This is a genomic window from Actinomadura sp. NPDC023710, from assembly GCF_040639875.1.
GTDB lineage: Bacteria > Actinomycetota > Actinomycetes > Streptosporangiales > Streptosporangiaceae > Spirillospora > Spirillospora citrea.
This window is the reverse complement of the sequence record NZ_JBFAGB010000006.1, coordinates 167185-222547: the sequence shown is the minus strand read 5'-3', so window position 1 is coordinate 222547 and position 55363 is coordinate 167185. Positions and strand designations below refer to the sequence as shown.

Genomic DNA, 55363 nt, shown 5'->3' with positions numbered 1-55363 from the left:
GACCGGTGTGCGGAGAGCCTCCAGCGGATCAGTCATCGTGGCCCTCCTTTCCGCCGGGGTGCCCGGGGACCCGTCTCCCTGGTGGACAGTGGTCGGTGTAGGCCCGCCGGAAGGCCTTGCGCGCCCGTGTCAGCAGCGCCTCGGTCGCGTGAAGCGTCCGGCCCAGATGCTCCGCGACCTGCGGGACGGGCAGCCCGTCGAGGTAGCGCAGCGTCAGGGCCGCCCTGTGGTGAGGCGCCAGCGTGTCGAGGACGTCTCGGGCGACGAGGGCGTCCAGGCGTTCGTCCCACGGGTCTTCCGCGGCGTCCAGGACGCCCCCGTCCAGGGCCTGGAGACCGCGTTGCTCCCGCGCCGCCCGGCGCCAGTGGTCGGCCAGTTTGTGCCGCGCCACGCCGACGAGCCATGCGACGGACAGCACCGGGGGAGGCTCCTTGCGCAGCGCCTCCACGGCGGCAAGGAAGGTCTCGGCGGTGAGGTCCTCGGCCAGGGCGCGCCGGCCGCACCGGGGCAGCAGGTAGCCGTAGACCTCGGGCAGGGCCGTGTCGTAGAGATCGAGCAGGGCCGGCCCCGGGTCGGGCTCCAGCTGTCCCGGGTGGTTCATACCCCTCCATCGCTCGGCGGGCCACTTCTCCGACGGGCCTGGCCACGTTTTTTTCGAGCCCTCGCAGCCGATGCGCGATCATTGAGGCGTGGCGACTCCCGAACCGCTCACCCTCTACACCGGTGACGGTGTCCGAATCGACGCAGGTCACACGTCTTCCGACGGTGAGGTCTGCTTCATCCTGGCGCACGGTTTCACCTGCTCGTGGCGCCAGCCCGCGCTACGCCGGATCGCCGCGGCCCTCGGCCGGCACGGCGGCGTGATCGGGCTCGACTTCCGCGGGCACGGCCGGTCCGGCGGCCACTCCACGGTAGGCGACCGCGAGGTGCTCGACGTCGCCGCGGCGGTCGCGGCGGCCCGCCGACGGGGATACGAGCGGATCGTCCTGACGGGGTTCTCCATGGGCGGTGCCATCGTCGTCAGGTACGCGGCCCTGCATGGCGGAGTGGACGCAGTGGTCTCGGTCAGCGCGCCCGCGCGCTGGTACTACCGCGGGACGGTGCCGATGCGACGGGTGCACTGGGTGATCGAACGACGCGCGGGACGGATGGCGGTCCGCTTGGCGCGCCGCACACGAATCTCGTCCAAGGGCTGGGATCCGGTTCCCGAAGCGCCACACGAGGTCGCCGGACGGATCGCGCCGGTGCCGCTGCTGGTCGTCCACGGGGCCGCGGATCCGTTCTTCCCCGTCGAACACGGCCACCAGCTCTATGAGGCGGCGTCCGACCCGAAGGAACTGTGGATAGAACCGTCCTTCGGCCACGCCGAGGTGGCGGCCACTCCTGACTTGGTCAACCGCATGGCCGTGTGGGCGACGGAAGCGGTCTCCGCAACGCCGGCGCCACTCGCCCCGGACGAAGAACGGCCAGGCCGCGAGACCCGCGACTAATGCGCTGACCTGGGATAACTCAAAGTTATCCACATTCCTGCGGTGGCCTGTCCGGAACCGCCGGGCCAGGCATCATCAGTCCCATGGACGGATTCACCCTCACCTGGAAACGAACGGCCGCCGACTCGATCATCCCCATAGGACCGGACGCCTATGTCGTACCCGTCAAGGGGAGCGGCCTCGCTGCACGTGCCGCAGCGTTGAGCAGTCTCCTTCCCCAGGAAGTCGTCATCGCGCGGCGAACGGCCGCATGGATATGGGGCCTGGACGTCTTACCTCCGGGAGTGAACGAGCTCGACTGGGACGTCGAACTCATCACTCCCCGAACCCCCGAGGCTCCACCAGAGCCGTCCCCTGTCACCGCCGACAGCGTCGAAGTGCCGCCCGAACACGTAGTGAAGGAATCCGATGTACGCCTCACATCCCCGACCCGCACCGCACTCGACTGCGCCCGCTGGCTCCCTCGCTATGAGGCGGTCGCGGCCCTTGACCAGTTCCTGCGGCGAGACGTGGAAGTTGACGAACTCACCGCGATGGCCCGGACGCTACGGGGATACCGCGGCAACAAACGGCTGCGCCAGATTCTCCGCCTCGGAGACCGCGGCGCGGCCTCCCCCGGAGAGAGTTGGATTCGCGTCGCCGTCGTGGACACCGGGTTCCCGCTCCCTGAGACACAGATCCCCGTGCTGGGCGCGCAAGGTCGCTGGCTCTACATCGACCTCGGTTACCGCGAATTTCGCGTCGGCCTCGAATACGACGGCGAACGCCACCACACTGGCCGAGAGGCCAGGACCCACGACGCACGCCGCCGAGACTGGCTCGCCAAAGAAATGGGCTGGGACGTCATTCCCGTCACCAAGAGCTTCTTGACCCGCCCCGCCCCTTACCTGGGCGCCCTTCTGACAGCGCTGCTCCAGCGCGGCTGGCAGCCCGACAACGCCACGATGGAGCACTTGGCCGCCCGCCTGGCGCGCCTGGAACGCCGACCACGCTGAACGCCAGAAGTTGCCGGCATTCATCAAGTCAGCGGGGATGGGCTATTAGTTGTCGAGGAGCTTCACCAGGCGTTTGGGGGCTATGAGACGGTAACTGTCCTCGATCAGTTCGGCCATCTCGTCCCAGTCATGGTCGACGTCGAGCCGTGCGCCGATCCAGCCCTTGACGCCCACGTACTTCGGGACGAAGAAACGCTCGGGCGCCTCTGCGACCAGAGCGTCCTGCACACCGGGCCCGGCCTTGAACGTCAGAGACAGGCCGTCCTCGGAGGTCATCGCGAACAGCTTGTCGCGAACACGGAAGGAGGGCGCCGTGTGACCGCCGAAAGGTTTCTCGGTCGCCTCTGGCAACGACATGCAGATCTCTCGGATCCGATTCAAAGCATCAAAGTCGTTCATCGCAAATTTCGCATTCTGTAGGCGGACACGGGAAAGCTATTCGATGGTGGAGACGTGAGGACGCAACACATAGAACTCATTGCCTTCGGGGCCCGCAAGCACGGCCCACGGCAGGTCGGTGGACTGGCCGACGCCGGCGCGACGAGCACCATGGGCGAGAATGCGCCGCACTTCAGCCTCTCGGTCGGCCGAGTCAAGCTCTCGTTGCAACCGGTTCTTCGCGGTCTTCGTGCTGGCATCGCGGACGAGGCTCAGCCCGGGACGGACGTGAGCGGCCGCGCCGACCATCACCTCGCCGTCCGGGCGGAAGAGGACCGGCTGATCGAGGAAACCCGCCCGGAACTCGGCGAGCGCGGACGGACCCCGAGAGTCGATGACCAGGTGGTAGGGGCGCGACGCCATGCCCAGAGGCTAGCCGCAGGGTATGACGCCGCAGAAAGCCAAGCAGTCGCGCCCCTCCCGAGAGCGCACGCCAAAGCGCACCCCTCGGGCTCACCGCCGCCCCGCACACCCGCGCTACCAAAAGGGCCACGGCTGGATTCCGGCGGCCAGACCGAAACCCTCGCCCCCACCCTCGACAACTTCCGCGCGAACGCTCCCGCGAACATCCCGAACATCGCCCCGGCCAGGTCCGCCCCGGCCAGGTGGTGACGTGGCCCGGCGGTGACGTGGGCGGGGCTCTGGAGTGGCCTGGGCGTTGATTTTGCTTGGTTTGTGGGGGCGGGGATGGGCGCGGCCCTGGGAAGCGGAGGGCCGCGTCCATCCCGGGGGTTCGGGCGGAGCCTGCTAGTTGTCGGCGCTTGGCGCTTGGGCGAAGGAAGGGCGCTCGCGAGCCGTTGCGGGGCGGGGTCTTGGATCCTTGCGGGTTGGTCTCATGGGCGAGGGGGATTCTTCCGCTCTGCGGAAGGGACTGTCGGTGGCGTGGAGGAGATAGGCGCCGACGCGGTCGGCGAGGCGGACAGTGAGGAAGTCGACGGTGAGGGGGCGATGGCGAGGTCGCGTTTTGAGGCGGTGGAGTTCGTCGTCTGCGCACGCGTGTCGGGTGGGGTGGTGGCTTGTGGGCTCTGTGGGTGGGGCCGGGAAGGGGTGCTTGGTGCTGGGGTTACAGGGTGGGGTGTAGTGCGTGGCGGAGGGCGGTTGTGCGGGCGGTCGTCATGCGTTGTGTTACGCGGGCGTCTGTGATCACGGTGGAGCCGTGGAAGGTACCGGGGTAGTGGTGGAGTTCGGTCGGTACGCCTGCCTGGATCAGTCGCTGCGCGTAGGCCAGGCCCTCGTCGCGCAGCGGGTCGAACTCGCAGGCCGTGACATAGGCGGGCGGCAACCCCGAGAGGTCCTCGGCGCGGGCGGGAGCCGCGTACGGGGAGACCCCGTCGGTGCCGCGGACGCCCTTGCCCAGGTAGTAGTCCCAGCTCAGCTCGGCGTTGGGGCGGTGCCAGATCGGTGTGTCGGTGAAGGCGCGCATGGACGGGGTGTCGAGCCGGTCGTCCAGCTCCGGGACGCCGAGGAGCTGGAAGCACAAGGGTGGACCACCCCGGTCGCGGGCGAGCAGGGCGACGGCCGCGGACAGCCCGCCGCCCGCGCTCTCACCGCCCACCGCCAGTCGGTCCGGATCGATCCCGAGGTCGGCGGCGTTCGCCGCCGTCCAGGTGAGGGCGGCGTAGCAGTCCTCAAGCCCGGCCGGGAAGGGGTGTTCGGGAGCGAGCCTGTACTCGACGGACACCACCACGGCGCCCACCTCTACCGCGATGGCGGCCGCGTCGTCAGTGGACAAGTCGATGCCGCCCAGGACGAATCCGCCTGGATGGATGTAGACGAGCCCCGGGAGGACGCCCGCCCGGTTAGCCGGCGCGTAGACGCGGATCGGGACGTCCGGTGCGTTCGACGGTCCGGGAACGGTGAGGTCGCGGGTCTCGAACGGAGCGGGCGGGACGTACTTCGGCATGCCGGCGAACATGTCCATTTCGTCCCGGCGGGTCTGCTCGATGTCGACGATCGACAGACGCGGGATCCGCGGGATCCACGGGAGGAGTTCCGGATCGTAGGCGTAGGGCAACGTGGGGCTCCTTTCGGTGGGGCGTCACCAGTGTCGGACGGTCCGCGCCGGCTGCCCAGCCCCCGCCTGCCGCGGGGACCGCCCAGCTGAACCCACCTCGTCGTGAAGGGGTCGGTGCCCGGCCACGGCGACGGTGAGGGCCGCCGTCGGGCGGGTGCCGCGGCGGTGCCGAGGCGTCCGAGCGTTCGGTCTCACCGATCTGTTATTGCCAGACTGATCATCCGTAGGCAGCCTCTGAGGTATGGGAGACGCGAAACCCACCGTCCTTGCCCGGGCTCCTGCCGCCGTCCGCGGTGACGGGAGGCGGCGATGAGCTTCTCCGAGTACCTCTCCGAACGCTGGCCCACGATCGCCCGGATGATGGGCGAGCACGCCGAGGTCGTCCTGATCGCCGTCGCGATCGCGGCCGTGGTCGGGATCGGGCTCGGCGTCGCGGTGGAGGGGCGGCCGAGGGCGAGGGGGCTGGCCCTCGGCGTCACCGGCACCATGCTGACCGTTCCTTCGCTCGCGCTGTTCGGCCTGCTCATCCCGCTGTTCGGGCTGGGCCTGGCCCCCACCATCACCGCGCTGGCGCTGTACGCGGTGTTCCCGATCCTGCGCAACACCATCACCGGGCTGGACGGCGTGCCGAGCGCGGTGGAGGAGGCGGCGCGGGGGATGGGGATGAGCCCGCTGAGCCGGCTGCTGCGGGTCAGGCTGCCGCTCGCCTGGCCGGTCCTGCTCACCGGCGTCCGGGTCGCCACGATCATGACGGTGGCGATCGCGGCGATCGCCGCCGCCGTGGCCGGGCCGGGGCTGGGCGAGCTGATCTTCGGGGGGCTGTCCCGCATCGGCGGCGCCAACGCGCTGAACGACACTCTCGCCGGAACGCTCGGCGTCGCCGTCCTGGCGCTCGTCCTGGACGCGCTGTTCGTCCTGCTGTCCCGGCTCACCACCTCCAGGGGGCTGCGATGACCGAACCCGCCGCGACCGAGACCACGCAGGCCGCCCCGCCCGGACGGGAGATGATCCGGCTGGAGGGCGTCACCAAGCGGTACCCCGGGCAGGACGCCCCGGCCGTCGGCGATCTCACGCTCAGCGTCCGGGACGGGGAGATCGTCGTGCTGCTGGGCCCGTCCGGCTGCGGCAAGACGACCACGCTGCGCCTGATCAACCGGCTGATCGAACCGACCTCGGGCCGCATCCTGCTCGACGGGGAGGACGTCACCCGGGTCGACGCCGACCGGCTGCGCCGCCGGATCGGCTACGTGATCCAGCAGGTCGGGCTGTTCCCGCACATGACGATCGCCGCGAACGTCGGGCTCATCCCGCGGACGCTCGGCTGGGACGGCAGGCGCGTGCGCGCCCGTGTCGACGAGCTCCTCGACATGGTCGGCCTCGATCCCGGCACCTACCGCGGCCGGTACCCGAAGGAGCTGTCGGGCGGGCAGCAGCAGCGCGTCGGGGTCGCCCGTGCTCTCGCCGCCGACCCGCCCGCGATGCTGATGGACGAGCCGTTCGGCGCACTCGACCCCATCACGCGCGAGCGGCTGCAGGACGCGTTCCTGGAACTTCAGGCCCGGATCGGCAAGACGATCGTCCTGGTCACCCACGACCTCACCGAGGCGCTGAAGCTCGGCGACCGGATCGCGATCCTCGGACAGGGCGCGAAGCTCGTGCAGTACGACACGCCCGCGGCGATCCTCGCCGAGCCGGCCGACGGGTTCGTCGCGGAGTTCGTCGGGGCGGGCGCCGCGATGCGGCGGCTGCGGCTCGTCGAGGTCGGCTCGATCGAGTTGGCGCCCGCCGCGGAAGGCGCTCCGGCCGCGACCGTGCGCGCGGACCAGTCCCTGTACGAGGCCCTCGACGCGATGCTCCGCGCCGGGGCGGAGACCGCCACCGTCCTGGACGAGAACGGACGTCCCGCGGGCGCGGTCTCGTGGTCGGCGATCGTCCGGCGGACCCCGGAGCCGCGGTCATGACCGTCACGGCGGTGCCGGAGCGGACGAGGCCCGGCGACGAGGCCGCCGGGCGTTCCCTCGCTGGTCTCCTGGTCACCCCCGTCTTCCTCGTCGCCGTGTCGGCGGCGCTCTATCTCTACGTGCGAGGCCTGGACCTCGACGCGATCGAGCGCAGATCCCTCGACCGGTCCGAGATCACCCATCAGTTCCTCCAGCACGTCAAGCTGGTCGCGGTGTCCACGGCGCTCGTCCTCGCGATCGCGATCCCGCTCGGCGTGCTGGTGACCCGGCCGGGGCTGAACCGGCTGTCGGCGCCGTTGCTCGCGCTCGCCAACGTGGGTCAGGCCGTCCCGTCCATCGGGGTGCTCGTCCTGCTCGCCGTCACGGTCGGCATCGGCTTCCAGAAGGCGGTGATCGCGCTCATCCTGGTGTCGGCCCTGCCGGTGCTGCGCAACACGATGGTCGGCCTGCAGGGCGTCGACCGGTCCCTCATCGAGGCGGGGCGCGGCATCGGCCTGTCCAGGGCGGCGGTCCTGTTCCGCGTCGAGCTGCCGCTCGCCGTTCCGGTGATCCTCGCCAGCATCCGGGTCGCGGTGATCCTCAACGTGGGCAGCGCGACGCTGGCCGCGTTCACCAACGCGGGCGGGCTCGGCGACCTCATCAACACCGGCATCTCCCTCAACCGGACTCCGATCCTGCTCACCGGAAGCGTCCTGACCGCCGTGCTCGCGATGGCCGCCGACTGGCTGATCGGCATCGTCGAGCTCGTCCTGCGCCCCCGCGGCCTCTGAACCCCACCAGGAGATTCACCATGCGCAAGCTCCCCGCCGCCGCGTCCCTCGCCGCCGTCGCCCTGACCGCCGGCTGCTTCAGCTCCACCGGCACCGACGCCAAGGCCGGGAGCCTGGCCGAGGGCAACTCGCTGAAGGGCGTCACCCTCACCGTCGGGTCCAAGGAGTTCACCGAGCAGCTCGTCCTCTGCCAGGTCACCGCCCTCGCGCTGCGCTCTGCGGGCGCGACCGTCAAGGAGAAGTGCGGACTCCAGGGCAGCAACACCACGCGGGCCGCGCTGACCTCCGGCAGCATCGACCTCTACTGGGAGTACACGGGCACCGCCTGGGTCAACTACCTCAAGCAGACGGAGCCGATCGGCGACCCGGCCCGGCAGTACGCGGCCGTCGCGGAGCAGGATCTCGCGAAGAACAAGGTGAAGTGGCTGGCCGCCGCGCCCGCCAACAACACCTACGCCTTGGCGGTGAAGACGACGACGATGCGGCAGCTCGGGATCGCGGACCTGTCGGGCTACGCGAGGCTGGCGAAGACCGACCCGTCGAAGGCGTCCACGTGCGTGGCGAGCGAGTTCGCGGGACGCAGCGACGGGTGGCCCGGCCTGCAGAAGGCCTACGGGTTCAGCCTGCCGAAGTCGGACGTGGCGACGCTGGCCGAAGGCGCCATCTACGACGCCGTCGGGAAGGGCAAGCCGTGCGCGTTCGGCGAGGTCGCGACCACCGACGGGCGCATCAAGGCGCTCGGCCTGACCCCGGTACCGGACGACAAGAAGTTCTTCCCCGTCTACAACCCCGCCCTCACCGTCCGCGAGTCCGTCTACAGGGACGATCCCGCCATCGAGAAGATCGCGAACCCGATCGCCGCGGCGCTCACCGACTCGGTCCTGCGGGAGCTCAACGGCGAGGTCGACATCAAGGGCAAGCAGCCGGAGGAGGTCGCCGAGACGTGGCTGAAGTCCAAGGGCTTCATCGGCGGGTAGCCGCGGGAGGGACGGATCGTCCGGGCGGCGCTCGGGCCGCCCGGACCGGCGTCACACCATGTACTGGTCGTGGCGCCGGTAGAGGTCCGTCCACTCCTCGTCGCCGAGCCGCCGCCCGGTCGCGGCGATCTCGGCGAGCTCCTCGAAGTAGGCCTCGCGAGGAGCCCCCGGCGTGAAGAGCAGGAGCATCGCCGCAGGCTCGCCCGACTCGTTGCGGAACCCGTGCACGCCGCCCTCGGGGACGAAGAGGAAGTCGCCGGCCGAGGTGTCCTTCCAGCCCGCCCCGTCGTGCAGCCGGACGGTCCCGGACAGGATGTAGAACGACTCGGTGATCGTCCGGTGGAAATGCGGCATCGGACCGGAGGGCTTCGGCCCCATCTCCCAGCGGTACAGGCCGAACGCGCCGTTCGTCGAGCCGCCGGTGCCCAGATAGTGCACCCGCGTCCCGCGGTGGACGCGGTCGCTGTCGGCCGCGCCGATGAGCAGGTCGGGCGCCGCCCCGGCGGGACGGAACGTCCCGCTGCTCTCGCCGCCGTCCCCGAAGTAGCGGGCATCGGGATAGGTCATGGCTACACCACCAGGTTCAGCAGGAGGACGAACACCAGGCCGGACACCGAGATCACGGTCTCCATCAAGGACCAGGTCCTGATGTTCTGCCCGACGCTGAGCCCGAAATACTCCTTGACCAGCCAGAATCCCGCGTCGTTGACGTGGGAGAAGAACAGCGAGCCGGCCCCGATCGCGAGGACGAGCAGCGACGTCTGACCACTGTCGAGCGTGGTGGCCAGCGGCGCGAGGATCCCGGCCGCGGTGACCGTGGCGACCGTCGCCGAGCCGGTGGCGAGCCGGATGAGCACGGCGACCAGCCACGCCAGGAACAGCACCGACAGGTCGCTGTCCTTGACCCAGTCGGCGACCAGATCGCCGATCCCGGTGTCGACGAGCGTCTGCTTGAAGCCGCCGCCGGCGGCCACGATCAGCAGCGGGCCGGCGATGGGCGGCAGCGACCCGGCCAGCGAGGAGGCGATCCCCTCCCGGTCCATGCCGGAGCCGAGACCGAAGGTGAACATGGCGACGACGACCGCGATGATCAGCGCCACCAGCGGGGTGCCGAGGTTGTCCAGGACGGTGCGCACCTGACCGCCCTCGTCCAGGGTGATGTCGGCGACGGCCTTGCCCAGCATCAGCACGACCGGGAGCAGCACGGTGAACAGGGTGACGGGGAAGGACGGGCGCCGCCGCGGCTTGCCGTCCACGGCGGCTTGGTCCTCGGTGTCCCGCTCGTCGGCGCCGGTGACGTAGAGCTCCGGCGCCGGGACGTCCACCCAGCGGGACGCGAACCGGGCGAACACCGGGCCGGACAGCGCGATGGTGGGGAGCGCGACGACGATGCCGAGGGCGAGCGTGAGGCCGAGGTCGGCCTTGAGGTTGTCGATCGCGACGAGCGGACCCGGGTGCGGCGGGACCAGCCCGTGCATCGCGGACAGGCCCGCCAGCGCGGGGATCCCGACCGCGATGATCGACATCTGGGCGCGGCGCGCCACCAGCAGGATGACCGGCACCAGCAGGACGAGCCCGATCTCGAAGAACATCGGCAGCCCGATCAGCGCCCCGACGAGGGCCATCGCCCACGGCAGGAACCGGCGCCCGGTACGCCCGATGATCGTGTCGACGATCTGGTCGGCGCCGCCGGAGTCCGCCAGGAGCTTGCCGAACATCGCGCCGAACGCGATCAGCGCGCCGACCCCGGCGGCGGTGTCGCCGAACCCCTTGACGAAGGCGTCGACGGTGTCGGCGACCGGCAGCCCCGCGATGATCCCGACCAGCAGCGAGCCGAGGGTCAGGCTCAGGAACGGGTGCACCTTGAAGTAGGTGATCAGTACGACGATCAGGGCGATGCCGGCGAGCGCGGCCGGCACGAGCCTCCCGCTCGACGCCGCCGGCGCCGCGGCCAGCACGATCGGGTGCATGCGTCATCCTCCTGGGAGCCGGAGTGAACGATGATGGTCGCCCGAGTGTGGCCGCTATAACCTGCCGTTAACAAGGGATAGCTCCATAAAATCGTATCTTTGTCGGAACTTGTCCGGCTTCGTGTGATGATTGGCGCATGGTGGAGACCCCCTCGGCGGGCCTGCACGGCAGCGTCCTCGATCGGCTCGGCATGCTGATCACGTCCGGCGCGCTGCCCGCGGGCGAGGTGCTGCGGATCGAGCAGCTGGAGGCGCGGTTCGCGGTGTCCCGGTCGGTGATCCGGGAGGCGATCCGCGTCCTGGAGTCCATGGGCATGGTGAGGAGCCGCCGCAGGGTCGGTGTGACGGTCGCCGCCCGCCCGGACTGGAACGTCTTCGACCCGCAGATCATCGGCTGGCGGCTCGAGGGCGACGGCCGGGAGGAGCAGCTGCGCTCCCTCGGCGAGCTGCGCCGCGGGCTGGAACCGGTGGCCGCCGCGCTCGCCGCCCGGAATGCGACGCCGGCGCAGTGCGGCGCGCTGACCGGCGCGGTCATGGAGATGGCGGTGCACGGCAGGTCCGGTGACCTGGAGGCCTACCTGGCCGCGGACATCCGCTTCCACCGGACGCTCCTGGAGGCGTCCGGCAACGAGATGATGGGCGCGCTGAGCGGCGTGGTCGCCGCCGTCCTGGCCGGCCGCACCCACCACGACCTGATGCCCGCGCACCCCGAGCCGGTCGCGATCCGCTGGCACGCCGAGGTGGCGCAGGCCGTGCAGTCCGGCGACGCGGAGGACGCCGAACGCGCCATGCGCGACATCGTCGAGGAGGCGACCCGGGCGATGCTGGAGCCCGGCTGACCGGTCAGAACAGCGTCGGCGGCTCCGCGGGGACGGGCTCCGGCAGCGGCTCCAACCCGGGCACGCGGGCCCTCACCTCGTCGTGGAAGCGCCGGGCGAGCTCGGGCGCGTCGGCGTTGTCCGGCGTGTGGACGAACACGGTCGGCGAGCGTCCCTCGGCCAGCCATCCGGCGACGCGGCCGACCCAGAACCGCCACCCCTCGACGGTGCGCTCGGTGTCGTCCCGTCCGAGGTAGCGGACGATGGGACGGTCCGTGAGCGCCTCCGCCCTGCGCGGCACCCGCGGCTTCTTCGTCCAGGCGTCCCGCTCGGCGTCGCTGGTCGGACGGCTCTGGAAGAACGCGGTCGTGTCGAACGGGACCCACTCGGCCCCGGCGCGGGACAGGACCCGCTCAAGGTCGCGCACGGATCCCGCCTCCTCGAAGAACGCGCGGTGACGCACTTCGACGGCGTACCTGTGCGCCGTGGGCAGCCCGCGCAGGAACGTCGCCAGCGTCCCGAGGTCGCCGGGGCCGAAGGAGCCGGGGAGCTGCACCCACAACGCGTGCGCCCGCGACTGGAGCGGCTCGATCGCGTGGAGGAACGCCCGCAGTTCCTCCTCGGCCCCGGCGAGCCGCCGCTCGTGCGTGACCGTCTTCGGGAGTTTGATCACGAACCGGAAGCCGGGCCCGGTCTGCTCCGCCCACGACTCCACGGTGCTCCGCGCGGGCGTCGCGTAGAAGGTGGTGTTGCCCTCCACCGCGTTGCACCAGCTCGCATAGGCCCGCAGCCGTTCGCCCGAAGGCAGCGACGGAGGGACGAACCGTCCCTGCCACCGCGCGTGAGCCCACATCGCGCACCCCACATGAAGCCGCATGCCCCGACGCTACCGGTGATGCGGACCTCCGAGCCGGCCGTCCAGCACGCCGCCGAAACCGGTTCGAGTGGCCTCGACCCGCGCGAAGCGGCTCCAGGCAGGTCGGAGTGCCACCCACAAACGGAGATCCAGCCTCCATTTACTCTTGCGCGGGAGCTCCTCGGCATGCCATGATTAAACGGAGGAAATTTCACCGGTTAAAGTGGAACGTGGAGGTGGGCGATGCGTGCGGAGACGGCGAACCGCGGACCGGGCCGGGCGTCCTGGCGGAGCGGTGGGGCGCGGCGGCGGCCGGGCGGCATCGCGCCGGCTCGGGAGCGATCATGACCGGTGCCGCCCTTCCGCCGCGGCTGGCGCGGATGAACCGGGTGCCTTTCCGGCTGCTGACCTGGGGCCTTCCGATGGGCCCCCTCGTCTTGCTGCGCACTCGCGGACGTCGCAGCGGCCTGCCCCGCACCACCCCGGTGGCGCTTCTGGAACTCGACGGCCGGCAGTGGCTCGTCTCGCCCTTCGGTGAGACCCACTGGGTCCGCAACGCCCGCTCCGACGGCCGGGCCGAACTCGGTCGAGGGCGACGCTTCCGCAAGGTGCGCCTCACCGAGATCGACGACGACCGCAAGCTCCGGATCGTCAGTGCCTACCGCCACAAGTACCGTGTCGTGCCGTTCGTCCGCGACGCCTTCGACACCGGCCCGGAGGCGACCGCGTCCCCCGACTCCGACCGTCCCGTCTTCCTGGTCGAACGGGACGCCTGACTCGTCCGCCGTCCCCGGGGAACGGACCGCCGACGCGCATGTCGAGCACATCCTCGCGAAGCTCGCCCACTCCTCCCGCGCCCCGATCGCCGCGTGGATCAGCGAGCGGGGGCGGTGAGCTCGTAGGATCCGACCGTGAGCGAGGAGGAGATCCGGACGGCGCCGCCGACCGCGGCACGCCCCCGGCCCGACATCACCCCTGCGGAATTCGAGGAGTTCGTCGCCGATCGGCTGCTCGGACCGGCCGCCCCGCACGTGAGCGGGCTGACCGTCACGCTGCATGAGAAGGTGGCCGGCTCCGACGGGACCTACGATCTCGACGCGACCGTCCGCTACCGGTTCGCGGGCATGGACTTCCTGGTCGTGGTCGAGGCCAAGCACCACCGGAACCCGATCAAGCGCGAGCTGGTGCAGGTGCTCCACCAGAAGGTCCAGAGCATCGGCGCGCACAAGGGCGTCATGGTGTCCACCGCCACGTACCAGAGCGGCGCCGTGGCCTTCGCGCGAGCGCATGGCATCGCTCTCGTGACGGTCACGGACGGCCGGTTCCTCTTCGAGACGAGGGAGAACGTGCCGGTCGAGGAGAGCGCCGGCTCCGGCCCGTCGCGTTTCATCGTCCACTGCCATGGCCTTCCCGGCAGAAGACCGGGCACGTCACGTGACCTGCTCATGGTGCCGGACGACGACGACTACCCGCGGCAGGCGGCGGAGATCCTGCTGGGCCGCCCTTTCGGGAGGCCCGCTCCGTAGTACGGACGGCCCGGTCAGGCGCCGACGTGGACGTGCGACGCCCACACCGAGGGGTAGTCCGGCCATCGGTCCCGCATCTGGCGGGTCGCGGCATGGACCGCGCCGGCGACGTCTCCGCCGTCGGCGACGGCCGTGTAGACGAGGTCGGCGATGTCGACGGCGTGCCGGTCACCGATCGGCCACAGGGTGCCGATCACATGCCGGTAGCCGGCGAGCTGGAACGCCGACGCCAGGTGGATCGCCTCGTCCGCGAGGCGTGCGCCCGGCCGGGCGGTCGAGCAGGCCGACAGGAAGGCGAGCTCGGCGCCGTCCAGGCGGAGCCCGGCGAGGTCCGTCACCGTCAGCGGCCGGGTCTGGTGGTCGGCCAGCAGGAGGTGGCTGGACGACGGGTCGGCGAGGTCGCTGTGCCCGTGGCAGGCGAAATGCGCCCACCGGGCCTTCGGCAGCGCCGCGAGCACCGCCCCGTGGGTGGCGGACGAGCCGGTGAGGACGTCGACCGGGCCCGGGAAGCGCCGGCCGATCAGGGCCGCCTCGGCCTCCGCCCCCGGCAGGTCGGACCGGGTGCCGGGTGTGCGGGGCATCGCCACGGCGACCGCCCGGTCATCGCCGGGCCGCACCGCGTCCGCCGGGCCGCGGCGCGCGTGGGCCAGGGCCCGGACGGTCGGTGCCGTCGAGCACACGACCCGGTCGACGACCGTTTCCGGGGCCGCGTCGGCCATGGTGCCGTGGTACCCCGCCGCATGCAACGGGAGGAACGACATCAGCCCCGACAGGCACCACCACAGCCTCGGCCACGGTGCGCCGTCCTGGGGCGGCCCGCCGATACCGACGTGGTCGAGCACCGGACCGGCCACCGCGTCCCACAGCCATTCGAGCGTCCGCGACATCCGGCGCTGCCCGGCCGCCCACGACCGGACCTCCTTGGCACCGATCTCCTCGACCGCCGCCAGGAACGCGCCGACCTCCGCCACCACCGCGTCAGGGGTGAGCGCGGGCAGCGGCACGGCCGTGGCGCCGGTGTCGGCGTGCAGGACCAGCGCGTGCGACCCGAAGTCCGACACGTTGACGATCACGATGTGACCGCGGGCCGGAACGAGGTCGGGGACGGTGGGCGGGCGCAGGAAGCGATCGAATCCGGGCAGTTCCCGGATCTCCGCGACGAGCCGGTCGAACGCCGCGGCCGTGGCGCGGCGTTCCACCGATCCCTGGGGCGCAGGGGCGGCGCCGCTGCCGGGGACCCCCGCCGCGGGTGCGGGACGGTCGAGCTCCGTGCAGAGGGCGGTGAACCGTCCGGCCAGGTCCGGGTGCCGCTCGGAGAGCGCGGTGAGGTCGGTGCGGGTGTCGAGCGCCTGGCCGAGCAGCAGCCCGCGTCCCTGCTCGAACAGTTCGACTCCGGACTCGACCTGCCCGGCGCGCACGCAGCAGGCGGCGGCGTCCGACCCGATCCCGCCCATGTCGCCGAGGAGGATCTCCTGGTCGCGGCGGTCGAGGCCCCGGGGGACCGTGCGCCCCATCAGGTCCACGACCGCCGCGTAACCGGCCGCGGCCTCCTCCCACCGTCCGGCCTCGGCGGCGAGCCTGGCCCAGCGAGCGGCCGCGACCGCGCGGACGCGGGGCGGGGCGGCTTCGGTCGCCGCTCCTTCCCGGCACGCCGCGATCGCCTCGTCCAGATCCGGTCCGGCGCCCGTCAGGGTGGACCGGGCGCCGAGCGCCCCGCCCAGGTTGGCCAGGTAGCCGGCGCGGTCGGGATGGTCGGGGGCGATGGCGGCGACCGCGGCGCGGGCGGCGCCGATCGCCGCGTCCACGTCCGCCGCCTCGCCGGTGTGCTCGTACCGCCGGTGCAGGACGATCGCGCGGTTCGACAGGACGCCGGCACGGCGCGGGTGGCCGTCCGGGACGGCCGCGGCGGCGGCCCGGGCGGTCTCGGCCGCCTCGTCGATGTCGGCCCGCTCCCCGCTGATCGAGAACCGGGCCTGCAGGGCCGCGCCGAGATTGGACAGGCGCACGCCCCGGCTGGAATGGTCCGCCGGAGTGGCGAGGACCGCCTCGCGGCAGGTGTCGACCGCCTCGTCGAGGTCCTCGCGGCGCCGCACGGAGTCGAACCGGACCTGCAGCGCGCCGCCCAGGTTCGCCAGCATCGTCCCGCGGTGGGGGCTCGCGTCCGGCGCGGCGGCCACCGCCATCCGGAGCGCGTCGACCGCCTCGTCCAGGTCCGCCTGCCCGCCGGTCCCGCGGAACCGGGACAGCGAGGCCGCCCCGAGGTTGCCGAGGTAGGCCGGGAGGTGCGGATGGCCGGGCGGCGCGGCGGCGACCCCGGCGCGGCCGGCCTCGACCGCCTCGTCGATGTCGGCCTCCTGCCCGGTGCGCTCGAACCGCATGCGGAGGATGTCGCACAGGTTCGACAGGTACGAGGGACGTTCGGGACCCTCCGCCGGAGTGGCGGCCACGGCCCGCCGGGCGAGCGCGACCGCCTCGTCCAGCTCTTTCCGGCCGCCGGTGCGCCGGTGCAGCTCGCACAGGGCGTTGGCGAGGTTGGACTGACGTCCGCACAGATCGGGGTCGTCGGCGCGGGTCGCCGCCACTGCGGCTCGTCCCGCCTCGACCGCGTCGGCCAGGTCCAGTTCATCGCCCGTCTGGACGAACCGGATCCGGAGGACGTCGCCGAGGTCGGACAGCGAGGCGGTACGCTCGGCGTCCTGCGGCGCGGCGACGGCCACCGCCTCCCGATGGGCCTCGACCGCCTCGTCCAGATCCGCCGGGTCCCCGGCGCGTTCGAACCGGGCCAGCAGCGCGTGGCCGAGCTGAGACAGCTGCCCGGCGTGCGCGGGGTGGTCGGGCGAGGTCGTGACCACCGCGTCCCGTGCCAGGTCGATCAGCTCGTCCGCGCCGGTCACCCGGTGGAGCAGCGCCTCCCTGGTCCGTAAGGCAAGGTCGAGGTTGGACGCCATGGCGGCGCGGTCGGGGTGGTCGGGCCAGCCGGTGACCGCGGCCCTGCCGGCCGCGATCGCGGCGTCGAGGTCAGGCTCGCCGCCGAGGTACTCGAATCGGGTCAGCAGGGCGTTGCCGAGGTTGGACAGGTAGAGGGCGCCATCGGGCTCGCCCGGTCCGGCGCCCTCGACCGCCGCCCGGCCGAACGTGATCGACTCCTCCAGGTCCGGCGGCGCCCCCGTCCGCTCGAACCGGGTCAGCAGCGCGCTGCTGAGATTGGTCCGGCAGCGGCCGTACTCGGCGTGCTCCGGCCCGGTGGCCGCGGCCGCCAGCCGGAACAGCGCGACGGCCCGGTCCAGGACGCCGGCGTCCTGCGAGGCGAGCGTGTCCCGGTAGAGCATGCGGCCGAGGCGGGCCAGCAGCCCGCCGCCGTCCGGGGCGGACTGGGGCTCGCCGTCGAACAGCTCGCCGATCAACGGGGGGACCCCGGCCGGAACCTGCCGGTACACCGGATTGAGCAGCTCCAGGGCGACGGTGAGGTCCGACTCGCCCTCGGCCGAACCGCGGGCGGCGAAGCGCAGCCAGAACAGCCATCCCGCCGCCTGCGCGACCTCGACGTCGTCCACCGGGTCCGGGACCGAGCAGATCAGATCCACCGCGTCGGCGACGGCTCGGGGGGCCAGGACCAGAGTCGCATCACGCTCGGCATTGAACCGGTTGACCCGATCCCGTACCTGTGCGAGCAGACGCGTTCGCACCAGCGACGCTCCTACCATCTCGACGGCCGGAAGAGCAGCAGTGAGGAACCCTATCCATTCTGGCGACGGGGAGGTTCTCGCCCGTTCGCCTTCCTGGCCCGCGGGAGCGTCGGCCGGCTGCTCCGCCCATGAGGCGGAACCAGGTCAGGGGAGGGTGGCGGCCAGGCGGGTGCGCAGGGCGGGCATGCGATCGGAGGCGGCCGCGAGGGTCGTGGGCACATTCCTCCGGGCCAGGATCTCAAGAAGGATCGCGAGTTGCCGCGGGTCCTCCTCCGCCAGGAGTTCGTCGGCGCGCTCCACGGTGAGGGCGGGACGGTCGAGGTCGCGCAGGCAGTCCAGGAACGCATCCCAGTTGTGCCCGAAGTAGTCCGGGAAGCCGAGGGCCCGCGCCGCCTCGTGGAAGAAGGCGGCGCGGGTCCGGCACGCGTGCCCGTCGACGCCCGCCCGCACCGGATCGCTGGTCAGCGTCAGCCAGGGTGGCAGCGAGGTCATCGGACGGGTCCCGTCGCTAGGAGAGCTTGTAGAAGTTGGAGTAGTGGTCCGGCGAGAAGTAGACGGTGCCGGTACTGCTGTGGACGATCCGGTAGGCGTCGCGCGAGGAGCCCTTCGTCCGCGAGTAGACGTCGTACTCGTGGTAGGACGCGCTGGCCGGGAGCTGGCCGTCGTAGTTGTGGTAGACGCCGCCGGTGTAGTTGTACAGGCCGTCCGGCCAGGAGTACCAGCCTGAGCTGGACGGCCATCCCTTCCCGCCCCACACCGAGGCGGCGTACCGGCCGTCGGAGCAGCGTGAGATCGTGCAGGAGCCGTAGACCGTCGCGCTTGCCGGGACGGTGGCGGTGACGCCCGTCGCGCACGTCGCGGCCACCAGGGTGACGGCGGCTCGTTTCGTCCAGGACGGCCGGGAGCGCTGCATGAGCACAGGTACCTCCTACGAACGAGTGCGTCCCGAAGGGACGATTTCCCCCGGACCCGGAACGCGCCGGGATCGAGGGCGACCAGCCGTCATGATGACCTTGCGAATCGGCGTAGTCGATACAAAGCCGCCAAGTTTCTATGAACAGGCCTCAACCACCCGACTCGGATTCAGCGCTCTGGAGCGGGCGGGGACCACGCGGGACCGGACGGCGCACCCGGTCTGCAGCCGCGCTTCCGCAGGGATCAGCGCAGCTCCTGGATGCGGATCAGGTTGCCGGCGGGATCGCGGAACGCGCAGTCGCGCAATCCGTACGGCTGCTCGACCGGCTCCTGGACGACCTCGGCCCCCGCGGCCTGCACCCTGTCGAAGGTGTCGTCGAGGTCGGGGGAGGCGAGCAGAATCCAGCCGTAGGTCCCCTTGGCCATCATCTCGGCGATGGTGCGGCGCTCGTCGTCGGTGATGCCGGGATCGGTGGCCGGCGGCGCCAGCAGGATGGAGGTGTCGGGCTGCTTGGGCGGACCGACCGTGATCCAGCGCATCCTGCCGCCGCCGACGTCGTTGCGGACCTCGAAGCCGAGCGCGTCGCGGTAGAAGGCCAGCGAGGCATCAGGGTCGTCGTGCGGGAGGAAGCTCGTGTGAATGGTGATGTCCATGCCGATCACGCTAGCCTCGGCTCCTTCACCCGCGCTTCTCGATTCCTGACCGGTCTCGCCCACGGGCCGCAAGCACATCGCAATGCGCCGCGCGGCGGTCCTAGCGGAGATGACGGTCGAGGAAGGCGCCGATCGCGCCGGCCACGGACTCGGGGGCCTCCTCCGCCATGTGGTGGCCGGAGTCGATGGGACTGCCGCGCACGTCGTCGGCCCACGCCCGCCAGATCCGCACCGGATCGCCGTAGAGGTCCTCCAGGTCGTCCCGGGCTGACCACAGCACCAGCGTCGGGCACCGGACGCGGCGGCCGGCGCGGCGGTCCTCCTCGTCGTGCCTCCGGTCGATGCCCAGACCGGCCCGGTACTCCTCCAGCATGCCGTGCACGGTCGCCGGGTCGTGGATCGCCTCGCGGAAGTCGGCCCAGGCTTCGGGGGCCATGTGCTCGCCGGTCGCGGAGTACCAGGCGTCGGGGTCGGCGCTGATGATCCGCTCCGCCGGTCGGTCCGTCTGCCCGAAGAACCACCAGTGCCACCACTGCGCGGCGAAACGGGCGTCGCAGCGCTCCAGGTGCTCGACCACCGGCAGCCCGTCCATGGGGATCAGCGCGGTGACCGCGGTCGCATGGTCCATCGCCGTCCGGAACGCCACGAGGGACCCGCGGTCATGGCCCGCGACGGCGAACGCGTCGTGGCCGAGCGCCCGCATCAGGGCGACCATGTCCCCGGCCATCGCGCGCTTGGAGTACGGCGAGTGGTCGGCGTCGGTCGGCGGCTTGGACGACTTCCCGTATCCACGCAGGTCCGGGCACACCACGCTGAACCGGTCCGCGAGGAGCGGCGCGACCTTGTGCCAGGTGGCGTGCGTGCGGGGATGGCCGTGCAGCAGCAGCACGGGCGGCCCCGTCCCACCGTGCCGCACCCTCAGCGTGACCTCGCCGACGTCGACCTGATCCAACGTGAAGCCGTCGAAGAACACCCGAGCCCGTTACCCCCGCCGCGCCCCGCCAATCACGCGGCGGTCTCGACGTGCGGCGACGGAGCGGGGCCGGGGTCAGTGGCGGGTGGGGAGGCGGACGACGGTGACGAAGAAGTCGTCGATCTGCCGGATGGCCTTGATGAACTGGTCGAAATCGACGGGCTTGGTGACGTAGGCGTTCGCGTGCAGCTTGTAGCTGCGCAGGATGTCCTCCTCCGCCGACGACGTGGTCAGCACCACCACCGGGATGGAGGCCAGCTCCGGGTCGGACTTGATCTCTTCGAGGACCTCGCGGCCGTCGCGCTTGGGCAGGTTGAGGTCGAGGAGGACCAGGTCGGGGTGGGGCGCGCCGGCGTGGTCCCCCCGCTTGTACAGGAAGTCCAGGGCCTCCGCGCCGTCGCGGACGACCTGCAGGGTGTTGCCGACCTTGTTGTGCTCGAAGGCCTCGCGGGTCATCAGCTCGTCACCGGGGTCGTCTTCGACCAGCAGGACGGTGATGGGCTGGACGTCGGTGCTGGTCACGAACTGGCTCCTTGGAGGTCGGTGGTCGAGGAGGGAACGTCGCCGTCGGGCGTGCCGGCGGCGGATGCGCCGGCGCCGTCCGAGGGCCGGCCGGCCGGGGCGTCATCGAGGGTCGCCGCGTCGGCGGGCGCGGCGGATTCGTCCTCGGCCGAGAGGGTGAAGTGGAAGCGGGAGCCTTCCTCGCGGTCGGGGTCGAGCCAGATCCGGCCGCCGTGGTACTCGACGATCTTCTTGCACAGGGCCAGGCCGATGCCGGTGCCGGCGTAGGCGTCGCGGCTGTGCAGCCGCTGGAAGATGACGAAGATCTTGTCGGCGTACTCGGCGGGGATGCCGATCCCGTTGTCGGTGACGGTCAGGTGCCAGTGCCCGTCCTCCCGCTCGCAGGTGACGCGGACGACCGGGTCGCGGTCGGGGGAGCGGAACTTGACCGCGTTGCCGATCAGGTTCTGCCACAGCATCACCATGAGCGTGGGATCCGCGGTGAGCTCCGGCAGGTCGTCCGGTCTCTCGATGCGGGCGCCGGCCTCGCTGACGGCGCCGTCGAGGTTGGCCAGCGCCTGGTCGAGCGGCTCGCCCAGCGGGAGCGTCCGCTGGTGCTGGTGCAGTCGGCCGACCCGGGAGAAGGTCAGCAGATCGTTGATCAGCACCTGCATGCGCTTGGCGCCGTCCACCGCGAAGGCGATGTACTGGCGGCCGCGGTCGTCGAGCTGGTCGGAGCAGCGGCGCTCCAGCATCTGGCAGAACGACGCGACCTTGCGCAGCGGCTCCTGCAGGTCGTGGCTGGCGACGTAGGCGAACTGCTCCAGTTCGGCGTTGGAGCGGCGCAGCTCCACGGTCTGCGCGTCCAGCTCCGCGGTCTGGCTCTGGAGCAGGCGCTCGCGTTCGGTGGACTGCTCCAGCGCCATCGTGATCCGGCCGCGCATCGCCTCCACGGCGTGGGCCACGTCGCGCACGTCGGCGGGGCCGTGCGCACCGATGACATGGGTGAAGTCGCCGTCGGCGACCCGCCGTGAAGCGGAGCGGAGCATGCGCAGCGGCCGGTCCACGGCGTAGTGCAGCAGGAGCGCCAGCAACGCCGCGGTCACCAGCAGCGCGATGAACAGGGCGGTCAGCGTCCAGTCCCGCATCGTGCGGGTGTGGCGCAGGTCGGCGCGGCTCTCGGCGCGGACCTGGCTCAGGTGGCGGGTCTGGACCGCCCAGGTCGCGCGGACCTCGTCGAAGGCGGGCTTGCCCCGGGCCGCGACGGCGGCGGCCTCGCCGCCGGGCCCCTGCTCACGGACCTGGTCGATGACGACGCCGCCGTAGTCGCGGCGCCACGCGCCGATGGCCCGCTGGATCGCGTCGAGGTCGGCACGCAGTTCGGGCTCGTCGGCCAGCAGCCGCTGCAGCCGGGCGAAGGACTCCTGTTCGGTGGCCAGCCCGTCGGTATAGGGCTGCAGGAACTGCCGGTCGCCCGCCAGGGCGTAGCCCCGCACGCCGGTCTCCTGGTTGAGCATGGCCATCTGCATCCGGCTCGCCTCGACCTGCGCCGGCGCGATCCTGTCCACCAGCCGGTCCGAGGCCCGCGCGGTGTCCTCCAGCAGGGTGTGGACCACCACGGCGCCGGTGACGGTGAGCGCGACGATCAGCAGCGCGGCCAGCATGAACCATGTCCGGACGGTCAGTCCCCGCCGTTGCGGGGGGCCGCTCGCCGGCGCCGGCGCGGCGAGATCGGCGGATTCGGCCGTCTCGGCGTCCCGCACCGTCGGGGGCGGTGTGCTCATGTGGGGGTCCATCCAAGGTGAATGACGGCGACGTCGTCGGCCAGGCCCCCATGCTGGAGCGAGGCCGCCTCGACGTCGGTGATGAGTGTGTCGACGAAGTCGTCGGGGGAGAGCGCGCGGTGGCCCCGGGCGAGCTGGAGCAGGCCGGTCAGGTCGAGGCGCCGGCCTTCGGCGTCGATCTGGCCCTCGAACAGGCCGTCGGTGAACAGGACGAGCGAGGCCCCCGGCGTCAGCGGGACCTCGTGCTCGCGCCAGCCGGCCAGCCCGGGCACCATGCCCACGCCCAGCCCTCCCGGCGGCTCGATCAGCCGGACCTCGCCGTTCCCGTGCAGCAGGAACCCGTGGTGCCCGGCCCGCACCACCCGCGCCACGGGCCGGTCGGGGAACAGGGTCGCCGTGATGAGGGTGACGAACATCTCGGAGCCGCCGTCCTCCCCGGCCAGCAGCTCTTCCAGGAGTTCGACCACCCGCGCCCCACGGGTTCCGGCCAGCACGAACGATCGCCACGCCACCCGCAGGCTGACGCCCAGGGCGGCCGAGGCGGGACCGTGCCCCGCCACGTCCCCGATCACCGCGTGCACCAGGCCGTCGCCGGTCTCCACCACGTCGTAGAAGTCGCCGCCGAGCAGGGAGTGCGCCCGTCCCGGCCGGTACCGCGAGACGACCCGCAGGCGCGGATTGGACACCCTCGGGCGCGGCAGCAACCCGCGCTCCAGCCGGGCGTTCTCCTGGGCCCGCATCCGCTGGACCTGCAGTGCCGCGACCGCCTGCTGGACCTGGCGCCGCTGCACCGAGTACCGGATCGCCCGCCCGAGCCGATCCGCCTCCAGCTGGTCCTTGGACAGGTAGTCCTGCGCGCCGGCGGCCATCGCCGCGGTGCCCGCCTGCGACTCCGCGAGCCCGGTCAGCACCACCACCGCGGCATCCGGCGCCCACTCCAGCACCTGCCGGAGCACCGCCAGGCCCTGCGACTCGCCCAGGTGCAGGTCCAGCAGCACGCAGTCGGGCGTGGAGTTCGCCGACAAGGGGCCCTGCGCCTCGGGAAGCGAACGCACCCACTGCAGCGACGCCCGCAGTCCGGTGTCGGCGAGCGTGTCCTCCACCAGGAGCGCGTCGGCGGCGTCGTCCTCCACCAGCAGCACCCGCAGCGGCCCGAGCTCCGGCCCGCCGTCGGCGGCGCCGGTGATCGCGAGCGGCGCGCGCGGTCCGGGCGGCGCGGAAGACGTCGGCTCAAGGCCGGTGGTCTCAAGACCCTGCGACATCAGTCCGTCCACCACCCTTCCCCCTCCGCCCCGCCGGTGCCGCGCCGATAGTAGTTGCCTTATGGCAAATATGCGACCGCGGCACCCCGCTCCGCGATGCATCCGAGTCCCGCGTGACCTGCCCGGCCGCGACCGGAACGCGCCGGCGCCCGCGGCCCGTCCGGCCGGCTTTGCTGCTGCGTCGCACCGTCTACAGGCTCCGCGCCGGCGCGGGAGCGCCGGTGGCGCCGCGCGGAGGCCGGGCCGCGCCGCGGGACGCGCCACGGCCTGCGAACAGTTCGATGAGGGCCTGGACGTCGTGGTCGGCTTCGGCGGGATGCCGGAAGGGGCGGTCGGCGTTGACGGTGTAGCGGTTGCGGCGTCCGATCCGGGTGCGGGTGAGGTACCCCGCCTCCTCCAGATCCGTGATGATCAGCTGGGCCGCGCGCTCGGTGATGCCGATGTCCTGGGCGACGTCGCGGACCCGCAGGCCCGGGTCGCGCGCGATGGCGATCAGAACCCGTGCGTGGTTGGTCAGGAACGTCCACGGCTTGTCGTCGCGCCGTCTCGGTGCGCTCTCCATCCGCCCGCCTCGCCTTCCCGCGTCCGCCTTCTCCCCGCCGGGGGGCGCGGGGGCCGCCGGTCGGCGGGCTCCGCCGCCAGAGGGGCAGGTCGTGCTCAGGGCGACATCATACGAGCAGTCTTTGCGGAATAAAATTTCCTGTAACAATATTGGTGCGTTATCGTTCCCGGCGCCTGACTCCGGGCTCAGCCGTTCCGCAGACCGGCGCCCGGCGGCAGCGACTCGGCCAGCGCGGCGTCGAGGGTCGGGTGGATGGTCAGGCGCTCGTCGACGTGCGTGATCTGCAGGACGCGCCGCACCGCATCCTGCAGCGGGCCGGCCAGCACGGCGCTGCCCCCGCGTCCCTCGGCGGCCAGGTAGAACCGCATCAGCAGGCTGAGGCCCACCGAGTCGACGTACCGCAGGCCGCTCAGGTCGAGCACCAGGTGCTCGCCGTGCTCGCTGCGCAGCCGGCGCATGTGCTGCTCGGCCTGCTGCGCGGTGTCCAGCGCCAGATCCCCGGTGATCGTGATCACTGTCCAGCCGTCCCGCGCGTGGCCGGTCACCTCGGCCATGGCGTTGCCTCCACGTCGTTCCGCTTTCTGTGTCGGTCGGGGCCCGGCGCCGCCGGTGCGCCGCGGCCATCAGGCGTGGTCGGCCCCGGGCTGTGCGGCGTCGGGCGAGGTGAGGTGGACGGTGGCCAGCTCCGGGAGCCCGGAGAGGGTCAGCACCGGTTCCAGGAGCTGCGGAGCGACCAGTTCGAGATGGTCGGCATGGGCGAACAGGACGCTCAGCCCCGCGCTATCAAGGTACTCGACCGCGGTGAGGTCCAGGACGACTTTGCCCCCGTTCTCGTGCGCGGTGTCCAGCGCGGCGGCGAGGGACCCGCTGTTGCTCATGTCGATCTCGCCGACGGCCGTCACGAGCGCTCTCCCGTCCGGGCGCCGGGCGGTCGTGAGGGTCAGGGGAGTGCTCATGCGCCAATCCTGGTGTGCATGTGGACGGTGGTGCCGTCCGGTCCGGGCGTGATCGTGAGCCTGCTCATCAGCGCGCGCATCAGCGCGGTGCCGCGTCCGCGGTTGAGGTCGGCGCCGCCTCCGGGAGGCTTCCAGCGGCCGGTGTCGGCGATGGTCAGGTGCACCTGGTCGACGAGGGCCTCGGCGCGCAGCCGGACGGTGTGCACGCCGGCGGCGGGCCGGCCGTGCTCGACGGCGTTCGCGCAGGCCTCGCCGGCGGCGACCAGGACGCCCTGGGCGGTGCGGCGGGGGAGCTGGCACTGGGCGAGCCACCCGCGCAGCGCCTCCCGGAGCGGGGCGAGCTGCGAGGACTCGGCGGGGAAGCTCACGTCCAGCGGCGCGGGGTGCCGGTACAGCATCAGCGCGACGTCGTCGTCGTAGCCGTCCGGCGGGGCCAGGCTCGTCATGATGTGGGTGGCGAGCTCGTCCACTCCGCGCTCGCCGCCGTCCTGCACGGCGTGGCCGACCCGCTCGATGCCCTCGTTCAGGGAGTGGCGGCGGCGTTCGACGAGACCGTCGGTGTACAGCAGCACGGTGCCCCGGGCGGGGACGGTGGCCGCGGCGTCGGGCCGGGGCCGGGGGGAGCCGACGGCGATCGGGACGGACCTGCCGCCTTCGAGCAGCCGGGTGGTGCCGTCGGGCCCGGCGAGGATGGCGGGCGGGTGCCCGGCGCTGGAGTAGGTGAGGTCGCCGGTCGCGGGGTCGAGGACGCCGCAGAAGACGGTGGAGCACCGGGCTCCGGGAATGCCGGCGGCGAAGCGGTCGAGGGCCGTGAGGGTCCGCGCGGGGGCGGCGTCCTGGAGCAGGAGGGCCCGGCAGGCACTGCGCAGCTGGCCCATGACGGTGGCCGCCTCCAGCCCGCGGCCGACGCAGTCGCCCACGATGATGCCGATGCGGCCGTCGGGGAGGGCGAAGATGTCGTACCAGTCGCCGCCGACCTCCAGCGGCCGCGCCGCGGGCTCGTACCGGACGGCGAACCCGACGGGCAGCTCGGACGGGCCGAGGATGGAGCGCTGCAGGGCGAGGGCGGTCTCGCGCTGCTGGTCGATGAGGTTGGCGCGGGAAAGCCCCTGGGAGAGACGCCCGGCGAGCAGGGACAACAGCAGCCGGTCCTGGTCGGTGAAGGGGCGCCGCTCGTTCAGGTCGATCCAGAGGACGAGGTTGCCGTGGGGATGTTCGAGCGTGATCGCGGCGGTGTGCTCGGCCACGGGGGTGAGGGTCGGGTGCTCGCGCAGCGCCGCCAGGTCCCTGCGGCGCTCCTCGGGCAGGTCCTGCCAGGTCAGCCCCGGCTCGGTCGAGGTCAGCCCGGGCGGCCCGCCGGCGAAGACGGCCGCCAGCACCCGCTCGGCGTGCCAGAGGTCCCGCAGCTCCTCCAGCGCGCCGGCCAGGGTGTCGGGCAGGTTGACGGCCTCGGTGAGGCGCATGCTGAGGGCCGCGAGGGCGCTCTCGCGCTGGATGGCGTAGTGGTCGGCGGTGATGTCCCGGAAGGTGCCGACGATGACCCGCCGCCCGGTCTCGGGGTCGTGGACGTGGTTGAAGGCGACGCTGACCCAGACCCGGTGGCCGTCGCGGTGCCTGACGGGGACGTCGAAGGTGCCGCGCTCCCGCCCGAGCATGCCGCCGAAGTCCTCGGCGACCTGCCGGTGCGCTTCGAGGTCGGTCTTCTCGTCCGGCCACCAGGGAGGCCGCGGGGGGTAGGGGAGCCCGGCAGCGTCATATCCGAGGATGTCGGTGAAGGCGGTGTTGAACTCGATGACGGCGCCGTCCTCGTCGCAGACGAAGAACGCCTCCTGCAGGGAGTCGACCAGCGCGGTGCGCCACCGGGCGTGGTGCCCGCGCAGCCGGGCCAGCTCCACGTTCGCCCGCACGCGGGCCAGGAGCTCGGCGGCGGCGAAGGGCTTGAGCAGGTAGTCGTCGGCGCCCGCCCGCAGGCCCTCGATCGAGGCCTCCTGCCCCGCGCGGGCCGACAGGATCAGCACCGGCAGGGCGGCGGTGCGCGGGTCGCCGCGCAGCGCGGCGACGAGCTCCAGCCCGTCGACGTAGGGCATCATCACGTCGCTGACCACCATGTCGACGGCGGTCTCGCGGACCGCCTCCAGGGCGGCCCGGCCGTCGGCGACGGCGTCGACCTCGTAGCCGGCGCCGCGCAGCAGCCGGGTGAGGTACTCGCGCATGTCGGCGTTGTCGTCGGCGACCAGTACCCGGGCCGCCACCTCGGGCGCGGAGACGGGGCCGACGGGCGTCGGGTCGGTCGAGTTCGGGTCCCCGCCGCCGGGATGCTCGGCGGGAAGCCAGCGCAGCGCCTCCTGGACGTAGGGGTCGGCGGTGACCGACGCCGCCGTGGAGGAGCGCGGCGGAGCGACGGCGCCGGCGGGCAGGTGGTCGGCCCCGAACGGCAGCCGGATGGTGAAGCGCGTGCCCTCGCCCTCGTTGCTGGTGGCGGTGATGGTCCCGCCGTGCAGGCCGACGAGCTCCTTGACCAGGGCCAGGCCGATGCCGCTGCCCTCGTTGGAGCGGGCACGGGTGTTCTCGACCCGGTGGAAGCGCTCGAACAGCCGTGGCACCTCGTCCTCGGCGACCCCGACCCCGGTGTCGGCCACCGTCACCTGCGCCAGCCCGTCCTCGACGCCCACCCGGACGTGGATCCTCCCGTCGAAGGTGAACTTCAGCGCGTTGCTGAGCAGGTTCAGGACCACCTTCTCCCACATGTCGCGGTCGACGTACACCGGCTCGGGGAGCGGGTCGCACTCGACGTCGAACCCCAGGCCGGCCCTGTCCACGGCTGAGCGGAAGACGCTGGCCAGCTCGGCGGTGACCTCGGGCAGGTCGACCGGCTCGTAGCGCGCCTGCATCCGGCCGGCCTCGATGCGGGAGAAGTCCAGCAGGGAGTTGACGAGCCGGCCGAGGCGCAGCCCGTTGCGGTGGATGACGTCCAGCTCCCGGCGCGCCTGCTCGTCGGTGTCGTCCAGGCGGGCGCGCAGCTCCTGCACCGGACCCATGATCAGGGTCAGCGGGGTGCGGAACTCGTGGCTGATGTTGGAGAAGAACGTCGTCTTGGCGCGGTCGAGCTCGGCGAGCTCCTCGGCGCGCCGCCGCTGGACCTGGTAGCTGCGGGCGCTGCCGATCCCCGCCGCGATGTGCCCGGCGGTCAGTTCCACGAAGCCGCGGTAGGCCTCGTCCAGCTGGCGGTACGGGTTGAGGGCGGCCACCAGGAACCCGTACGGCGCGCGGCCCTGCCGCGGCAGCGGCACCGCCAGCGCCTGGGCGGCCGGCTGGGTCCAGTCACCGGAGGGCAGGACCCCGAACTGAGGATCATCGAGCTGCACCAGCACCGATTCTCCCCGCGCGAGCGCCGCCGCGGGCCAGATTTCGTGCGGTTCGTCTGCTGCCAGCTCGGCGCGGGCGGCCCGATGGTCGCGGGAGACGCCCGTCGCCCCCGCGAGCCGCGCCGTCCCGCCGTCCTCGAACAGGTAGGTCAGCGTGAAGGGGAGGTCCTTCCGGTTGCGGTCGAGCTGCCGGTCGGCGAAGGCGAGCGTCTCCTCCTCCGTCCGGATCACGCTGGGGTCGGACCCCAGCTCCCGCAGTGTCGTCATCCGCCGCTCGCCGATGACCCGTTCGGTCTCCTCGTTGACCACGCACAGCATGCCGACCACGTCGCCGGTGTCGTCGCGCAGCGGGCTGTAGGAGAAGGTGTGGTAGGTCTCCTCGGGGTACCCCGATCGTTCGAGGAACAGCAGCAGCGCCTCGTCCCAGGTCGCCTCCCCCGTCCCGAGCACCGTGTCGATCCTCGGGCCGATGTCGTCCCAGATCTCGGTCCACACCTCGCGGGCCGGCCGGCCCAGCGCCCACGGGTACTTGCGGCCGAGGGTGTCGCGGCGGTAGGCGGCGTTGCAGAAGAACGTCAGCTCCGGCCCCCAGGCCATCCACATCGAGAATCTGGACGACAGCAGGATGTCGACCGCCGTCCGCAGGCTCTGCGGCCAGCCTTCCGGGGGGCCGAGCGGCGTCGCCGCCCAGTCGACCGCGGCGAGGTCCGGGCCGATCTCGCCGTCGGCGGAGAACAGGCCGACCCCCGCCCGCGGCTCTCGCCCGGCCTCCGCAGGACGCCCGGCGTCGTCCGAAAGCGCCACCACACCCCTCTTTCGCTCAGGTGATCACCGACCGAATCCGGCGGACGCCGCACACGCCCTGCACCCGGATGGCCAAGCCTTTACCCCGGATATCGCGGAGGCAACAACCGTGTTCGCGGCGCCTGGAAGTCCGTCGCGCCGCGCGGCCCGATGCGTGCCGCCTCCCCCTGGCACCACCGTCCATCCAGACCATGACCAAAGTGATAAGTAGACCAAACAGGGTAAAGCCTTCCTTCTGGCGGGACTGCCGCCGCCCGGCCCCGACCAGAGGAGGTGACGGTGACGGTGCCTGCCCGCCACCTCGAACCCGTGTCCGCTCTCGCCGCCGAACGGGAGCGGCTCGCGGCCGTCCGCCGCTACCGGATACTCGACACCCCGCCCGACGGCACGTTCGACACGATCGCCTCCCTGGCCGCTCGCAGCTGCGACGCGCCGATCGCCACGGTGGCCATCGTGGACGGCGACCGCATCTGGTTCAAGGCCGCCCACGGCCTGCACGGCGTGTCGCAGATCGACCGCGACCCCGGGCTGTGCGCCTCCGCCATCCAGCACGACACCGCCTATGTCGTCACGGACGCGCTCACCGACCCGAGGACGGCCGCCAACCCGCTCGTCCGCGGCGAGATGGGCGTGCGCTTCTACGCGGCCGCCCCCATCACCACCGTGGACGGCCACCGCCTCGGCACCGTCAACGTGCTGGACACCCGTCCCCGTGACGCGTCCGAGGCGCAGCTCGCCATCCTGGGCGACCTGGCGACCCTGGTCGCCCAGGAGCTGGAAAGCCGGCTGTCGTCGATCTGCACCATCACGGCCGAGCGGACCATGCGCACCAGAGCCGAGCGTCTGGTGCGCACCCTGCAGCGCACCCTTCTTCCGCCCGCCCTGCCGGAGGTCCCCGGCCTCAATGCCGCCGCCGCGTACCACCCGGTCTCCCAGGACGAGGTCGGCGGCGACTTCTACGACCTGTTCCCCCTGGACGGCGGCCGCTGGGCGTTCTTCCTCGGTGACGTGTGCGGCAAGGGCGCGGAGGCCGCCGCCCTGACGTCCCTCACCCGCTACACCCTGCGCGCCGCCGCCATCTACGAGCCCGACCCCTGCGCCGCGCTAGGCAACCTCGACGCCGTCCTCAAGGGGGAGTACCAGAGCGACCCCCGTTTCTGCACCGCGCTGTTCGGGGTCCTGGCCCCCGAACCCGACGGTTCCTTCGCCGTCACGCTGGCCGGGGGCGGCCATCCGCCCGCCCTGGTGGTCCGCGCGGACGGCACGGTCGAAGCCGTCGACGCACCGGGCGGGCAGCTCGTCGGGATACTGCCCGAACCGCACTTCGCGCAGACCGACCTGCGCCTCGCCCCCGGCGACGCCCTCCTGCTGTACACCGACGGCCTCACCGAGGCCCGCACCCCGGACGGGGCGATGCTCGGCGACGAGGGCCTCATCGCCCATCTGACCAGCACGCCCTTCGAAGGAGCGGATAATCTGCTGGCGAACGTCCATAAACTGCTCACGGAACTGGGCGCGGGAGTCAGCGACGACACGGCACTGCTGGCTCTCTCCGTGCCCCGCCGCTTCGAACCGTCCGGACAGGAGCCTCTTCGGTGACCGACCACACCTTCACCGTCAACCTCCCGTCCGAGGAGGCCGAGGTCCCCGTCCTGCGCGTGGCGGGAGACCTCGACTACCACACGGCCCCCCGCCTGCGGGAGGCCCTGGAGGCCCTGCCGCTGGCCTCGGGCGGCGGCGCCGTGCTCGACGTGACGGAGCTGAACTACTGCGACTCCACCGGCATCACCGTGCTCATCGCCGGCTACCGCCGGGCGCAGGCGGCCCAGAGCAGGATCGTGCTCGCCGGGCTGAACCCCGACCTCACCCGGGTCTTCGAGATCACCGGGCTCGACCAGGTCTTCGCCTTCCACCCCACCGCCGACGAGGCCGTCAAGTCCCTGCGCCGGGAATGAGGCCGGGCGGGGTCAGCCGCGCCGCGGGCTGACGAGGCCGGACTCGTAGGCGAACACGACGAGCTGGGCGCGGTCCCTGACGTGCAGCTTGGCCAGCACCCTGCTGACGTGCGTCTTCGCGGTGGCCGGGCTGATCACCATGTGGGCGGCGATCTCGTCGTTCGACAGGCCCCTCGCCACCAGCACGGTGACCTCGCGCTCCCTCTTGGTGAGCATGTCGAGCCCCTCGGGTGCGGGCTCGGGGCGGCGCGCGACGTACTCCCCGATCAGGCGGCGGGTGATCGCGGGGGACAGCAGCGCGTCGCCGCGGGCCGCGACCCGGACGCCCTGCACCAGGTCCTCGGGCTCGGTGTCCTTGACCATGAACCCGCAGGCGCCGGCGCGCAGCGCGTTGAAGACGTACTCGTCGAGGCCGTAGTTGGTGAGGATCACGACGTGGACGCCGCTCAGCCGGGGGTCGGCGGCGATCAACCGGGTCGCCTCGATGCCGTCCATCACCGGCATCTGGACGTCGACGAGGGCGACGTCGGGCCGGTGCTCGGCGGCGAGCGCGACGCCCCGCTCGCCGTTCGCGGCCTCGGCCACCACCTCGATGTCGTCCTCGATCTCCAGCAGGGCGCGGAAGCCGCCGCGGATGAGGGCCTGGTCGTCCACGAGCAGCACGCGGATCACGAGGGATCTCCCAGGGGAAGCTCGGCGCGCACGGTGAAGCCCCCCTCGGGACGGGGCTCGGCCCGCAGCCGCCCGCCGAGCGCCGCGACGCGCTCGCGCATGCCGAGCAGGCCCGTGCCGGGGACGGGCGGCGCGTCCGGGTCGGCCTTGCCGTCGTCGTCGACCTGCACGACCAGTTCCCCGCCCGCGTAGTCGACGCGCACCGCCGCGGCCGCGCCGCCCGCGTGCCTGGCGACGTTCGTGAGCGCCTCCTGGACGATCCGGTACGCGGCCCGGTCCACTTCGGCGGGCAGGTCGCGCCGCGTGCCGGAGATCGTCACCGTCGCCGGCAGCCCGGTCGAGCGGGCCCGCTCCACCAGGTCGTCGAGCCGGTCGAGGCCGCTGGCGGGGGACTCGCCGTCGGGCTGGTCGGCGTCGCGCAGCACCTCCAGCGTGGCGCGCAGTTCGCGCATGGCGTCGCCGCTGGCCTCCTGGATCGCCAGCAGGGCGGGCGGCACGTCCTCGCCGCGCCGACGCGCCAGGTGGACGGCCACCCCCGCCTGGACCTTGATGATCGAGATGCTGTGCGTGAGGGAGTCGTGCAGCTCCCTGGCGATGCGCAGCCGCTCCTCGCCGGCACGGCGCAGGGCCGCCTCCTCGCGGGTGCGCTCGGCCTCGGCGGCCCGCCGCTCGGCCTCTTCGAGGAAGGCCTGCCGGTGCCGGGTCACCGTCGCCGTCACGCCGGCCGCCACGAACCATCCGACCAGCAGCGAGAGGCTCTGGAGATCGCGCAGGGACCCGTCGGCGCTCGGCAGCCGCACCACCAGGCCGGCGCCCAGGAAGGCGGCGCCCACCAGCGCCGTGGCGAGCCGGTGGCCCGCCCTGAACGCGGCGAACACGGCCACGATGACGGGGAAGGCGGCGGCCGGGCCCGGCCGGACGTGCGCGGCGAGCGCGAGCATGCAGCCCGCGCTGACGACCAGTGCCACCAGGGGCGCCCGCCGCCAGGCGACGAGCGCGAGCGAGCCGGCCAGGGCGGCGGCGAGGTCGAGCGCGCCCGCGTGCGGTGTGATGGCCACGACGACCGACAGGAAGAGGGCCATCGCCACGGCGAGCATGCCGTCCTGGGCGACCGGCTGCCATCGGTTCATGGAGCTCATCCGTGCAGATTAGGACCGTTTCCGGTGAGATTCCTCCGCAGAGCGGCGGAGAGGCCTCTACATCCTGCGGTGCAGTGGCGCCGATCGTACGCCCCGGGCGTCAGGGCGAAAGGCCATCCCGCGTCCGATGTGCGCTGACCTCCTCGAACACCACGATGTCAGGCATGCACACGATCGAAGACAAGGGCGGAGTCCGCCCCGGGGTCACGCTCGCCGCGGTGGCCGTCGTGCAGTTCATGGTGTCGCTGGACCTGTCGGTGGTGAACGTCGGGCTCCCGCGGATCGCGGCCGGCCTCGGGTTCAGCGCCGTCGGCCTGACCTGGGTGATCCACGCGTACGCCCTCTCCTTCGGAGGGCTGCTCCTGCTGGGCGGCAAGGCCGCCGACCGGTACGGCCGCAAACCCGTCCTCCTGCTCGGGCTCGGCCTGTTCGGCCTGGCGTCCCTCGCCGGTGGGCTGGCCCAGGAACCCGGCCATCTCGTCGCCGCCCGCGCCGCCCAGGGCGTCGGCGCCGCGGCGCTGGCGCCGGCCGCGCTCGCGCTGCTGACCGCGACGTTCCCCTCGGGTCGGGAGCGGGTCCGGGCCTTCGGGATCTGGAGCGCGACGAACGCCGCCGGAGGCGCGCTCGGCGTCGTGATCGGCGGCGTGCTCACCGAGTACGCGGGCTGGCGCTGGGTGATGCTGGTGAACGTGCCGATGGCCGCCGGCGCGCTGGCGCTGGCCTGGCGCGGGGTCGCGGCCGGCCCGCCCCCGGACCGCAGCGGCCGTCCGGACGTCCTCGGCGCCGTCCTGGCCACCGCGGGCATGAGCCTGCTGGTGTTCGGGATCGTGCGCACGGACCGGCACGGGTGGACCTCGCCCGTCACGCTGACGACCCTGGCCGTCGCCGCCGCGCTGCTGGCCGCGTTCCTCCGACTGGAGCGGACCACCGCCCGCGACCCGCTGATCAGGCTGAGCCTGTTCTCCAACCGCTCGGTGGCCGGCGCCAACGCCTTCAACCTCCTGGTCGGAGCCGCGATGGCCTCGTCCTTCTACTTCATGTCCCTCTACCTGCAACGCGTCCTCGGGCACGGAGCCGCGCTGACCGGGACCATGTTCCTGCCGTTCGCGCTGGGAGTGCTCGCCGGCTCGGTCCTGGCCGTCAGACTCGGCTATCGGCTGGCCCCCAGGACCCTGCTGGTCGTCGGCGGGCTGCTCACGGCGACGGGGTTCGCCTGGTTCGGCATGATCAGCTCCGACGGCGCCTTCGCCACCGACGTGCTGGGGCCCTCGATCGTCGCCAGCGTGGGCTTCGGGCTCTGCCTGGCGCCGCTCGTGTCCATCGCCACCGCCGGCGTCGCGGCGCGCGAGACCGGCACCGCCTCGGCGCTCCTCAACAGCTCGCGCCAGATCGGCGCCTCCCTCGGCCTGGCCGCCCTCGGCACCGCCGCGCAGCACCGCACCGGCGGCGTCCCGACGCCCCGGGCCCTCAACGACGGTTACGCGCTCGCCCTCACCATCGGCGCCGTGCTCCTGACCGCCGCCACTCTCGTCGCCCTCACCGTGCTGCGCCGGACCGCGGCGCCGTCGCAGGCCGAGCAGGCGGAGCAGGCCGAGCAGACCGACGACCGCGACCTGCTGACCGTCCGGGACTGACCGGTGGTGACCTCGCCGTGCAGCCGACCGCCACAGAAAGGACGTCCCGGCATGACCGTCACTCCCATCGATCTGTTCTCCTGCTTCCTCCACCTCCACCCCGGCGGGGAGATCCAGGCCGAGCCGCGCGCGTTCGATCCCGAGCGGGGCGGATGGCGGCTGACGGCCTTCCACGCGAAGACCGACGCCGACGTCCACGCCGACCACTGGGAGGTCCATCCCGAGGCCGAGGAGGTCGTGTCCTGCCTCATCGGGAAGATCCGCCTCTATCTCCGTCCGGACGGACCAGGGGAGCGGGAGGAAGAGATCAGGCTGACGGCCGGGACCGCCGCCATCGTCCCGCGCGGACGCTGGCACCGCATGGAGCTGGACACGCCGAGCAACATCCTGGCCGTCACCCTGCCCCATGGCAGCCGCCTGGAGAAGCGACCCGTCAACCGGCCTCGTGGCCCGGTTCCAGGTCGGGCAGGCCCCGGAAGGTGAGCGGGGGCGCCTCGGCCCCGATCGTCACGTCGATCGGGGCCAGGAGGAACCCGCCATGGTCGCCGAGGTCGGCGCGCTCCACGATGCGGCCGACCAGGCGGCGGTCGGCGCCGGTGAGCAGGGGCACGCCCTCGGGGCCCGGCCGCCAGGAGCAGCGGGCGAACTTGTCGATCTCGTCACCGGTCCCTTCTCCGAAGAGGGCCGCCAGCTTCTGCTGCTCCTCACCGCGTCCGAGGACGTGCACGGCGAGGACCGTCGCCGCCTTCGCCGTGCGGTAGGTCCGGTTGCGGCGGGACAGGCACACCAGGAACCTGAACGGGTCGATGCTGGTCTGCGTGGTGAATCCGACCAGGCAGCCCGCCCGCGTCCCGGTCCCGGGATCGACGGTGGTCACCACGAACATCGGGTAGTCGAATCCGGCGACGAACCTATCGCTGTCCACCGCACCAACCCTACGGTGATGCGACCGCGACCCGATCAGGGCTCGATGCGACAGCGGAGCGAACGGGTTCCCGGCAACCGGACGCACTGGGAAGGAAGCATCACGATGGGCACGTACGTCGTCGTCGGGGCCGGCCTCGTCGGGGCCGCGACCGCCTGGCAGCTGGCCCGGCGCGGGCACGAGGTGACGGTGCTGGAGCGCCGCACGCCGGCCAACGCCGAGGGCAGCTCCCACGGATCCGCGCGGATCCTCCGGTACGGCTACGCCGACCCGTTCTACGTCCAGATGGTCGTCGACGCACGGCGCGAGTGGCGGGAGCTGGAGCGTCTGTCCGGCGAGCGGCTCGTCACCCGCACGGGTTCCCTGGACGCCGGGGCGGCGCGGGACCCGGCGGCGCTGGCCGCGGTGTTCGCGAGGGCCGGCGTCGAGCACGAACTGCTCACCGCCGCCGAGGCGGCCGCGCGCTGGCCCCAGTTCCGCTTCGGCGACGGAGGAGGCGACGTGCTTTGGCACCCGGCCGCCGGCGTGGTCGACGCGGAGGCCGCGGTGGAGGCCATGCTGCGGCTGGCGCGGGCCGAGGGCGCCCGGGTCGAGACCGGCCGTCCGGTGGTGTCGGTCGAGCGGGTGGGCACCGGCCAACGGGTGGTGAGCTCGGACGGGCGGGCGGAGCAGGCCGAGAAGGTGGTCGTCGCCGCCGGCGGCTGGCTGCCCGACCTGCTCGGCGACCTCGCGTTGCCGGACTCGTTGCTGGCGGCCTTCCCGCCACTCCAGGTGATGCAGGAGAACGCCTACCACTTCCCCTACCGTGACGTTCCAGGGGAACCGTGGCCGACGTTCATCCACAAGGACTCGGACACGCTGGTCTACGGCCTGCCCGGTGGCCGCGACGCGGCCCTCCCGGACGGCCGGAGCGGCCAGAAGGTGGCCGAGTTCAACGGCGGACGGCCGATCCGGAGCGCGGCCGCGCAGACCGGTGCGATCGACCCGGCCAACCGTGAACGGATCGTCGCCTACGTCCGGCGGGCCCTGCCCGGCGTCGTCCCCGAGCCGTACGCGGAGACGACCTGCCTGTTCACCAACACCCCCACCGAGGACTTCGTGGTCGACGGCGCCGGCGGGATCACGGTCGCCTCCCCGTGCTCCGGGCACGGCGCCAAGTTCGCGCCGCTCCTCGGCCGGATCATCGCCGAGGAGGCGTCGGGCGAGCGCCCGGCCCCGGACCGGTTCCGGGCGCGTGCCGGCCGCGCGGCGCCGCCTTCGCCCTGACCCGCGGCTCCCGGTACCCGCGGGCGACGAAGATCGCCTAGTCTGCCGGGGTGACGGATACGCGTGAGGATCTCGCGCTGCCCCCCGCCCTCGCCGAGGTGGCCGCGGTCGGCTTCGAATGGGAGTGGGACGACGAGACCGACGAAGGGCGCGGCTGCGACTTCGAACCGTACGACCGCTTCGAGGACCCCGCCAGGACGGCGTGGTGGTTCCGGCTGTGGACCGGCAACCCGGACGCGGACGGCGGCCAGTTCCGCTTCTTCGGCTCGACCGGGGCCGGCGGCTACGCCGGTTTCTGGCTGGTGCGGCCCGGCGTGCCGGTCGTCGGCCAGCCCGTGGTCTACCTCGGCTCCGAGGGCGACCGCGGTGTGATCGCGCGCGATCTCGGCGACCTCCTCTGGCTGTTCGCCGCCGGCCTCGGGCCCGCGGAGGCGTTCGAGGACCCCGACCCTCCCGAGGAGCCGAACGACGCCTTCCTCGCGATCGCCGAACGCCACGCCCCGGGACGCCGGGCGCCCGCCGAGATCTTGACCGCCGCGCGGACGGAGTTCCCGCACTTCTCGGACCTCATCGCCGCGATGTGCCGCTGAGCTCGCGCGCCGGCCGAGGCCAGGTGGAAAGGTCCGGCCGGGCCCACGGGCCCGCGGCGCCGGACGCGCCGGGACGTTGGGGCCGCGCCCCGGGACGTTAGGCCCTGCCGCCGCCGTCGCCCCCGTTCGACTCTGGTAGCGAACCTGAGGACCGACGAGGGAGGCTCGCGATGCGGGCTCTGGTGTACCACGGGCCCGGCAGGAAGTCCTGGGAGGACGTGCAAGCCCGAGATCGTCGCGGACGGCGACGCCGTGGTGCGGGTGGACGCGGTGACCATCTGCGGCACGGACCTGCACGTCCTCAAGGGAGACGTCCCGGCGGTGACCGACGGGCGGATCCTCGGGCGCCCTCAAAGTCGTGTTGACCCGCTGAACCCGGTGCGGCCGTTCGCGACCGCCCCGGCGACCAGGAAAGGAAGGCCATGCCGACCCAGATCATCGTGGGCATCGACGGGTCCGCCCACGCCTGGCGGGCCCTCGACTGGGCCGCGGACTACGCCGTCCGGCACCACAGGCCCCTGGAACTGGTGCACGCCTCCCGCGCGCTGGTGGAGGACGGCACACTCCCGAAGGACGCGCTGCGCCGGCTGGTCGCCGAGCGGGAGGATCTGCTCGGCGAAGCGCGGCAGTACATGCTGAAGGCGCACACCGACCTCGACGTCACGACGCGGCTGGTCCGGACGGACCCGGGCGGCGCGCTGGTCGAGAGCAGCGGGGACGCGGCCCTCGTGGCCGTGGGGTCGCGCGGCCTGGGCGGGTTCGAGGGCCTGCTGTTCGGGTCGGTCGGGCTGTACACCGCCGCGCACGCCCGCTGCCCGGTGCTGGTGGTGCCGCGGGAGGCGCCCCACCCCGCCGAGGCCCCGGCACAGATCGTGGTCGGGATCGAGGACCGCCCCGGCGAGAGCGCGATGGCCGGTTGGGCCTTCGAGGAGGCCGCCTCGCGCCGCGCCGGGATCCTGGCGCTGCACGCCGTGGGCGGCGAGTTCGGGTCCCCCCGCCGCCGGGTGATGGAGGACCTGGAGCTGTCGGAGGCGCTGGCGGGCCTGCGCGAGCACCATCCGGACGTCCGGGTCGAGCAGTTCGTCTCGGACCGGGCGGCGGGCCGGGCCCTCGTCGAGGCGTCGCGGTCGGCCGCCCTCGTGGTGGTCGGAGCCGCTCGCCGGACGGGCCGGATCGGCATGGCGCTGGGCCGGGTCAATCACGCGGTCCTGCACCACGCGCACTGCCCCGTGGTGGTGGTGCCCATCGACCGGTGACCGGCGGGACCTCCGCCGGGGCAAGCGAGGAGGAGTGGACCATGTCCGATCCGATCATCGTCGGAGCCGACGGCTCCGTCCCGTCCGAAAGGGCCGTGGCCTGGGCGGCGGACGAGGCCGCCCGGTACGGGCGCGCCCTGAAGATCGTGCACGCGGTGGAGCGGTGGGGGTTCGACGTCCCGCTCAACACCGCCCCCGGCGAGGTGGTCTCGCTGTCACGAGAGGGCGGGGAGGTGCTGGCCTCCGCCGAGCGCGTCGCCCACGCCCGGCGGCCGGAGGTGCCGGTGAGCGTGGAACTGGCGTCCGCGCGCACCGTCCGGGCACTGGCCGAGCACTCCGAGGAGGCGTTCGAGCTGGTGGTGGGCTGCCGTGGTCTCGGCGGGTTCGCGGGGCTGGTCCTCGGCTCGGTGGGACTGGGCGCTGTCCGCCACTCCGCCTGCCCGGTCGTGGTGGTGCGCGGCGAACCGGACGCCGAACGCCGCGAGGTCGCCGTGGGCATCGGTCTCGGCGACGACTCCGCCGCCCTGGAGTACGCCTTCCGGGCCGCCGCGGCACGGGAGGCCAGGCTCCGCGTCGTGCACGCGTGGCCGTTCGGGGCGCGCCGGGACGAGCCCGGAGAGGACCTCGACGCCCGTGGCGTCGAGGAGCGGGCCCGGTGGCGCGTCATCGAGGCGCACGCGCCGATGCGCAAGCGCTTCCCCGGCGTGGAGGTCGTGGAGGACATCGTCCAGGACAACCCCGCCGCCGCGCTCGTCGCCACGTCCCGCGAGGTCGACCTGGTGGTCGCCGGCTCGCACCCGCGCGAGGGGCTGACCGTGCCGCGCAGGCGCGCGGTGACGCACGGCCTCCTTCATCACGCGCACTGCCCGGTCGCCGTCGTCCCCGCCGCGGGCGCCCCCGCGCCATGAGCGGGACATCGGACACGGACGGTTCATCGCGAAAGGCCCGGCGACCGCCGGGCCTTTCGCCATGGACGGCCGATGCCGGGCGGCGAGGGCCGTTCAGGCGGCGGTCTCGCGGTCGCCGGCCGGGACCGCCCTGACGCGCTGGCCGGTGATCCTTCGGCAGGAGACCAGGATGAACTCCGCGCCCGTTCCGGCCTTCCAGGGCCGGAGGGCCTCGCGGGCGCGGTCCCCGGGATCGCGGGCGACCCGTGCCCGTCCGATGACCGTGACCGACCACCCGGTGCGGCCGGTGGAGTCCAGGTCGTCGGCCTGGAAGGCCACGATCGCGCCGCGGGTCGCGGTGACCAGTCTGGAACCGCGCGGCACCGAGATGACCACGTCCTCGCCGTCGACGACGAAACCGACCGGCGCCACGGCGGGCAGCGCCTGTTCGGTGAAGACGATCCGGCCGACGGTGGCGGTGCTCATGAGGCGGAGGCACTCCGCTCGTGTGAGGTCCGCGGCCTCGTCCTCGCTCCTCATGGCTTCCTCCTTCATGTCTCCATCCTCCGCGCCGCCCGCGGTGGGAGGCAGGGGGCCAAAGTCACACGGCCGGACGCCGTCCGTCCCCTCCGAGCAGGGCCGTTCGAAAGGTCAGGCTCAGATGGCGTGGCACCGCCCCGGACGACCCGGCGCGGCGGGACCTTCGGCCCCTGCCTCGCGGGCTCCGACCGGCCGAGACTGAAGTCGGGACCTCTGCTCGAGGAAGGGGGTCGGACGGATGGCGGCGCTGACGAGGGCTCAGAGGTCGAACGTCTTGTTCGGCTATGACGGGACCGGGGAGAACGACCCCGCGCTGCGCTGGGCGGTCGAGGAGGCGCGCCTGCGGGGGCTCGACCTGCTGCTGTGCTACTGCTGGCACTGGCCGTACCCGAGCGGTCACGTGGACGCCGGTGTGCAGGCGATCTTCCAGCGGGCGGGGGAGAACCTCCTGCGCAAGGGGGCCCGCCGCGCACGCGACCTCGGTGCGCAGGGGAAGGTGCGCACGCTGCTGAGGCGGGAGCCCGCCTGCGACACGCTGGTGCACGAATCCGACGACGCGGAGCTGATCGTGGTCGGCTCGCACGAGCGGCACCGGCTGCCCGTGGGCTCGACGGCCATGGAGCTCCCGGCGCGGACCCGCCGTCCCGTGGTCGCCGTCCGCGGCGGGGGTGGCCGGGGCCCCGTCGTGGCCGGCGTCGACGCGTCGGAGTGCGCGGACGCGACGGTCGGCTTCGCCATCGAGGAGGCCGCGCTGCGCGAGTGCGACCTGCGCGTGGTGCACGGGGCGTGGGAGCCGGGCGCCGTGCCCGAGAGCGACCTGCCCCTGTTCGCCGACAAGGCCGAGCTGTTCCAGGCGCGGGCCGCGATGCTGGAGCGGGTCGTCCATCCCTGGCAGCGGCGGTACCCGAAGGTCCATGTGGACGTCTCGCCGCTGCTGGAGCGGCCCCGTGAGGCGCTGCTGGACGCCGCCGAACGCGCCGATCTGCTCGTGGTGGGCGATCGCGGCACCGGTGGCCTGGACCCGCTGCTGCTGGGGGCGGTCAGCGCGGCGATGCTGCACCACGCCCCCTGCTCGGTCGCGATCGTCCCGGCGCCCCGGCACACCGCCCAGAGCGCCACCTGAAGGGGCGACCGCTCGCGAACCTCGCCGTGGGCGATCGCCTGCGGGCTCAGTCCGGGCCGATGTTGCTCCGGCCCGGGTGCGGGGCCGGGGTCCCGCGGGGGAGCACGGGCTCGATCCGGTACAGGGACGGCATGCCTCCGGTCCGCGCCGGGATCTCGCGCTGCACCCCGGCGAGGGCGCAGACCAGGTCCCGTGCGGTGAGGAGGCCGGCCAGGGCGCCGTGCTCGTCCGTCACCGCAACGTAGTCCCTGTCCGACTCCAGCATGGTCAGGGCCGCTTCGGCGACGGTCGCCGACGGGCGCACCGTCGCGGGCGGCCGGGACGGCAGGAGGGACGTGACGGGGCGGCGGGCCTCGCGGGGAACGGTGGCGTCCCAGGCCGAGGTGAGGGTCTGGGCGTCCAGGACGCCGAGGAAGCCGCCCTCGACGTCGGTGACCGGCAGGTGGTGGATCTCGGCCCGGCACATCAGCTCCCAGGCCATGATCACGGACTCGTCCGCGGCGATGGTGAGCAGGTCGCGGCTCATCAGCTCGGCGACGGCGCGCTGCTCCAGCGCTGGGCTCGGCGTCATGGCTTCTCCTCCGGGCTGGACGGCTCGCCTCCGACTCCAGACTCCTCCCGGACGCCGGCCGCCGGCAGGGGCGAACGTCCCCCGCCTCCGTGCCGGAGGGCCGGATCGGCCCGCCGCTGGACGTACTTGAGAATCTCGATCACCACGTAGGAGACGGCGGCGATGACGACGATCCGCGCCCAGGCGCCGCCGCCGAGCGGGGCGGAATGGAACAGGTCGTTCATGAAGGGCGCGTAGGTGTAGAGCGCCTGGACGGCGACGAGGGCCAGGACGCTGGCGCCGACCCAGGGATTGCGGCGGACGCCGTGCCACAGCAGCGGCCGGTCCAGCGACAGGCAGTTGAAGAGATAGGTGAGCAGCGTCAGCGCGAAGACGTTGACGACGATCGTCTGCGCGACCTGGGGCGTGGCGCCGTGGGCGCGTTCCCAGTGCTGCAGGCCGAACGCGCCGGCGAGCAGGATCGCCGAGACCACCAGGATGCGCAGCGTCATCGCGCGGGTGAGCAGCGGCAGCGACGGGTCCCGGGGCGGGCGGCGCATGATCTGCTCGTCCTTCGGCTCCACGGAGAACGGCAGGCCGAGCACGAGCACCGCGGTCATGTTCAGCCAGAGGACCTGCAGCGGCAGCACGGGCAGCGCCGTGCCCGCGACGATCGCGGCGACCAGCACGAGCCCGAGCCCGATGTTGGACGGCAGCGCCCAGACGATGAACTTCACCAGGTTGTCGAAGACGCCGCGCCCCTCCTCGACGGCCTTCTCGATCGAGGCGAAGTCGTCACCGGTGAGGACCATGTCGGCCGACTCCTTGGCGGCGTCGGTGCCGGAGCGCCCCATGGCGACGCCGATGTCGGCCTGCTTGAGCGCGGGCGCGTCGTTGACCCCGTCCCCGGTCATCGCGATGACGTGCCCGCGGTCCTGCAGGATCTGGACGAGGCGGAGCTTCTGCTCGGGGGAGACGCGGGCGAAGACGGTGGTGGCCTGGACGCGCTCGGCGGAGACGCCCCCGGTGAGCTCGGCGCCCGTCATCACCTCGCCGTCCAGTCCGACGCGGGCCCCGACGGCGCGCGCGGTTGCGGCGTGGTCACCGGTGATCATTTTGACGTGGACGCCGGCGTCGTGGCAGGTCCGCACGGCCCGGGCGGCGTCCTCGCGGGGCGGGTCGAACATCGCCTGCAGGCCGAGGAAGGTCAGCGGGGGCGGCTCGTCCAGACCGGAGCCGCCGGCGCGTCCCCGGGCGAAGGCCAGCACGCGCAGTGCCTGACCGCCGTAGGCCTCGGCGCGCGCGGTGACGGCCGCGCGGTCGAGCGGGACGGGCGCGCCGTCCGGGCCGGCGGCGTCCTCGCACAGCTCCAGGAGCCGCTCGACGGGGCCCTTGACGTAGACGGCGCCGTCCTCGTGCTGGGTGGCCATGTAGCGGCGCTCGGCGGTGAACGGCAGCGTGGCCACGCGGTCCGGCGCTCCGTCGAGCCCGGCCTTGGCCGCGCTGGTCAGCAGGGCGCCTTCGGTCGGGTCCCCGGTGATGTGCCAGCCGTCCCGGCGGTGCAGTTGCGCGTCGTTGCAGCCGAGACCGGCCAGCAGCGTCTCCCTGAGCGCGGGGTGGGCGGCGGGGTCGACCTCCCGGCCGCCCCACCGGATCGTCCCGGTGGGCGCGTAGCCGGTCCCGGTGACGGTGTAGTCGCGCCCGCCGGCGGTGACGGCGGTGACGGTCATCTGGTTCTGGGTGAGGGTGCCGGTCTTGTCGGTGCAGATGACGGTGGTGCTGCCGAGCGTCTCGACGGCGGGCAGGTGCCGGACGATGGCGCCGCGCCGGACCATGCGGGAGACGCCGAGCGCGAGGGTGATCGTGACGACCGCGGGCAGCCCCTCGGGGATCGCGCCGACCGCGAGGGCGACCGCCGCGGTGAGCATCTCGGTCGCGCCGCGCCCGCGGAGCACGCCGATGAGGAAGGTCAGCGCGGCCAGCGCAAGGATCGCCACCGTCACGATCTTGCTGAAGTGGGTGATCTTGCGGGTGAGGGGCGTCTGGACCGCGCCGGTGCCCTGCACCAGCCGGTGGATGCCGCCGAGTTCGGTGTCCGCTCCGGTCGCCACCACCAGGCCCGCGGCGCTCCCGGCCGTCGCCAGCGTGCCGGAGAAGGCCATGCCGGTGCGGTCGGCGAGGGCGGCCTCGTCCTGCGCCGCGGTGTCCTTGGCGGCGGGCACCGACTCGCCGGTGAGCGCCGACTCGTCCACGGCGAACTCGTCGGCGCGCAGCAGCCGCAGGTCGGCCGGGACCTTGTCGCCGGCCTCCAGCCTGACCAGGTCGCCGCGCACCAGTTCGGCGGGCGGCACGCGCCGGGCCGCGCCGTCCCGGACGACCAGCGCCGCGGTAGGGGCCATGGCGGCCAGCGCGCCCAGCGCTTTCTCCGCGCGCGACTCCTGGACGAATCCGACGATGGCGTTGACGACCACCACGCCGAGGATCACCAGCGCGTCCACGTGTTCGCCGAGCAGTCCGGTCACCGCCGCCGACACCAGCAGCACGTAGATCAGCGGACTGTTGAACTGCAGGAGGAACCGCACGACCGGGCCGCGCCCGCGCGCTGCGGGAAGCGTGTTGGGTCCGTCCCGCTCCAGCCGTCGCGCCGCCTCGGTGGAGGCCAGCCCGTCGGAGGCGTGACCGCCGAGGTCGCGCACCACGTCCTCGGCCGGCCTGCGGTAGGGCGCGGGAGCCGTCGTCATCGCGGCCCGGCCGAGCCCTCGGTCCGGGCGCTGCCTCCGCCGCGGCCCCGTCCGCCGGAAACGGCGGCCGCGAGGTCGTAGCCGATGTTCATGTCGCACCTCCTGCCCCACAAGATTGCGCGCATGCGGGGGCACTGATCAGGGCCGAAGGTCCCGTCGCGGGCGGACCACATGTCCTGGTCGGTTCGGCGGCGTCGCGGGCCGCCGAACCGATCACGGTCGGCGCACGCGGGGCGGGCGGGTTCGACCGGCTGCCGCTCGGGTGACTTGGCCCGTGGACGCGGGTGACCCATGGTGCGAGAAGCCTGGCCCGGCCGCCCCCCCCAGGGACCCGGCCGGGCCAGGGCTCAGTCGCGCCCGCGCCTGGAGTGGGCGCCGTCGGCCTTGAGCTGCGCGGCCAGCGCGGCGGCCTGGGTGCGGCGGCTCATGCCGAGCTTGGCGAAGATGTTCGAGATGTAGTTCTTGACCGTCTTCTCGGCCAGGAAGAGGCGCTCGCCGATCTGCCGGTTGGTCAGGCCCTCGCCGATGAGCTCCAGGATGTGGCGCTCCTGCTCGGTCAGGCCCTTGAGCGGGTCGTTCTTCTCCTGGCGGGTGCGGAGCCGTTCGAGCATGCGGGCCGTGCTGCGGGGGTCGAGCAGGGACTGCCCGGTGGCGACGGTGCGGACGGCGCCGACGAGGTCCGAGCCGTGGATCTGCTTGAGGACGTAGCCGGACGCCCCCGCCATGACCGCCTCGAACAGGGCGTCGTCGTCGTCGAAGGAGGTCAGCATCAGGCAGGCCAGTTCCGGCAGCTGGGAACGCAACTCGCGGCAGACGCTCACGCCGTCCCCGTCGGGCAGGCGCACGTCCAGGACGGCCACGTCGGGCCGGACGGCCGGAATCCGCGCCAGCGCCTCGGCCGCGGTGCCGGCCTCGCCGATGACCTCGATGTCGTCCTCGGCGGACAGCAGCGCGGCCACCCCGCGGCGGACGACCTCGTGGTCGTCCATCAGAAAGACCCGGATCGTACCCGCGTTCGCTGGCGTCTGGGCGGTCATGGCTCTCGTTTCCTCGCGCGGCGGTGACGGAATGGACGCTACCCCGCCGAAGGACCGGGCCCCAGCCCGCGGACGTCCCGTGCCCGCGGGACCAACGTCCCGATCCGGCGCGCGTCCCTGTGCCCGCCCGGGATGGACCTTCGGCCCTGCCGCGGGTGCGGGGATCGCTGGTGGGGTGAAGGCGAGGAAAGGAGCGATTCATGCAAACCAGGTACAGGGCTTCTGCGGACATCGCAGATGACATGCGGCGAGCCGTCGAGGACGCACTGTGGGCGCCTTCGGTGCACAACACCCAGCCGTGGCGGTTCGGCGTACGCGGCTCGCGGGTCAGCCTGCGCGCGGACCCGGACCGCCGCCTGGGCGTCGCCGATCCGAACGGCCGGGAGATGCTGATCAGCTGCGGGGCGGCGCTGTACAACCTCAAGCTGTCGCTGCGCGCGCAGGGCTACGACCCCGTCGTGCTGCTGCTGCCCGATCCGGACCGCCCGCACCTGCTCGCCGACGTGAACCTGGAGCCCGACGAGCCGGCGGACCGGCAGACCCTCCGGGAGCACGCGCAGATCCGGCGCCGGCGCAGCCATCGGGGCGCGTTCCGCCCCGAGACCGTCCCCGCCGGGATCCTTACGGCCATGCGGTACGACGTCGAGCGCGAGGGCGCCCGGCTGATCGAGGCCGTCGACCGGAACGTCAAGGGGGCCCTGGCCGCCCTGACCGACGCGGCCGAGCACATCCAGCGCCGCACGCCCGCGTACTCGACGGAGATCGGCCGCTGGGCGCCCTCGCCCAGGACGGCCCGCAGGGACGGCGTCCAGGAAGGCGCCTACCCCAGGCAGGCTCCCGAGACCAGGCCGCACTTCGCCGCCCGCGACTTCGCGCGCGGCCAGGGATGGGGCGCGGAGCCCGCGCACCCGGAGGAGGCGGCCGCGGCGGGAGTGGCGCTGCTCCTGGTGTCGGACGGCGACGGTCCCGCCGACTGGCTGCGCACGGGCGGGGCGCTCCAGCGGGCGCTGCTGAGGGCGGCCGAGAGCGATCTGGCGGCCGCCTTCCACACTCAGGCGCTCGAAGTGCCGGAGCTGCGCGCCTTCATCCGCGCCCAGTTCTGCCGGGACGCCTACCCGCAGATGCTCCTGCGCATCGGGGCGCCGGAGGGGGAGGGCCTGGACACCGTCCGCCGGCCCCTCGCCGACGTCATGGTCGTGGAGCCCTGAGCGGGGCGCGTTCGGGGATGCGGCGCCCCGTGATGAGCTGCGGCCGGATGACGATGAACCGGTCGTGCTCGCCGGGCGCCCAGCTCCGCAGCGGAAGCGCGGAGAGCCGGGCGATCTCGGCGGGCTCGGTGGCGCGGCGGGCCGGCCCCACGGTGACGACGGACCAGCCGCTGCCGGCCGCCGTGTCGATGTCGTCGATCTCAAAGGCCACGATCGTGTCGGAGGCGGCGGTGGCCAGCCGTGACGCCGTCGACGTCTTCACCACGATGTGCTCGCCGTCGAAGACGAAGTTCACCGGCTGCACGGTGGGCAGAGCCTGGAGCGTGAACACGATCCGGCCGATCTTCGATCGGCGCAGCAGGAACCGGCACTCCTCGTCACCGAGGATCTCCATGCCGCTGTGGTCGAGATGCATAACGTCCAGCGTGGAGCATCGGTGACCAAGGTCATCAGGGACTAAGGTCCCTGACCTGACTTCTCGCCGCACGCAGGGTAATACTGGATCCGTGGCTCATGATTCGGGCGCCGGCCCCGACAAGGCGCGGATGATCCTGCCGCAGTTGCAGCTGGACGACCTGCTGTCGGAGCTGCAGTCGAGGCTGGAGGCGGCGCGATCGACGCGTGACCGCGTGCACGCGCTGCTGGAGGCCGTGGTCTCGATCGGCAGCGAACTGGATCTGGAGTCGGTGCTGCGGCGGATCACCGAGGCGGCCACCACCCTCGTCGACGCCCGTTACGGCGCCCTCGGCGTCATCGGTGAAGAGGGCGAGCACCTGGTGCAGTTCGTCACCGTGGGCGTCAGCGACGAGGAGATCGAGGCGATCGGCCACTGGCCGCACGGGCACGGGATCCTGGGTCTGCTGATCCGGGAGCCGCGCTCGCTACGGCTCCCGGACCTCGGGCACCACACCGCCTCCAGCGGATTCCCGTCCAACCATCCGCCGATGCGGACGTTCCTGGGCGTCCCGATCCGCGTGCGGGACGAGGTGTTCGGCAACCTCTACCTGACCGAGAAGGCCGGCGGCGGCCAGTTCGAGGAGGAGGACGAGGTCGTGGTGATCGCGCTGGCCACGGCCGCCGGCGTCGCGATCGAGAACGCCCGCCTGTACCAGGAGACGCGCCGGCGCGAGCGGTGGCTGGAGGCGTCGGCCGAGATCTCCACCGCGCTGCTGTCGGGCACCGACCCGCACGAGGTGACCATCCTGGTCGCGCAGCGGGCGCAGGAGATCGCCGAGGCGGACCTCGCGACCGTGGCGCTGGTGGACGAGGGCAGCCGGCAGTTCGTGGTCGAGGCCGCCCGCGGGGAGGGCGCCGACCATGTGGAGGGGCTGCGGGTGCCGCTGGAGCACTCGGTGGCCGGGCCGGTCTACACCGACGGAACCTCCCTGCGGCTGGTCGACGGGGAGAAGGCGACGCGCGAGGCGAACCTGCCCACGCGGATGCCGATCGGTCCGCTGCTGGTCGTGCCGCTCGGGCTCGGTTCGTCGGCGCGGGGCGTCCTCTCGGTGGTCAACCCGCCGGGCGGGGCGCTGTTCTCGGAGGGGACGCAGCGGCTGCTGGAGGCGTTCGCGGGGCAGGCGGCGGTGGCCCTGGAGCTGGCCGAGCGCCGCCGGGACGCCGAGCGGCTGGTGCTGCTGGAGGACCGCGACCGGATCGCCAAGGACCTGCACGACACCGTCATCCAGCGGCTGTTCGCGACCGCGATGGGGCTGATGGCGGCGATCAAGATCACGCAGAAGCGGGAGGTCGCCGTCCGGGTGCAGCGGGCGGTGGACGACCTGGACGACACCATCCGGCAGATCCGCTCGTCCATCTTCGCGCTGCAGGGCCCCGAGACCGACGAGACGTCGCTGCGCAGCCGGGTGCACGCCCTGGCCGACAGGGCGGCGGAGCATCTGGGGTTCGCGCCCTCGGTGCGGCTGGACGGCCTGCTGGACACCTCGGTCGACGAGGAGATCGGCGAGCAGCTCCTCGCGGTGGTGCGGGAGGCCCTGTCGAACGTGGCCCGGCACGCCCACGCCACCGAGACGTCCCTGAACATCGACGTCGGGGACGACGTCACGGTGCGGGTGCAGGACAACGGCGTCGGCATCACCGAAGGCGGCCGCCGCAGCGGGCTCCGCAACATGGAGGCCCGTGCCGAGGACCTGGGCGGCACGTGCACCGCCGGGCGGCGCCCGGAGGGCGGCACGGTGCTGGTCTGGCGCGTCCCGCTCAAGCCCGCCTGACCCCGTTGCGGCCCGGCTGACAGGGTCAGGGACCGATGCGGTGGTTGTCGAGGCGCGCCCACTCGGCCTCCCACAGCCGGTAGCGGCGCCGGTCGTACCACGCCCGGACGAGCCCGTAGAGGCAGAGCGCGGGCAGTCCCGTGGCGAGGGCGACGCCCGTCCCGGCCACCGCGGTGTGGATGACCGTCTGCGCGTGCCGGCGGGGCGGCGTGATCGAGACGCCGCCGGGCCCGGCCCACAGGATGAGGCGCTCTCCGACAGCGGCTCCCCGCCACGTCGTGTAGTCGTCGGTCCGCCGCGTCCCGTCGGGGTCGGTCCAGGCGACCGTGACCGTGCGCCGTCCCCCCGGGTCCCGCACCCTCACGATGGTGGCCTCGACGCGATGCCGCGTGGCGGCCTGCTGGCGCTCGGCCCTCACCCCCGAGCCGTAGGCGGACTGGACGGCATGGGTGAGCAGCGGAGGTGTCGCGCTGAGGAAGACGATGAGCAGCAGCAGCCCGATCCGCCACTGGAACCGGTCCACATCGCGCCGCAGGTCGTTGCGGTCGAAGCCGCAACTGCGACGCCGGCGGTCGATCCGTGCTGTCCAGTGGCCGGTCCGTGTTCGCATGGTCGTCGCTCCCATGACGCCGTCCCTTCGCCTTCCTTCCATCACGACGCTACGCATCGGGCCCTCGACGGCCGCAGAGGCGGAAGCCCCTCGCGGGAGGGACCTCCCGGGTCCTTCTGCCCGCGGCACGCGGGACCTAGGTCCCGCCGATCGTGCGCCGAAGGTACCTACAGGCCAAGGGCGGTTCAGGATTGAGTCATGGGTGACGAGATCATCGATGCGATGGAAGGTGAGTGGCGATGGCACTCTCCGAGCACAAGACCCACGTGGGGCGGGACACCCTGATCCGGGTGGTGACCCCCCGGCCGCTGACCGAGTCGCACGCCGCCCGTTATGCCTGGGCCGCAGCGCGCTTCGCGCTCGGCTGGGTCTTCCTGTGGGCTTTCCTGGACAAGACCTTCGGACTGGGCCACGAGACCCCCGCAGCCAAGGCGTGGATCGACGGCGGCAGCCCCACCGAGGGGTTCCTGGCGCACTCGCCCGCCGGGCCGTTCGCCGACCTCTACCACGACATCGCGGGAGCGGGCTGGGCCGACTGGCTGTTCATGATCGGTCTGGGCGGCATCGGCGCCGCCCTCATCCTGGGCGTGGGCATGCGGATCGCCGCCGCGGCGGGGGCCGCCCTGCTGCTGATGATGTGGTCGGCGGTCCTGCCCCCGGAGAACAACCCCTTCATGGACGACCACCTGGTCTACGCCATCCTGATCGTCGGACTGGCCCTGGTCAGCGCAGGCGACACCCTGGGCCTCGGCCGCTGGTGGGGCGGGACCCGCCTGGTCAAGCGCCTCCCCTTCCTCAAGTGACCTGATCCGCGAGACGAGGGGCGCTCCCTGCGAGCGCCCCTCGTACGCATGTCCCCGTCCTGGCGGCCGGACGGGGGTCATGCGGCAGGGCGGGTCATGCGGCAGGGCGGGTCAGGCAGGACGCGATGCCGGAGAACGGTCCGGCGGACCCGCGCCGCGGATGGCGGCGAGGGCCTGGTCGACGGCGCGGGGGAGGGCCCCGCCGGTGTCGACGGCGGCCGCCCCGGGCCAGGGCGCGGAGTCCGCGCGCATGGCGGCGGCGATGCCCGCGTCGGCGTCTGAGGGGCCCCGGGGACGGGTCCGCATCCGCTCGGCGCAGAGGGACTCCGGTGCCTCGCAGCGCAGCGCCGTCAGGTGCGCGTGCCCCTGCTCGGCGACGGCGGCGAGGAGCTCCCGGTCGGCCGCGGAGGTCCAGGAGGCGTCCAGGACGACCGTCTCGCCCAACTGGACCAGCCGGGCGGCGCGCGCGGCCATCTCACGGTAGGTGCGCCGGTCCCATTCCGGCGTGTAGATGCCGGAGCCGTAGGGCGCGGCCGCCGGGTCGGCGGGCGCCAGCCCGGCGAGCTCCTTGCGGATCCGGTCGCTGCTGAGCACCGTGCAGCCGAGCCGGTCGGCCAGCGCACCGGCCAGGGAGGTCTTCCCGGTGCCCGGGAGCCCGCCCACCATGATCAGGCCGACGCGGCCGGCGCGCAGATGGCGCAGCGCGACGTCGGCGTAGGCGCGGGCATCGGCTGCCGCGTCCGGCGCGCCCTGGTCGTGGCGCAGGCACGCCACCTTGGCGCGGACGAAGGCGCGGTAGGCCACGTAGTGGTGGCGGAGCGAGGACGGGGCCGGGTCGGCGGCGTACTCGGCGTACCAGCCGAGGAAGCGTTCGGCGTGCTCGGGGGCGCCCAGGCGTTCGAGGTCCATCGCCAGGAACGCGGCGTCGTCCAGACCGTCCAGAAAGCGGAGCCGGTCGTCGAACTCCAGGCAGTCGAGGATCCGGGGGCCGTCGTCCAGGCAGAAGACGTCGCCGGCCAGCAGGTCGCCGTGCCCGTCGACCACGCGGCCGTCGGCGATGCGCGCGTCGAACAGGGGCTTACGGCCGGCGAGGAACTCGTCCGCGAGGTCCTCGGTCTCGGCGGCGGCCCCGGCGTCCAGGACGGCGCCCTGGAAGGGCCGGGCCTGCTCGAAGCTGTCGTGCCAGCGGCCCCGGACGGCGTCGCGGGTCTCCTCGGCCGCGATGCGGGGGCCGCGCGGCGCCCTGGCATGCCAGGCGGCCAGGATCCGGGCCGTGTCGCGCAGCGCGTCCCGCACCGGCGCGCCGGCCCTGACCAGGGTGGACAGGCGCCGCTCGGCGGGCATCCGCCGCATCACGACCAGGTGGTCGCAGGCGCCGCCGTCGGGCCCGTGCACGTCGGCGACGCCGAGATAGACGTCGGGGGCGAACCGCCGGTTCAGCCGGACCTCCTCGTGGCACGCGCGCTCGCGCAGCTCACGGGTGCTGAAGTCCAGGAACCCCAGGTCCACCGGCTTCTTCAGCTTGTAGGCGCGGTCTCCGGCGAAGAAGACCATGCCGATGTGGGTCTCGGCGACGGCGGCGTCCTCCATAGGCCTCATGCCCTCGGGCAGGGGGCGGGGCCGGTGTCCTCGGAGACCGTCACGACGCGCCGGGTCACGACGTCCCCGACTGCGCGTCGTTTCATGACTTCCCTCCCGGGTTCGCCGCGGGGCCTCAGAGGTTCTCGCCGGCGGTGGCCCCCTGGTCCGCGCAGATCACGACCTCGCACCGCGCCCGCTCCCGCACGACAGGGACGGTGTCGCCGCCGAGCGGGTTGCCGTGCTCGGAGTGCGCCCGGGCGCCGACCACAAGCAGCTCGGCACGCGCGGCCGCTTCGGCCAGCACTACGCCCGGCTCCCCGTGCAGGACGCGCAGCCGGGTGGTCAGGTGCCGGGAGCGTGGGATCAGGCGGGCTACCAGGCGGCGCAGCCGCAGCCACTCCCGGATCGCGTGGAACGGGCGCCGGGCCGGGGCGTCGCCGGGCTCCATGATGCGGACCACGTCCAGGCGCGCGTGGCGTTCGGACGCCTCGCGGGCGGCCCGGCGCAACGCGGCCATGGAGTTGGGGGAACCGTCCACTCCGACGACGACGGAACGTTGTTCGGGCACGACCCACATCAGCGACCTCCTCAGTCACCCCCACCTTCCCGCCCGGGACGTTCCGCGGGTCAGTGCCGAGCGTCCCCCCGAACCGGGACTTTCGGCCCGATCCGGGCACCGCTCGGTGCGGCGAGATCATCCGGTGGCTCCCGGATGTAGGACGGCCTGCGCGGCGACGAAGGTCGCGACGGCGAAGACCAGGTAGGCGAACCAGCGCCGCAGCCGGTCGGCGTCCAGGCGCCGGGCGAGGCGGGCGGCGGCGAGCGAACCGGCGACGGCGGCCAGGGTGAACGCCGCGATGACGCCGTAGTCCAGCGTCGCGTCCCCGGCGTGCGCGGCGAAGCCGGCGATCGAGTTGACCACCACGATGACCAGGGAGGTGCCGACCGCGGCGGCCATCGGCAGGCCGAGCCCGACGACCAGGGCCGGGATGATGAGGAAGCCGCCGCCGACGCCGAACAGACCGGTCAGCACGCCGACGGCCGCACCCGCGCCGATCGACTTGGGCAGGCAGGAGCGCCAGTCGACGCCGCCGCCGGGAAGGGCGCACGCCCCGCCCAGCCGGTCGCCTCCGGCCAGCATCCGCCAGCCGGCCGCCACCATGAGCGCGGCGAAGCCGAGCAGGACGGCCTGGTCGGGCAGGAGGCGGTTCAGGGCGGCGCCGCCGAAGGCGGCCACCGCTCCGGCCGCGCCGAAGACGCCGGCGATCCGCCAGCGCACCTGCCCGGCGTGGACGCGGGGCAGTGCGGCCGTGGCGGAGGAGATGCCCACGACCAGCAGGGACGCCGGAACCGCCGAGGCCAGCGGCAGGCCCGCCCCGTAGACGAGGGCGGGGACGGCGAGGATGGAGCCGCCGCCGCCGAGCAGCCCCAGCAGGATGCCGATGAGGGCACCGAGGACGAGCGCGATCAGCATGTCCTCATCTCCCTGGCGGACATGGACTTCGGGTCATGCGCGGTCCGGGGCCAGGGCGCTCAGGACGGCGTCCATGTCGCACTTCGGCCCGCGGTTGTAGGGGAGCTTGGACAGGGCCATCCCCATGGCGCAGGTGTTGGACAGGGCGGCGAAGGTGAGGCCCCCGCCGATGCCCGCGGCGAGCCACTTGGCGCGCGGGACGGTCGTGCTGGCCAGGACCGAGCCGAGCACGATCGAGCCGGCGACCAGGCGGACCTGGCGTTCCAGGTCCCAGCGGGAGCGTCCCGCGGCGACCGGCTGGCCCGCGGCCTGCCAGGCGCCGATGCCGCCGTGCAGGACGCGCAGGCCGGGGAGGCCCGCGGTCGCCAGCGCCTGCGAGGCCTGGCCGGCCCGCTGCCCGGAGCGGCAGACGAGCACCACCTGCTCGTCGAGGTGGGCGCGCAGTTCGGCGCGGTGCTCGCGCAGCAGGTCGAGAGGCACGTTGTAGGAGCCTCGGATGTGGCCGGTCTCGAACTCGCCCGGCGTCCGGACGTCGATGAGCCGCGGCCGGTCATCTGAGTCCAGGAGTTCGCGCAGGGCGGGGACGTCGACGGTGGGCGAGGTGGTCACGAGGTCTTCTCCCGCGTGTCGTGGTGATGGGGGATCGGTGCTGGTCGGTGCTGGTCAGTAGTCGGTGATGGTGAGGCCCGCGGGCGCGGCTTCGGAGTAGGCGTCGTCGATGTGCACGGTCCGGCGACCGGCCCGCTGGAGCAGGCTGGTGGCGGCGGCGGCCCGGTAGCCGGAGCCGCAGTGCACCCAGATGGTTCCGTCGGGCAGTTCGTCCAGCCGGGCGGTCAGCTCGGGCAGCGGGATGTGGACGGCGCCCTCGATGTGCCCGTCCCTCCACTCGTTGGTCATGCGCACGTCCAGCACGACGTCCGGCGCGGGCAGGTGCCGGGGGAGGCGGCCGGAGCGGACGGCGGCCAGGTCGGTGAACGTCGCGACGGGCGTCGCCCGCAGCCGGGCGGCGTCGCCGCCGGCCCACTGCTCGGGCTCCCCGGAGGAGGCCGCGGCCGGGCGGTCGATGCCGATGCGCGCCAGCTCCCGCTGGGCGGCGGCGATCTGCTCGGGGCCGTCGCCGAGCAGGGTGAGGGGCGCGCCCCACGGCGCCAGCCAGCCGAGCCACGTCGACATCGCGCCGTCCAGGCCGAAGCTGAGGGTCCCGGCCAGGTGCCGCTGGGCGAAGGCCTTGCGGGAGCGCAGGTCGACGACCCATTCCCCGGCCGCGATGCGGTCGCGCAGCTCGGCGGGGTCGGCGGTCCGGGCGGGAGTGAGGTCGAGCAGGTCGGCGCCGGCGCTGTTGCGGACCCCCATGTGCGCGTAGTAGGCGGGATAGGCGTCGAGCCCGTCCAGGGTCTGGGTGACGAAGTCGTCGGCCTCCAGCCGCAGCGCCGGGTTGGCCCTCCGCTCCCGGCCGATGGTCGAGGACGCGGCGTCGGACTGGCTCGCCGAGCAGAAGCTTCCGAAGCCGTGCGTGGGCCAGACGTGCGCGCCGTCGGGCAGCTGGTCGGCCAGCCGGCGCGCCGACGCGTGCTGCCGCTCGGCGAGCAGGTGGGCGTGCTCGGAACCGAGGAGGTCGGTGCGGCCGGTGGTGCCGAACAGCAGCGACCCGCCCGTGAAGACCCCTTCCGGTCCGTCGGGACCGGACAGGATGTAGGACACGTGGTGGAAGGTGTGCCCGGGGGTGGCCACGGCGCGGATGCGCAGCGCGTCGGAGAGGGCGACCTCGTCGCCGTCGGACAGCGCGGTCCGCTCGAACTCGACGCCCTCGTCGGACGAGAGCAGGTATGCCGCTCCGGTCGCCCTGGCCAGCGCCAGCCCGCCGGAG

The 55363-nt window shown here is 73.1% G+C and carries 55 protein-coding genes and 1 pseudogene (2 of these 56 running past the window's edge); 22 read left to right on the top strand and 34 right to left on the bottom strand.

What is annotated here, in order from left to right:
• Both AB0H37_RS09755 and AB0H37_RS09750 read right to left on the bottom strand, forming a co-directional pair.
• On the bottom strand, positions 1-36 hold the 5' portion of the coding sequence (locus AB0H37_RS09755; RefSeq protein ID WP_360612138.1) for a VOC family protein. The gene continues 1248 nt to the left of window position 1, outside the view; only the first 36 of its 1284 coding nucleotides appear in the window; its start codon is at positions 34-36; its stop codon lies off the left edge, out of view.
• Positions 29-601, bottom strand: a complete 573-nt coding sequence (locus tag AB0H37_RS09750) for a sigma-70 family RNA polymerase sigma factor (protein WP_179834077.1) — start codon at positions 599-601, stop codon at positions 29-31. Before AB0H37_RS09750 ends, AB0H37_RS09755 begins: the two co-directional genes overlap by 8 nt.
• Before the next feature lie 88 nt (positions 602-689).
• On the opposite strand from AB0H37_RS09750, the gene AB0H37_RS09745 reads away from it, so the two are divergent.
• The gene (locus tag AB0H37_RS09745; RefSeq protein WP_329092722.1) at positions 690-1490 is read left to right on the top strand and encodes an alpha/beta fold hydrolase; all 801 of its coding nucleotides are present in this window, start codon (positions 690-692) and stop codon (positions 1488-1490) included.
• Positions 1491-1573: 83 nt separating this feature from the next.
• Positions 1574-2485 (top strand): hypothetical protein, encoded by a 912-nt coding sequence (locus AB0H37_RS09740; RefSeq protein ID WP_360612137.1) that lies wholly within the window; start codon positions 1574-1576, stop codon positions 2483-2485.
• Positions 2486-2530: 45 nt separating this feature from the next.
• Here AB0H37_RS09740 and AB0H37_RS09735 read toward each other — a convergent pair whose 3' ends face one another.
• From AB0H37_RS09735 to AB0H37_RS09725, 3 genes are all read right to left on the bottom strand, one after another.
• On the bottom strand, positions 2531-2884 hold the full coding sequence (locus tag AB0H37_RS09735; protein WP_360612136.1) for an MmcQ/YjbR family DNA-binding protein: 354 nt from the start codon (positions 2882-2884) through the stop codon (positions 2531-2533).
• A 36-nt stretch (positions 2885-2920) separates the two neighbouring features.
• The gene (locus tag AB0H37_RS09730) at positions 2921-3286 is read right to left on the bottom strand and encodes a VOC family protein (RefSeq protein WP_360612135.1); all 366 of its coding nucleotides are present in this window, start codon (positions 3284-3286) and stop codon (positions 2921-2923) included.
• Between the two features lie 700 nt (positions 3287-3986).
• A complete protein-coding gene (locus tag AB0H37_RS09725) occupies positions 3987-4937 on the bottom strand; it encodes an alpha/beta hydrolase (protein WP_360612134.1) in 951 nt (316 codons plus the stop codon).
• 309 nt (positions 4938-5246) lie between these two features.
• Between AB0H37_RS09725 and AB0H37_RS09720 the strand changes: the two genes are divergently transcribed.
• The 4 genes from AB0H37_RS09720 to AB0H37_RS09705 are packed head-to-tail and all read left to right on the top strand — an operon-like array spanning position 5247 to position 8645.
• Positions 5247-5891: an ABC transporter permease gene (locus tag AB0H37_RS09720; protein ID WP_329092712.1), complete on the top strand. Its 645-nt coding sequence runs from the start codon at positions 5247-5249 to the stop codon at positions 5889-5891.
• On the top strand, positions 5888-6898 hold the full coding sequence (locus AB0H37_RS09715; protein WP_218935081.1) for an ABC transporter ATP-binding protein: 1011 nt from the start codon (positions 5888-5890) through the stop codon (positions 6896-6898). The genes AB0H37_RS09720 and AB0H37_RS09715 overlap by 4 nt, the downstream gene beginning before the upstream one ends.
• Positions 6895-7668, top strand: a complete 774-nt coding sequence (locus AB0H37_RS09710; RefSeq protein ID WP_360612133.1) for an ABC transporter permease — start codon at positions 6895-6897, stop codon at positions 7666-7668. The genes AB0H37_RS09715 and AB0H37_RS09710 overlap by 4 nt, the downstream gene beginning before the upstream one ends.
• 20 nt (positions 7669-7688) lie before the next feature.
• Positions 7689-8645, top strand: a complete 957-nt coding sequence (locus AB0H37_RS09705) for a glycine betaine ABC transporter substrate-binding protein (protein ID WP_360612132.1) — start codon at positions 7689-7691, stop codon at positions 8643-8645.
• A gap of 51 nt (positions 8646-8696) precedes the next feature.
• Here the strand turns inward: AB0H37_RS09705 and AB0H37_RS09700 are convergent, their stop codons facing one another.
• On the bottom strand, positions 8697-9212 hold the full coding sequence (locus AB0H37_RS09700; protein ID WP_329092705.1) for a cupin domain-containing protein: 516 nt from the start codon (positions 9210-9212) through the stop codon (positions 8697-8699).
• Between the two features lie 2 nt (positions 9213-9214).
• Complete coding sequence (locus AB0H37_RS09695) at positions 9215-10615, bottom strand: gluconate:H+ symporter (protein ID WP_360612131.1); 1401 nt, start codon at positions 10613-10615, stop codon at positions 9215-9217.
• Positions 10616-10752: 137 nt separating this feature from the next.
• Here AB0H37_RS09695 and AB0H37_RS09690 point away from each other — a divergent pair, with 137 nt between their 5' ends.
• Positions 10753-11454, top strand: coding sequence for an FCD domain-containing protein (locus tag AB0H37_RS09690; RefSeq protein ID WP_360612130.1), 702 nt, complete (start codon positions 10753-10755; stop codon positions 11452-11454).
• A gap of 4 nt (positions 11455-11458) precedes the next feature.
• Here AB0H37_RS09690 and AB0H37_RS09685 read toward each other — a convergent pair whose 3' ends face one another.
• A complete protein-coding gene (locus tag AB0H37_RS09685; RefSeq protein ID WP_360612129.1) occupies positions 11459-12310 on the bottom strand; it encodes a DUF72 domain-containing protein in 852 nt (283 codons plus the stop codon).
• Positions 12311-12519: 209 nt separating this feature from the next.
• On the opposite strand from AB0H37_RS09685, the gene AB0H37_RS09680 reads away from it, so the two are divergent.
• Together AB0H37_RS09680 and AB0H37_RS09675 are read left to right on the top strand one after the other, a co-directional pair.
• Positions 12520-13065: a nitroreductase family deazaflavin-dependent oxidoreductase gene (locus AB0H37_RS09680; protein ID WP_360612128.1), complete on the top strand. Its 546-nt coding sequence runs from the start codon at positions 12520-12522 to the stop codon at positions 13063-13065.
• 135 nt (positions 13066-13200) lie between these two features.
• On the top strand, positions 13201-13815 hold the full coding sequence (locus AB0H37_RS09675) for a restriction endonuclease (protein WP_360612127.1): 615 nt from the start codon (positions 13201-13203) through the stop codon (positions 13813-13815).
• Between the two features lie 14 nt (positions 13816-13829).
• Here AB0H37_RS09675 and AB0H37_RS09670 read toward each other — a convergent pair whose 3' ends face one another.
• The 12 genes from AB0H37_RS09670 to AB0H37_RS09615 all read right to left on the bottom strand — a co-directional run bounded on the left by AB0H37_RS09670 (position 13830) and on the right by AB0H37_RS09615 (position 29277).
• Positions 13830-17501: a CHAT domain-containing protein gene (locus AB0H37_RS09670; protein ID WP_360612126.1), complete on the bottom strand. Its 3672-nt coding sequence runs from the start codon at positions 17499-17501 to the stop codon at positions 13830-13832.
• Positions 17502-17645: 144 nt separating this feature from the next.
• A complete protein-coding gene (locus tag AB0H37_RS09665) occupies positions 17646-17993 on the bottom strand; it encodes a barstar family protein (RefSeq protein WP_329092691.1) in 348 nt (115 codons plus the stop codon).
• 16 nt (positions 17994-18009) lie between these two features.
• Entirely contained in the window at positions 18010-18414 is a 405-nt protein-coding gene (locus tag AB0H37_RS09660) for a ribonuclease domain-containing protein (RefSeq protein ID WP_329098307.1), read from the bottom strand.
• 245 nt (positions 18415-18659) lie between these two features.
• Positions 18660-19070 (bottom strand): VOC family protein, encoded by a 411-nt coding sequence (locus AB0H37_RS09655; protein WP_179834093.1) that lies wholly within the window; start codon positions 19068-19070, stop codon positions 18660-18662.
• Between the two features lie 100 nt (positions 19071-19170).
• Positions 19171-20043 carry an alpha/beta hydrolase gene (locus tag AB0H37_RS09650; protein WP_360612125.1) on the bottom strand — a complete coding sequence of 291 codons (873 nt, stop codon included), beginning with the start codon at positions 20041-20043 and terminating at the stop codon, positions 19171-19173.
• A gap of 75 nt (positions 20044-20118) precedes the next feature.
• Complete coding sequence (locus tag AB0H37_RS09645) at positions 20119-20565, bottom strand: response regulator (protein WP_329092688.1); 447 nt, start codon at positions 20563-20565, stop codon at positions 20119-20121.
• Positions 20562-22328: a CHASE3 domain-containing protein gene (locus AB0H37_RS09640; protein WP_360612124.1), complete on the bottom strand. Its 1767-nt coding sequence runs from the start codon at positions 22326-22328 to the stop codon at positions 20562-20564. Before AB0H37_RS09640 ends, AB0H37_RS09645 begins: the two co-directional genes overlap by 4 nt.
• Complete coding sequence (locus tag AB0H37_RS09635) at positions 22325-23602, bottom strand: SpoIIE family protein phosphatase (protein WP_329092684.1); 1278 nt, start codon at positions 23600-23602, stop codon at positions 22325-22327. The genes AB0H37_RS09640 and AB0H37_RS09635 overlap by 4 nt, the downstream gene beginning before the upstream one ends.
• A gap of 178 nt (positions 23603-23780) precedes the next feature.
• Entirely contained in the window at positions 23781-24152 is a 372-nt protein-coding gene (locus AB0H37_RS09630; protein ID WP_360612123.1) for a helix-turn-helix domain-containing protein, read from the bottom strand.
• Between the two features lie 185 nt (positions 24153-24337).
• Entirely contained in the window at positions 24338-24706 is a 369-nt protein-coding gene (locus AB0H37_RS09625) for an STAS domain-containing protein (RefSeq protein WP_179834098.1), read from the bottom strand.
• A gap of 69 nt (positions 24707-24775) precedes the next feature.
• The gene (locus AB0H37_RS09620) at positions 24776-25108 is read right to left on the bottom strand and encodes an STAS domain-containing protein (RefSeq protein WP_329092676.1); all 333 of its coding nucleotides are present in this window, start codon (positions 25106-25108) and stop codon (positions 24776-24778) included.
• Positions 25105-29277: a SpoIIE family protein phosphatase gene (locus AB0H37_RS09615; protein ID WP_360612122.1), complete on the bottom strand. Its 4173-nt coding sequence runs from the start codon at positions 29275-29277 to the stop codon at positions 25105-25107. Before AB0H37_RS09615 ends, AB0H37_RS09620 begins: the two co-directional genes overlap by 4 nt.
• 279 nt (positions 29278-29556) lie before the next feature.
• Here AB0H37_RS09615 and AB0H37_RS09610 point away from each other — a divergent pair, with 279 nt between their 5' ends.
• Positions 29557-30876 carry a GAF domain-containing SpoIIE family protein phosphatase gene (locus AB0H37_RS09610; RefSeq protein ID WP_360612121.1) on the top strand — a complete coding sequence of 440 codons (1320 nt, stop codon included), beginning with the start codon at positions 29557-29559 and terminating at the stop codon, positions 30874-30876.
• On the top strand, positions 30873-31232 hold the full coding sequence (locus AB0H37_RS09605) for an STAS domain-containing protein (protein ID WP_329092670.1): 360 nt from the start codon (positions 30873-30875) through the stop codon (positions 31230-31232). Before AB0H37_RS09610 ends, AB0H37_RS09605 begins: the two co-directional genes overlap by 4 nt.
• 12 nt (positions 31233-31244) lie before the next feature.
• Here the strand turns inward: AB0H37_RS09605 and AB0H37_RS09600 are convergent, their stop codons facing one another.
• Together AB0H37_RS09600 and AB0H37_RS09595 are read right to left on the bottom strand one after the other, a co-directional pair.
• A complete protein-coding gene (locus tag AB0H37_RS09600) occupies positions 31245-31904 on the bottom strand; it encodes a response regulator transcription factor (RefSeq protein ID WP_179834101.1) in 660 nt (219 codons plus the stop codon).
• Complete coding sequence (locus AB0H37_RS09595) at positions 31901-33043, bottom strand: histidine kinase (protein ID WP_360612120.1); 1143 nt, start codon at positions 33041-33043, stop codon at positions 31901-31903. Before AB0H37_RS09595 ends, AB0H37_RS09600 begins: the two co-directional genes overlap by 4 nt.
• Before the next feature lie 164 nt (positions 33044-33207).
• Between AB0H37_RS09595 and AB0H37_RS09590 the strand changes: the two genes are divergently transcribed.
• A complete protein-coding gene (locus AB0H37_RS09590; protein WP_360612119.1) occupies positions 33208-34677 on the top strand; it encodes an MFS transporter in 1470 nt (489 codons plus the stop codon).
• 51 nt (positions 34678-34728) lie between these two features.
• The gene (locus tag AB0H37_RS09585) at positions 34729-35160 is read left to right on the top strand and encodes a cupin (RefSeq protein ID WP_360612118.1); all 432 of its coding nucleotides are present in this window, start codon (positions 34729-34731) and stop codon (positions 35158-35160) included.
• Here the strand turns inward: AB0H37_RS09585 and AB0H37_RS09580 are convergent.
• A complete protein-coding gene (locus tag AB0H37_RS09580) occupies positions 35111-35602 on the bottom strand; it encodes a flavin reductase family protein (protein ID WP_360612117.1) in 492 nt (163 codons plus the stop codon). The genes AB0H37_RS09585 and AB0H37_RS09580 overlap by 50 nt on opposite strands.
• A 105-nt stretch (positions 35603-35707) precedes the next feature.
• Between AB0H37_RS09580 and AB0H37_RS09575 the strand changes: the two genes are divergently transcribed.
• The 5 genes and pseudogenes from AB0H37_RS09575 (at position 35708) to AB0H37_RS09555 (ending at position 39622) form a co-directional block, all read left to right on the top strand.
• Positions 35708-36868, top strand: coding sequence for an FAD-dependent oxidoreductase (locus AB0H37_RS09575; RefSeq protein ID WP_329092659.1), 1161 nt, complete (start codon positions 35708-35710; stop codon positions 36866-36868).
• 50 nt (positions 36869-36918) lie between these two features.
• Entirely contained in the window at positions 36919-37458 is a 540-nt protein-coding gene (locus tag AB0H37_RS09570; RefSeq protein WP_360612116.1) for an SMI1/KNR4 family protein, read from the top strand.
• Positions 37459-37710: 252 nt separating this feature from the next.
• Positions 37711-37791, top strand: a pseudogene (locus AB0H37_RS09565) (alcohol dehydrogenase catalytic domain-containing protein); the annotation flags it as partial.
• 89 nt (positions 37792-37880) lie between these two features.
• Positions 37881-38714: a universal stress protein gene (locus AB0H37_RS09560; protein WP_360612115.1), complete on the top strand. Its 834-nt coding sequence runs from the start codon at positions 37881-37883 to the stop codon at positions 38712-38714.
• 41 nt (positions 38715-38755) lie between these two features.
• Positions 38756-39622 carry a universal stress protein gene (locus AB0H37_RS09555; RefSeq protein WP_360612114.1) on the top strand — a complete coding sequence of 289 codons (867 nt, stop codon included), beginning with the start codon at positions 38756-38758 and terminating at the stop codon, positions 39620-39622.
• A 93-nt stretch (positions 39623-39715) separates the two neighbouring features.
• On the opposite strand, the gene AB0H37_RS09550 is transcribed toward AB0H37_RS09555, so the two are convergent.
• Entirely contained in the window at positions 39716-40141 is a 426-nt protein-coding gene (locus AB0H37_RS09550) for a pyridoxamine 5'-phosphate oxidase family protein (RefSeq protein WP_360612113.1), read from the bottom strand.
• A 274-nt stretch (positions 40142-40415) separates the two neighbouring features.
• Between AB0H37_RS09550 and AB0H37_RS09545 the strand changes: the two genes are divergently transcribed.
• The gene (locus AB0H37_RS09545; RefSeq protein ID WP_329092641.1) at positions 40416-41264 is read left to right on the top strand and encodes a universal stress protein; all 849 of its coding nucleotides are present in this window, start codon (positions 40416-40418) and stop codon (positions 41262-41264) included.
• Positions 41265-41310: 46 nt separating this feature from the next.
• Here AB0H37_RS09545 and AB0H37_RS09540 read toward each other — a convergent pair whose 3' ends face one another.
• From AB0H37_RS09540 to AB0H37_RS09530, 3 genes are all read right to left on the bottom strand, one after another.
• A complete protein-coding gene (locus AB0H37_RS09540) occupies positions 41311-41835 on the bottom strand; it encodes a CBS domain-containing protein (protein ID WP_329092639.1) in 525 nt (174 codons plus the stop codon).
• Positions 41832-44555 carry an HAD-IC family P-type ATPase gene (locus AB0H37_RS09535; protein ID WP_360612112.1) on the bottom strand — a complete coding sequence of 908 codons (2724 nt, stop codon included), beginning with the start codon at positions 44553-44555 and terminating at the stop codon, positions 41832-41834. The genes AB0H37_RS09540 and AB0H37_RS09535 overlap by 4 nt, the downstream gene beginning before the upstream one ends.
• 347 nt (positions 44556-44902) lie before the next feature.
• The gene (locus tag AB0H37_RS09530) at positions 44903-45592 is read right to left on the bottom strand and encodes a response regulator transcription factor (protein WP_179834113.1); all 690 of its coding nucleotides are present in this window, start codon (positions 45590-45592) and stop codon (positions 44903-44905) included.
• 242 nt (positions 45593-45834) lie between these two features.
• Here AB0H37_RS09530 and AB0H37_RS09525 point away from each other — a divergent pair, with 242 nt between their 5' ends.
• Positions 45835-46800: a hypothetical protein gene (locus AB0H37_RS09525; RefSeq protein ID WP_360612111.1), complete on the top strand. Its 966-nt coding sequence runs from the start codon at positions 45835-45837 to the stop codon at positions 46798-46800.
• Here the strand turns inward: AB0H37_RS09525 and AB0H37_RS09520 are convergent.
• Positions 46781-47215 (bottom strand): pyridoxamine 5'-phosphate oxidase family protein, encoded by a 435-nt coding sequence (locus tag AB0H37_RS09520; RefSeq protein WP_360612110.1) that lies wholly within the window; start codon positions 47213-47215, stop codon positions 46781-46783. The genes AB0H37_RS09525 and AB0H37_RS09520 overlap by 20 nt on opposite strands.
• A gap of 91 nt (positions 47216-47306) precedes the next feature.
• Between AB0H37_RS09520 and AB0H37_RS09515 the strand changes: the two genes are divergently transcribed.
• The gene (locus AB0H37_RS09515; protein WP_360612109.1) at positions 47307-49028 is read left to right on the top strand and encodes a GAF domain-containing sensor histidine kinase; all 1722 of its coding nucleotides are present in this window, start codon (positions 47307-47309) and stop codon (positions 49026-49028) included.
• Between the two features lie 25 nt (positions 49029-49053).
• On the opposite strand, the gene AB0H37_RS09510 is transcribed toward AB0H37_RS09515, so the two are convergent.
• A complete protein-coding gene (locus AB0H37_RS09510; protein ID WP_360612108.1) occupies positions 49054-49638 on the bottom strand; it encodes a hypothetical protein in 585 nt (194 codons plus the stop codon).
• Between the two features lie 239 nt (positions 49639-49877).
• Between AB0H37_RS09510 and AB0H37_RS09505 the strand changes: the two genes are divergently transcribed.
• Positions 49878-50441, top strand: coding sequence for a hypothetical protein (locus AB0H37_RS09505; protein ID WP_360612107.1), 564 nt, complete (start codon positions 49878-49880; stop codon positions 50439-50441).
• A 111-nt stretch (positions 50442-50552) separates the two neighbouring features.
• Here the strand turns inward: AB0H37_RS09505 and AB0H37_RS09500 are convergent, their stop codons facing one another.
• From AB0H37_RS09500 to AB0H37_RS09480, 5 genes are all read right to left on the bottom strand, one after another.
• Positions 50553-52031, bottom strand: coding sequence for an AAA family ATPase (locus AB0H37_RS09500; RefSeq protein ID WP_360612106.1), 1479 nt, complete (start codon positions 52029-52031; stop codon positions 50553-50555).
• Between the two features lie 124 nt (positions 52032-52155).
• Positions 52156-52599 (bottom strand): universal stress protein, encoded by a 444-nt coding sequence (locus AB0H37_RS09495; protein ID WP_179834118.1) that lies wholly within the window; start codon positions 52597-52599, stop codon positions 52156-52158.
• A 117-nt stretch (positions 52600-52716) separates the two neighbouring features.
• Positions 52717-53496 (bottom strand): sulfite exporter TauE/SafE family protein, encoded by a 780-nt coding sequence (locus AB0H37_RS09490; RefSeq protein ID WP_360612105.1) that lies wholly within the window; start codon positions 53494-53496, stop codon positions 52717-52719.
• 33 nt (positions 53497-53529) lie between these two features.
• Positions 53530-54105 (bottom strand): rhodanese-like domain-containing protein, encoded by a 576-nt coding sequence (locus tag AB0H37_RS09485; protein ID WP_360612104.1) that lies wholly within the window; start codon positions 54103-54105, stop codon positions 53530-53532.
• Between the two features lie 54 nt (positions 54106-54159).
• On the bottom strand, positions 54160-55363 hold the 3' portion of the coding sequence (locus AB0H37_RS09480; protein WP_360612103.1) for an MBL fold metallo-hydrolase. 182 nt of this gene lie beyond the right edge of the window; only the last 1204 of its 1386 coding nucleotides appear in the window; its start codon lies beyond the right edge, outside the window; it ends in the stop codon at positions 54160-54162.

Coding starts and splice junctions, on each gene's coding strand:
- AB0H37_RS09750 (WP_179834077.1), bottom strand. CDS start 601: ATGAACCACCCGGGACAGCTGGAGCCCGACCCGGGGCCGGCCCTGCTC.
- AB0H37_RS09740 (WP_360612137.1), top strand. CDS start 1,574: ATGGACGGATTCACCCTCACCTGGAAACGAACGGCCGCCGACTCGATC.
- AB0H37_RS09735 (WP_360612136.1), bottom strand. CDS start 2,884: ATGAACGACTTTGATGCTTTGAATCGGATCCGAGAGATCTGCATGTCG.
- AB0H37_RS09730 (WP_360612135.1), bottom strand. CDS start 3,286: ATGGCGTCGCGCCCCTACCACCTGGTCATCGACTCTCGGGGTCCGTCC.
- AB0H37_RS09720 (WP_329092712.1), top strand. CDS start 5,247: ATGAGCTTCTCCGAGTACCTCTCCGAACGCTGGCCCACGATCGCCCGG.
- AB0H37_RS09715 (WP_218935081.1), top strand. CDS start 5,888: ATGACCGAACCCGCCGCGACCGAGACCACGCAGGCCGCCCCGCCCGGA.
- AB0H37_RS09710 (WP_360612133.1), top strand. CDS start 6,895: ATGACCGTCACGGCGGTGCCGGAGCGGACGAGGCCCGGCGACGAGGCC.
- AB0H37_RS09705 (WP_360612132.1), top strand. CDS start 7,689: ATGCGCAAGCTCCCCGCCGCCGCGTCCCTCGCCGCCGTCGCCCTGACC.
- AB0H37_RS09700 (WP_329092705.1), bottom strand. CDS start 9,212: ATGACCTATCCCGATGCCCGCTACTTCGGGGACGGCGGCGAGAGCAGC.
- AB0H37_RS09695 (WP_360612131.1), bottom strand. CDS start 10,615: ATGCACCCGATCGTGCTGGCCGCGGCGCCGGCGGCGTCGAGCGGGAGG.
- AB0H37_RS09690 (WP_360612130.1), top strand. CDS start 10,753: ATGGTGGAGACCCCCTCGGCGGGCCTGCACGGCAGCGTCCTCGATCGG.
- AB0H37_RS09685 (WP_360612129.1), bottom strand. CDS start 12,310: ATGCGGCTTCATGTGGGGTGCGCGATGTGGGCTCACGCGCGGTGGCAG.
- AB0H37_RS09665 (WP_329092691.1), bottom strand. CDS start 17,993: ATGACCTCGCTGCCACCCTGGCTGACGCTGACCAGCGATCCGGTGCGG.
- AB0H37_RS09660 (WP_329098307.1), bottom strand. CDS start 18,414: ATGCAGCGCTCCCGGCCGTCCTGGACGAAACGAGCCGCCGTCACCCTG.
- AB0H37_RS09655 (WP_179834093.1), bottom strand. CDS start 19,070: ATGGACATCACCATTCACACGAGCTTCCTCCCGCACGACGACCCTGAT.
- AB0H37_RS09640 (WP_360612124.1), bottom strand. CDS start 22,328: ATGAGCACACCGCCCCCGACGGTGCGGGACGCCGAGACGGCCGAATCC.
- AB0H37_RS09630 (WP_360612123.1), bottom strand. CDS start 24,152: ATGGAGAGCGCACCGAGACGGCGCGACGACAAGCCGTGGACGTTCCTG.
- AB0H37_RS09625 (WP_179834098.1), bottom strand. CDS start 24,706: ATGGCCGAGGTGACCGGCCACGCGCGGGACGGCTGGACAGTGATCACG.
- AB0H37_RS09620 (WP_329092676.1), bottom strand. CDS start 25,108: ATGAGCACTCCCCTGACCCTCACGACCGCCCGGCGCCCGGACGGGAGA.
- AB0H37_RS09595 (WP_360612120.1), bottom strand. CDS start 33,043: ATGAGCTCCATGAACCGATGGCAGCCGGTCGCCCAGGACGGCATGCTC.
- AB0H37_RS09590 (WP_360612119.1), top strand. CDS start 33,208: ATGCACACGATCGAAGACAAGGGCGGAGTCCGCCCCGGGGTCACGCTC.
- AB0H37_RS09585 (WP_360612118.1), top strand. CDS start 34,729: ATGACCGTCACTCCCATCGATCTGTTCTCCTGCTTCCTCCACCTCCAC.
- AB0H37_RS09575 (WP_329092659.1), top strand. CDS start 35,708: ATGGGCACGTACGTCGTCGTCGGGGCCGGCCTCGTCGGGGCCGCGACC.
- AB0H37_RS09560 (WP_360612115.1), top strand. CDS start 37,881: ATGCCGACCCAGATCATCGTGGGCATCGACGGGTCCGCCCACGCCTGG.
- AB0H37_RS09555 (WP_360612114.1), top strand. CDS start 38,756: ATGTCCGATCCGATCATCGTCGGAGCCGACGGCTCCGTCCCGTCCGAA.
- AB0H37_RS09550 (WP_360612113.1), bottom strand. CDS start 40,141: ATGAGGAGCGAGGACGAGGCCGCGGACCTCACACGAGCGGAGTGCCTC.
- AB0H37_RS09540 (WP_329092639.1), bottom strand. CDS start 41,835: ATGACGCCGAGCCCAGCGCTGGAGCAGCGCGCCGTCGCCGAGCTGATG.
- AB0H37_RS09535 (WP_360612112.1), bottom strand. CDS start 44,555: ATGACGACGGCTCCCGCGCCCTACCGCAGGCCGGCCGAGGACGTGGTG.
- AB0H37_RS09530 (WP_179834113.1), bottom strand. CDS start 45,592: ATGACCGCCCAGACGCCAGCGAACGCGGGTACGATCCGGGTCTTTCTG.
- AB0H37_RS09525 (WP_360612111.1), top strand. CDS start 45,835: ATGCGGCGAGCCGTCGAGGACGCACTGTGGGCGCCTTCGGTGCACAAC.
- AB0H37_RS09520 (WP_360612110.1), bottom strand. CDS start 47,215: ATGCATCTCGACCACAGCGGCATGGAGATCCTCGGTGACGAGGAGTGC.
- AB0H37_RS09510 (WP_360612108.1), bottom strand. CDS start 49,638: ATGCGAACACGGACCGGCCACTGGACAGCACGGATCGACCGCCGGCGT.
- AB0H37_RS09505 (WP_360612107.1), top strand. CDS start 49,878: ATGGCACTCTCCGAGCACAAGACCCACGTGGGGCGGGACACCCTGATC.
- AB0H37_RS09500 (WP_360612106.1), bottom strand. CDS start 52,031: ATGGAGGACGCCGCCGTCGCCGAGACCCACATCGGCATGGTCTTCTTC.
- AB0H37_RS09495 (WP_179834118.1), bottom strand. CDS start 52,599: ATGTGGGTCGTGCCCGAACAACGTTCCGTCGTCGTCGGAGTGGACGGT.
- AB0H37_RS09490 (WP_360612105.1), bottom strand. CDS start 53,496: ATGCTGATCGCGCTCGTCCTCGGTGCCCTCATCGGCATCCTGCTGGGG.